We start from the raw sequence: 57,671 nt of genomic DNA on the forward strand, positions 1-57,671 counted from the left end.
ACTCTGGTCTCATTGTCGCCGGAAAGAAGGCGCAGGCTGCGGCAGCGTGCGCTCGCCGTTCGTCCGAGGGAGGCGTTCGAGTGGCAGTTGGCGGCCGGTCGACGAAGCGGCTCCAACGGGGAACTCTTTCCCAGGGGCTCATCGTGGGGACCGCGCTGCGGATCCTCGACGAAAACGGACCGGACGCGCTGACCTTCCAGCGACTCGGCAAGGAACTGTCCTCCTCCGCAACCGCGGTCTACCGGCACTTCGCGAGTCGCGACCACATCATGGTCGCCGTCGCGGAGGAACTCGACAGGATCTCCCTCGACGGGTACGAGCCGCACGAGTCGTGGACCGAGTCGCTGCGGGACCTGGCGATCCGTGCCTGGAACACCGCGCTGGACCACCCGGCGGCCGCCGCGCTCTGCATGGGGAGAGTCACCCGAGGCGTTCACGAGTTGCGCGCCGTCGACGCCGTCCTGGAAGCGTTCCACCGCGGCGGCTGGCGCGGCCGGGCGGCCGTCCTGCACTACCAGGCGTTCTCGAACTTCATCCTCGCCATGGCGAGCAACAACGCCTGGCGGCTCGTCAACCAGCGGTTCGGCGCCGAGGCGAACTGGGTGCAGGAGTACCAGCCGGCGGATCCTTCCATGTACCCCTACGCCGAGGCGGCGAAGGAACACCTGCGCAGCATCGACATGACCGACGTCTTCCGCCGGCAGATGGACATCCTCCTCACCGCCCTCGAGGCGGAGGCGGCGACGCTCCCGCGCGACTGACGCGCGCCCTGCGTCAGCTTCACTGCTACCGCCCGGCAACGCTCCACGGCCGAAAAATGGGGGCGGCACGACGTACACAAAGATAGTTAACGCTATTGACTACGTCGTTCACTTGGCTGCATCCTCTGCACACCGAGTGCTCCACGGCTCGCTCATACGCGGCGCCCACCGAGGGCCGCGCGCACCGCCCCGCCCTGAACCGCTCGCGCTCGTCCCGTCCGATCCCGTGCGACCTGCGCAGAGCCCGACATCCCTCTCAGGAGCACCCATGCGCCAGACCCGTACCCGCGCGGTCCCAGTGACTGCGGCAGTCGCCATGACGGCCGTGCTCGCCGGCTGCACCACCACGGGATCGACGTCCGGAGACCCGAGCAGCGGCGGTGCCGCGACGGTGACGAAGATCCGGACGACGATCGACGTGCCGGCCGGCTTCGACCCGGCCAAGGCGTTGTCCCTGCCGGACTACCTGCTCGCCCGGAACAGTTACGACACCCTCGTGCGCAAGGACGACGGCGGGCTCGTCGGCGGGCTCGCCACCAAGTGGACGAACACGCCGACCTCGGCAACGTTCACCCTGCGCACCGACGCCACCTGCGCCGACGGGACGCCGATCACCCCGACGGTCGTGAAGGCGTCCCTCGACCGCTACATCGACCCGAAGACGGCGGCGCCCGATCTCCCCACGGTCTTCGGCCCCGGCAACAAGGTGGAAGTGAGCGCCGACGACGCGGCGCGGACGGTGAAGATCACGCTCGCCAGGCCGTGGGGCGACATGGTCACCGGCCTGTCGGTCGCGAGCACGGGCATCGTCTGCCCGGCGGGACTGGGGGACCTCAAGGCCCTCGCCGCAGGTAAGGCCAAGGGCTCCCAGTCCGGCCCGTACCTTCTTGAGAAGTCCCAGTCCGGCGTCTCGTACTCCTACACGCTTCGCCCGGAGTACAAGGCATGGCCGGCCTGGCGCACGAAGATCCCCGGCAAGGTCGCCGCGACGATGGAGTACCTGGTCTCGCCCGACCCCACGGCGACCGGCAACCTCGTGACGAGCGGCCAGCTCGACATCGGCAAGATCGATGCCTCCGGCATCCCGCGCTTCGACGGCGTGGGCGGCCACTCGGTGAGCGTCAGCCGGTTCTCCGACTTCTACCTGCTCTTCAACGAACGACCCGGCACGGTCTTCGCGGACGTCGACACCCGCCGGGCAGTCGCCCAGGCCATCGACCGCGCCGCCTTCGCCAAGGTCGCCTCGAAGGACACGGGTGAGCCGTCGACGATGTTCGTGCAGAAGGGCACCCCGTGCAACGATTCTGGCACCTCCTTCCTCGTGCCGACTGACAAAGACGCGGCGGCGGCCGTGCTCAAGGGCAAGAAGATCCGCCTCGTCGGCCCCCAGGTCGTCGGGCCGGCCGGCGCCGGGAACCAGTACATCCAGGAGGCGCTGCGGGCCGCGGGCGCGGACGTCACCCTCGCCAACGTCGACGTCGGGGCCTGGGTCGGGACCGTGTTCGGCAAGCCCGACGCCTGGGACCTCACCGTCTTCGCCGACCTCAACTTCCTCGGCAGCCTCGCCAACCCGCTCGGCCACTTCGTGGGTCCGACCGTCCCCGAAGGCGGCGGCAACCTCGGCGCGGCGAAGAACCCCGTGGTGAACAAGGCCTTCGCCGAGGGCACCGAGGCGACGACCGAGAAAGCCCGCTGCGCCGCCTACCAGACGGCCGCCAAGGCCCTGATCTCGCAGGTGGACGCGGTGCCGCTGGTCAACGACCCGTTCATCTACGCACTGCGCAAGGGATTCAGCGCACAGATGCTCGGCGGCTCGCTCGACGACCCCATCCTGCGCATCACCGGCTGACGGACAGGCCGTCCGCACGCGGCGGAGATCCACGCGGCCGGACCCGAGCGTCCCGCACGGAGGAACCCCGCGCCGTTCCGACGTCCTGCACCGATACCTCGCACCGTTCCGACAGGAGCCCCCTGGTGATCGACCCTTTCAGCACCGCCCAGCAGATCGCCGACCTCGTGCGCACGAAAGAGGTCAGCCCGGTGGAGGTGGCCGAGACCTACCTCGACCGCATCGAGCGGATCAATCCCGCCGTCAACGCCGTCGTCTGGCTCGACGCCGACGCCGTGCGCGCGGCGGCCGTCCGGGCCGAGCGGGCGGTGCTGCGCGGCGATCCGCTCGGCCCGCTGCACGGCGTCCCCGTCCCCATCAAGGACCTCAACTCCGTCGCGGGACAACCCAACACGATGTCCTCACTGGCGATCCGGGACACCCCGCAAACGGTCACGGACCCGGACATCCAACTCCTCCTCGACGCCGGCGCGATCCCCCTCGGCCGGACGAACTCACCGGAGTTCGGCGCTCTGACCGTCTCCGAGAACGCCCGGCACGGCAAGACGCGCAACCCGTGGAACCCGGCGCACACCTCCGGCGGGTCGAGCGGCGGCGCGTCGGCGGCCGTCGCGGCCGGGCTCGCCCCGGTGGCACACGCCTCCGACGGCGGCGGATCGATCCGGGTCCCGGCATCCGTCACCGGCCTCGTGGGCCTCAAACCGAGCCGGGGACGCGTACCCGCGTTCGTCCGGGGCTGGGAACATTCGACGACCGAGGGCGCGATCACCCGCACCGTGCGCGACGCGGCCCTGATGCTCGACGTCATGGGCCGTGCCGACCGGCTCGCCTGGTACAGCGCGCCCGAACCGGGTCGCCCGTACATCGAGGAGGTCGGTGCCGATCCCGGGCGGCTGCGGATCGGCCTGCTCCTCGACGCGCCGACCGGGCTGCCGGTCGACGAGGAGTGCCGCAAGGCGGCGCTGACGGCCGCGCGGGCACTGCGCGACCTGGGACACGACGTCGTCGAGGCCCGCCCGAAGATGTTCTCGTACGAGGCGATCATGGGCTTCACCTGGACGATCATCAGTGCCTCCACCTACGCCATCGAGGTGGACGATCCCGACGCGGTGGACCCCTACATCCGGCGCCGCCGGGAGACCGCCCTCGAGGTCAGCGCGGGCGACTACGCCCGGACCGCGGCGCGCCTGCAGGCCGAGTCTCGCGACGTGGTCGCCCAGTGGGGCAGGGACTTCGACGTTCTCCTCACCCCGACCACGGCGGTCGTGGCGCCGCCGGTCGGCCCCGTGTACGACGAGGCGAACTCCGACCCGGACGGCCCGCGGGCCACCGAGACCCGGATGGTCTCGTTCACCGCGTTCGTCAACATCGCCGGGCTGCCCGCCATCTCGCTGCCCGTCCATACGACCCCGGACGGACTGCCGGTCGGTGCGCAACTCGTCGGCGCGCCCTACGACGAGGCGACGCTGCTGCGACTCTCCGCCCAGCTCGAACCGCGGTTCCGCTGGTACGAGCGGCACCCGGACGACGCGGCACTCGCGGGGGCGCTGTGAGCGCCGGGTCCGCGGTCCCGGCCGGGCCGCTGCCGACCGCACCCGTCAGGCGCGTTCCCCGGCTGCGACTGCGCGGTGGCTGGGCCGGGTTCGCCGTCCGCCGCGCGGGCGGGCTGCTGATGTCCATGCTCCTGCTCGTCCTCGTGACGTTCCTCATCGTGCCCCTGCTGCCCGGGGACCCGGCCCGCGCGATCGCCGGCACCAACTCGTCCCCGGCCACGCTCGCGGCGATACGCGAACGACTGGGCCTCGACGAGCCGCTGGCGACACGGTTCGTCCACTACCTCGGCGACATCGCGTCCGGACGGCTCGGCACCTCGTTCCGTTTCGACACCCCGGTCGCGGACATCGTCGCGACCCGGCTGCCGTACACCGTCCAGCTCGTCATCCCTGCCGTCCTGCTCTCCCTGGTCATCGCCGTCCCGCTGGGCATGGCCGTCGGTGTCCTCACCCGTGACGGACGCCGCCGCCGGCTCGGCGTCGGCTTCGGCACGGTCGCCGGGCTCCTCGCGTCGGCGCCGGTCTATGTCGTCGCGACCCTCCTCATCGTCCTGTTCTCGATCAGCCTCGGGCTGCTGCCGTCCGGCGGCGCCACGACACCGAGCGCGCTCGTCCTGCCGATCGCCGCGCTCTGCATCGGCCCGGCCTTCGCCATCGCCCGGGTCGTCCGGCAGGAGACGGCCTCGGTTCTCGCCCAGGACTACATGAGGACCGCGCGCGGCCACCGCCTGGGATCCGTGCGTCTCCACCTCCGCCACGCGCTGCCCAACCTCGTGACCAGCGTCCTCACCCTGAGCGGTCTCGTCCTCACGTCCCTGCTCGGCGGGACGATCATCCTGGAGAACGTCTTCACCTACCCCGGGCTCGGCACCGAGGTCGTCCAGGCGATCATCTACAAGGACTATCCCGTGATCCAGGGCATCATCCTCGTCGTCGGCATGCTCGCCCTCCTCGTCAACCTCCTCGTGGACGTCGTCCTCGGGATCGTCGACCCGCGCACGCTCGAGGGAGGTCGTCGTGGCCACTGACGCGACCGTGCGCCGATGGCGCCGCAACCCGTCGCTGCTGTCCGGCGCGGTGATCCTCGGACTGCTCCTCGTCGTCGCCCTCGTAGCCCCGCTGCTGCTGAGCGGCTCCGCCGAGACCCTCACCGACGACGCCCGGCTCGGGCCCGGTGCCGAGCATCTCCTCGGCACCGACGCCTTCGGCCGTGACGTCCTCGCCCGGGCGCTCGTCGCGACCCGGCTCACCCTGCTCATGGCCGCCGCCGCCACCGCCGCCTCGTTCGTCGTCGGTGTCGCGATCGGCGCGCTGGTCCACCTCGCACCCGGGTGGCTGCGCGAGACCTGTCTGCGGCTCATCGACTCGGCGGTGGCCTTCCCCTCGCTCGTCCTCGCCCTCGTCATCGCGGCGGTGCTCGGGCCGGGCACGGTGTCCGCGATCGTCGCGATCGCCGTCGCCGGCGTCCCCGGGTTCGCGCGGTTGACGGCGAATCTCGCCGCGACCGTCGCGGACAAGGACTACGTCCTCACCGCGCGCCTGCTCGGCGTCCCCGGCCTGCGCATCCTGGGCCGGCATGTCCTGCCGAACATCAGCGGGCCGCTGCTCGTGCTCCTCAGTTCGAGCTTCACCCTGTCCCTGCTCGACATCAGCAGTCTGTCTTTCGTCGGCCTCGGTGTGCAGAACCCCCAGTACGACTGGGGCCGGCTGCTCAACGAGGCGCTGCCGTCGATCTTCGCCCAGCCGTCGGTCGTCCTCGCTCCGTCGATCATGCTCATCGTCACCGGCGTGGGCGCCATGCTCCTCGGAGACGGCGTGGCCTCACTCGTCGACCCGCGAACCCGCGGCACAGCGCCCGCACCGGCCAAGACGGCGGACGCGGCAGGACTGGCCGCCCCGGCACAGGACGGCGCGGCGCAGGCGCCTTTGGCTTCGGGTGGTGCGGGGGCGGCGGCCGGCACGGAGCAGGACGGCCTGCTGACCGTCGCCGGGCTGACCGTGCGGGCCGGCGACCGGACACTCGTCGACGACGTGTCGTTCACCATCGGGCCCGGCCAGATCGTCGGCCTCGTCGGGGAGTCGGGCTCGGGCAAGTCCACCATCGCCATGGCGGTCGCGGGCCTGCTCCCCGAGGGCGTGCGGGCGAACGCGTCGCGCCTTGCCCTCGGCGACCTCGACCTGCTCGGAACACCGCCGGAGCGACGCCTTGCGACCGAGATCGGCATCGTCTACCAGGACCCGATCGGCACGTTCAACCCCGCGCTGAGGCTCGGCACCCAGCTCACCGAGGTGGCCAGGGTGCATCTGGGGACGCCCCGGCGTCAGGCCGCGCAGGACATGGTCCGCTCACTGGCCGACATCCACGTCACCGAGCCGGACCGGCGGCTGCGCCAGCACCCGCACGAGCTGAGCGGCGGCATGCTCCAGCGCGCCTCGATCGCCTCCGCGATGACCACGAACCCGCGGCTGCTCATCGCCGACGAGCCGACGACGGCACTCGACGTCACCGTCCAGGCGGAAGTGCTGCGCCAGTTCCGGCGCATCAACCGCGAGCACGGCACGGCGATGCTGTTCATCTCGCACGACATCGGCGTGGTCGGCGTGCTCTGTGACACCGTCCTGGTGCTCCACGGCGGCCGGGTCGTCGACCGGACGACGGGGGGCGACCTGCGCCGGGGGACGGTCACCCACCCCTACACCCGCGCGTTGCTCGCGGCGACGCCCGCCGCGGTCGAGGCCGGTGGAACCCTCAGCGCGGTCCGGTGGACGGCCGACGCGCATGCGGCGCAGCCGAGCGGGGCGCCGTCGGACGACCTTTCCGACAAAGCCGCGGACCGCCCCCCGGCCGCGGAAGGGAGCCGCTGATGTCCACCACCGCCACCACACCGGACCCGCAGGCGGCCACCCCGCTGCTGCGCGTCGAGGATCTCACCGTCGACCTCGGCCACGGCGTCGCGGCCCGCAGGGTGCTCAAGGGAGTCTCGTTCGACATTCCCCGGGGCAGCACCCTCGCACTCGTCGGAGAGTCCGGGTCGGGCAAGACGACGCTCGCGCGGACACTCGTCGGCGTCCACAGGCCGTCGAACGGCCGGATCCTCGTGGACGGCGCCCCGTTGCGCACCGCGCGCGGACGGGCGGGAGCCGCGACGGTCCAGATGATCCCGCAGGACCCGTACTCCTCGTTCGACCCGCGGCGCACCGTCGCGCAGTCGCTCGCCGAGGCACTCGATCCGATCCGGGCCAGGGTCAAACCGGTCCGGGCCCGGATCGCCGAGCTGCTCAGCCAGGTGAGCCTCGACCCGGACAGCATGGACCGCTACCCGCACGAGTTCTCCGGCGGCCAACGGCAGCGGCTGGCGATCGCACGGGCCCTCGCACCGCGTCCCCGGTTCGTCATCGCCGACGAGATCACCTCGGCCCTCGACCTGACGACCCAGGCCGAAATCCTCAACCTGCTCGCCGATCTGCGCCGCCGGCTCTCGCTGACGATGCTGTTCATCTCGCACGACCTGGCCGTCGTCCGGCACGTCAGCGACACGGTCGCGGTCCTGCTGCACGGGGACCTCGTCGAGCTCGGCCCGACCGGAGCCACCTTCGCCGAGCCGAACCACCCGTACACCGCTCAACTCCTCGCGTCCGTCCCGGGCGACCCGAGGTTCCGCCTCGACGACGAGCACGCCATGACGTGAACCGGCCGGAAGCGGTGCGGCTTCCGGCCCGCCGACTGGCCCATGCCGGTCGGCGGGCCGGTCGGCGCTGTGGACCTGGGCCTCGCCGGTCGTCAGTCCCTTCGCAGCGGCAGGGAAGCCGCTGAGTTCGGTCTCACCCACGGTCCGGTCGGGGCATACGTTGACGCGATAACGACAACGCTCACGTGGTCGACCGGGTGACAGGAGAGAGGGGCGACCTTGACGGAATCGGTGCGAGGGCGGTGGTGGCGGTGACGCGGAAGCGCCCTGAAGGTTGGTTCGTCGGTTTGTCCACGCTGGACGTCATCCAGCTCGTGGACCATGTGCCGGGTACCAACGAGAAACTGACGGCACGTCAGCAGGTCGTCGCCGCAGGCGGTCCGGCCGCGAACGCAGCCGCGACCTTCGCACACCTGGGCGGCGCGGCCAAGCTGCTCACCGCGATCGGCTCCCATCCACTGGGAGCCGCCGTCGCGGCGGACCTGGACCGGCTGGGCGTGACCGTGCTGGACCTGGCGGCCGACTCGACAGAGCCGCCCGCTGTGTCGTCCATCCTGGTGACCGCGTCCAGCGGGGACCGCGCCGTCGCTTCGACCAATGCGACGGGGTACCGGATCGCCCCGCCCGATGATCTCGACGCGTTGATGGTGACCTGCGACATCGTGGAATTCGACGGACACCACATGGAACTGGCCGTGGCCGCCGCCCACGCCGCGCGTGCCGCCGGGCGTCTGACCCTCCTGGACGGGGGCAGTTGGAAGGCCGGCACGGAGAAGCTGCTGCCATCGATCGACGTGGCCGTCTGCTCGGACGACTTCCACCCTCCCGGCACGAACACGCCGACGGACACCCTGCGGTTCCTGGAGGAACACGGAGTCCGCTGGTCGGCGGTCAGCCGGGGAGGGCGATCCATCGTGTGGACGGGCCCCGACAGCGGGGGCACGGTGGGCGTGCCTGCCGTACGGGTGGCGGACACTCTTGGCGCGGGTGACGTCCTGCACGGGGCCCTCGCCCATCGCCTCGCGGCCAACGGCCACTTGACGTCGCAGGGCTTCGTGGAGGCCCTGCGTGGTGCGGCGGCAGTGGCCTCACGGGCCTGTGCCTCGTTCGGAACCCGGGCGTGGATGAGGGCGGGGAGGGTGGGCCGGGGGTGACGTGGGCGCGTCGGCCGGCTGCCCCCGTAGGTCTCCCTCGAGCGGCCGACTGAGGCATCTCGGTGATTAGAGCGCCGTGCAAAACAGGGATCGATTTTGCTGAGCAAAACCTTTAACCGCAGGCATTCCATGTTTAGAGTGCTGCTCTAATACGCGCCAAGCGAGGAGGTGCCCGCGGCATGAGACTGACTCCCACGGAGCGTGATCGGCTGCTGCTCTTCGGAGCCGCCGAGCTGGCCCGCGCCCGCCGTGCCCGGGGCTTGCGGCTCAACGTGCCGGAGGCGACCGCGCTGATCGCGGACACCGTCTGCGAAGCCGCTCGCGACGGTGCCCGGCTCGCGGAGGCCGTCGAGCGCGCCAGATCCGTGCTCGGCCCGGACGACGTGCTGCCGGGTGTCGCGGACGTCGTCACCGAGGTGCATGTCGAGGCGGTCTTCGACGACGGTTCACGCCTCGCGGTCGTGAGCGACCCGATCGGCGGGAGTCTCGGTGAGCGGGCTCCGGGCGCTCTGCTGCCGGGTCCCGAGCACGCCGAGCCCGAGGCGGCCGTCCGGCTGACGGTCACCAACACCGCCACCGTGCCGGTCTCCGTCACCTCCCATTTCCACTTCTTCGAGGCCAACCCGCGGCTCGACTTCGCACGGGAGAGGGCCTACGGGATGCGGCTCGCCGTACCTGCCGGGTCGTCCGTGCGGTTCGGGCCGGGGGAGAGCCTCGAGATCGGGCTGGTGCCCATCGGGGGCGACCGGATCGCCATCGGGTTCGCCGGTCTCGTCGACGGGGCACTGGACGCGCCCGGCGCCCGCGAGGAGGCGCTGCGCCGCGCCGCCGCCTGCGGCTACCTCGGCGTACCGGAAACACCAGATCAGGAGGTCGAGCGATGAGCCGCCCAGGAGGCCACCCCGCTAAGGCCCGCCGCCTCAGCCCGTACGAGTACGCCGCCACCCACGGCCCGCGCGCGGGCGACCGGATCCGGCTGGGCGACTCCGGCCTGACGATCCGCGTCGAGTCCGACTCCCAGCGCTACGGCGACGAGTTCCTCGCCGGGTTCGGCAAGACCGCCCGGGACGGACTGCACCTCAAGGCGGCCGCCGTCCGGGAGACATGTGACGTGGTCATCAGCAACGTCGTCGTGATCGACGCGGTGCTGGGGATCCGCAAGGTCTCCATCGGCATCAGGGAAGGCCGGATCTGCTCGGTCGGGCGGGCCGGGAACCCTGACACCCTCGACGGGGTCGACGTCGTCGTGGGCACCGGGACCTCGATCGTGTCCGGCGAGGGGCTCATCGCGACCGCCGGGGCCGTCGACACCCACGTCCACCTGCTGTCGCCGCGGATCATGGAAGCCTCGCTCGCCTCCGGGGTGACGACGATCATCGGGCAGGAGTTCGGGCCGGTGTGGGGCGTCGGGGTCAACTCGCCGTGGGCGCTGCGGCACGCGTTCAACGCCTTCGACGCCTGGCCGGTCAACATCGGCTTCCTCGGGCGCGGTTCGTCGTCCTCCCCGGCACCCTTGGTGGAGGCCCTCGCCGAGGGCGGCGCGTCCGGCTTCAAGGTGCACGAGGACATGGGCGCCCACACGCGCGCCCTGGACACCGCCCTGCGTGTCGCCGAGGAACACGACGTCCAAGTGGCCCTGCACAGCGACGGGTTGAACGAATGCCTGTCCGTCGAGGACACCCTGCGCGTGCTGGAGGGACGGACCATCCACGCCTTCCACATCGAGGGCTGCGGCGGCGGACACGTCCCGAACGTACTGAAGATGGCCGGCGTCCCGAACGTCATCGGCTCCTCCACCAACCCCACCCTCCCCTTCGGCCGGGACGCCGTCGCCGAGCACTACGACATGATCGTCTCCGCCCACGGCCTCAAGACCGACCTGCCCGGCGACGCCGCCATGGCCCGCGACCGCATCCGCGCCGGGACCATGGGCGCCGAGGACGTGCTGCACGACCTGGGCGCGATCGGCATCACGTCGTCGGACGCGCAGGGGATGGGGCGGGCCGGCGAGACCGTCCGCCGTACGTTCGCGATGGCCGGGAAGATGAAGGCCGAATTCGGCGCACCCGACGACCACGACAACGAGCGCGTCCTGCGCTACATGGCCAAGCTGACGATCAACCCGGCCATCGCGCACGGCCTCGCCCACGAGGTGGGGTCGATCGAGACCGGCAAGCTCGCCGACATCGTGCTGTGGCGGCCGGAGTACTTCGGCGCCAAGCCGCAGCTGGTGCTCAAGGCCGGCTTCCCGGCGTACGGCGTGGTGGGCGACCCGAACGCCGCCACCGACACCTGCGAACCCCTCGTCCTCGGCCCGCAGTTCGGCGCCCACGGCGCCACGCCCGCCGACATCTCGGTCGCCTTCGTCGCCCGGGCGGCCGTCGACCAGGGAGGCGACTCGATGCCGACCCGGCGCCGCAGGGTCGCCGTACGGGGCACACGCGGTATCGGGCCGGCCGACCTGCGCCTCAACTCCCGTACCGGAGCGGTCGATGTCGACCAGCGCACGGGGCTGGTCACGCTCGACGGAGAGCCGCTGCGCTCCGAACCGGCCGAGTCCGTCTCCCTCAACCGCCTGTATTTCTTGTGAATGTCACAGCCTGTAAGGATCACTCATGTCTGCTGCCGCCGACGGCTTCCGCATGCCCGCCGAGTGGGCCCCGCACGAGCGCACCTGGATGGCGTGGCCGGTCCCGAACCCGACGTTCGACGACGCCGAGGACCTCGCCACCGCGCGCACCGCCTGGGCCTCGGTCGCCCGCGCGGTGCGCCGCTTCGAGCCTGTGACGGTGGTGTGCGGCCCCGGACAGTCGGCCGAGGCGCGCACTCTGCTCGGGCAGGGCATCGACACGGTCGAGCGGGACCTCGACGACGCCTGGATGCGCGACATCGGGCCCACGTTCCTCACCAACGGTGCCGGTGAACTAGCCGCCGTGGACTGGACGTTCAACGGCTGGGGTGCCCAGGACTGGGCGCGCTGGGAGTACGACGCGAAGATCGCTGTGTACGTCTCCGACCTCGCGGGCTCGGTGATGACGTACACCTCGGAACTCGTCAACGAAGGCGGTGCCATCCACGTCGACGGCGAGGGCACGGTCCTGCTGACGGAGACGGTCCAGCTCGGGCCGGAACGCAACCCGCACTGGACCCGCGAGCAGGTGGAGGCCGAGATCCACGCCCACCTCGGCACCCGCAAGGCGATCTGGCTGCCGCGCGGCCTCACCGGCGACTACCCGCCGTACGGCTTCGGCACCCTCGGCCACGTGGACATCGTCGCCGCGTTCGCCCGTCCCGGTGTGGTCGTGGCCCATGTGCAGCCGGACCCGGCCCACCCCGACCACGAGGTGACGCGGGAGGTCGTCGGCCTGCTGAAGGCGCAGACCGACGCGCGCGGCCGCCGCCTGGAGGTCGTCGAGGTGCCCGCCCCGACCGTCCTGGAGGCCGACGGCCACTGGGCCGACTACTCCTACATCAACCACTATCTCTGCAACGGCGGCGTCGTCCTGTGCGGCTTCGACGACCCCCGGGACGAGATCGCGGCAGGCATCTTCCGCAGCCTGTTCCCGCAGCGGACGGTGACACTGGTTGACGCGCGGCCGATCTTCGCGGGCGGCGGCGGCATCCACTGCATCACGCAGCAGCAGCCGAGGGCCGTGGTCGGGTAGAACTTACGGGTGAGTGTGCTGACCTGCGCTGCCTGCGGGCGCCGACTGAGCCCGCCGCTGTGTCTGCTGCCCGAACTGCCCGCCCGCCTCGGGCACGACGGGCGGACGAACGCCGACGGCTCGCGACACGCGCCGTCGACCGTGGCACGCGGCACGTACGCGATGGACCTCGAGCCGTCCGGGGCACCGTTCGTGCCGCATCCGGACCCGGAGTGGAGGGGGGAGGCCGTTCCCGGCACGATCGTGCTCGACCCCGACGGGCCGGGATGCCTGATGTCCGCCGGACCGCGCGGCACACTGGTCGTCCTCCCCGCCGATGTCAAGGGTCTCCTGGTCCCCAACTCCGCGGTCCAGGAGCTCGGGTGCTGCGGCGTGCCCGGGCGGAAGGGGCCGAACGAGCTGTGCCCCGGGTGCGGGGCGGAGGTGGCGACGCTGACCGCCGAGTGCACCGGCCCCTACGAGACTCACTTCCTGCCCGACGCCGTCCGGGTGGTGTCGGCATGAGCGCGACCCCTGCCCCCCGCCGCCGCACCCCCGCTCCGCCCCGCGAGGACGTGCTCGCCGCCGCCATGCGGATGATCGCCGAGCGTGGTCTGGAGAAGCTCACCATGGCGGCCCTCGGCCGTGAGGTCGGGATGAGCAGCGGCCATCTCCTCTACTACTTCCACTCCAAGGACGAACTGCTGCTCCAGGCCCTGGAGTGGAGCGAGGGCAGGCTCGGTGCCGAGCGCGGCCGGCTGCTGACCCGCACCACGTCCGCCCGTGAGCGGCTTGACGCGTACGTAGACCTTTACGTGCCCGACGGCCACCGGGACCCGCACTGGACGCTGTGGCTGGAGGTCTGGAACCGCTCGCAGAACGCCGACGACGCGGCCCGCGACCGCCAGGCCGCGATCGAGGGCGCCTGGCACCGCGACCTGGTGGCACTGCTGGCGGAGGGGGTGTCGAGGGGCGAGTTCCGGCCGGTCGACCCGGACCGTTTCGGCGCCCGGCTGCGGGCGCTGCTCGACGGGTTCTCCATCCATGTGGCGATCGGGCTGCGGGGCACGGACCGGGCGCAAGTCATGTGCCATGTACGGGAGTTCCTGGACGACAGCCTCCTCGCGGCCTCCTGAGTCCACGTCCAGGTCGTACGCGACACCGCGGATCGACCCTGTAGCGCTCACGGGAATCCGCACACCCGATTCGCTCGATTCCATCGTCATCACACTTGAATCGAGCGCAAAGATCCGGCATTGTGCTTGAAACGAGCGCGATTCCTGCCGTTCATGCAGGAGCGGGAGGTGCTGCATGGACGACATCGACCGGGCCATCCTGCGGGAGTTGCAGGTCGACGGCCGGATCCCTTACGCCGATCTCGGTCCGAAAGTTGGGCTGTCACCCTCGGCCGCGAGGCTCCGGCTGCAGCGGCTGATCGACACGAAGGCGGTCCAGGTCGTCGGAGTGACCGACCCGATGACCATGGGCCGGCAGGCGATGGCACTCCTGGGCTTGCGCATCGACGGCGATCCCCGGGCGGTCGCCGATGAACTGTCCCGGCACGACGAAGTCGTGTACACGGTCCTGACGGCCGGCGGCTTCGACCTGTTCGCGGAGGTGGTGTGCCCTCAGCCTCAGGATCTTCTGGACTTCATCAACGACGTCGTGCGGCCCGTCGAGGGTGTCGCATCCGTGGAGAACTTCCCCTACTTCGCGATTCACACCCACCGCTTCCTGTGGCACGTCGACTGAGGCATCCGAGCCTCCGAGCCCTGTCTGCCCGCACCAGCCGAGGAGCCCCGCATGCTGCCCGACGAGCACCGCACGATCGACTTCTTCACCAAGGACGCCCTTCCCGTCCCCCGCATGGCGTCGGCCGAGGCCGAACTCATCGCCGCGGAACACCTCGGCATCACCGCTCGCGCGCAGGCGCTGGGCAGCCAGCAGGACGCCAACTTCCTGCTGCACGCCGACGACGGGACGCCCGCGGCGATTCTGAAGATCGCCAACCCCGCCTTCGGCACGGTGGAGATCGAAGCCCAGGACGCGGCAGCCGACCTGATCGCCTCGGCCCGCCCGGAACTGCGCATCGCCACGGTCCTGCGCCACCCTGACGGCTCTCCACGGCGCACCATGGTGGACACCGAGAACGGTCCGGCCGTCGCGCGCCTGCTGCGCCACCTGCCCGGCGGCACGCTCTCGGGACCACGGCACCTGTCCACCGCCACCGTGGCGGGCATGGGCACGATCGCCGGAAAGGTCAGCACCGCCCTGCGCGACTTCCGGCACCCGGGCCTCGACCGTGTGCTCCAGTGGGACCCGCAGCACGCCGATCGCGTCGTCGCCAAGCTCGCCGGGCACATCGACGAACCCGACCGGCGCACCGCCGTCCGGACCGCGACCGCCGAAGCCTGGGCACATGTCCGGAAGCTCGCTGCCAGGCTGCCGTCGCAGGCCGTGCACCTGGACCTCACCGACGACAATCTGATCCGCTGTCCCGACAGCCGCCCGCCCATGCCGGACGGGCTCATCGACTTCGGTGACGTCACCACGAGCTGGGCGGTCGGCGAACTCGCCGTGTCACTGTCGTCGATGCTCCACCACGACGGCATCGAGCCTCACCACGTGCTGCCGGCCGTCCGCGCCTTCCACGCCGTTCGGCCGCTCTCCCCCGAGGAAGCCGATGCGGTGTGGCCGCTCGTGGTCCTGCGCGCCGCCGTGCTGGTGGTCAGCGGGCGGCACCAGGCCGCCATCGACGAGGACAACGTCTACGCCAAGGCCGCGCTCGACCGCGAATGGCGCATATTCGAACAGGCCACCTCGCTGCCCCTGCCGGTGATGACCCGCCTCATCAGGGACGCGACCGGCATCGCCGACGTGCCTGCCCGGGCCGCGCAGGCCGATGCGCCGGTGCGCCCTCTCCTGCGGGACCTCGTAGCCGACGACATCACCGTTCTCGACCTGTCCACCGACGCCGATTCCATGGACCACGGAGCCTGGATGGACGCCGGCACCGAGGCCCGGCTGGTGACCTCCGCGCTCGCGGACGGAGCGGCCGCCGTCGCCACCCGGTACGCCCATGCGCGACTCACTCGGACACCGGCGCTGTCGGCGGTGTCCACCGCCACGGTGCCCACCGGAATTCACCTCTGGCTCGGCCGGGATGCCGTGGTGCAGGTGCCCGCCGCGGGGAAGGTCCTCGCCGCGGCGCCGGGCCACGTGGAACTCACCTACGGCGCGCAGACGCTGTCGCTGTCCTTCCCCCGCGCGGGCCGGCCCGTGGTCACCACCGGTGCGACGGTGCAGGCGGGCGAGGACATCATCCACCTCGGCCCCGGTGCCTCGGTCCATGTCGCGCTGCGCGACGCCGACGGCCCCGCTGTCCCGCGCCTGGTCCGTCCCGAGTACGCCGCCGGCTGGCTCGCGCTCACCGCCGACCCCGCCCCGCTCCTCGGCCTCCCGGCCGACTCCGACCGTCCGCGCGTCAGGGACCTGCTCGACCGGCGTGACGCCGCGTTCGCCACCGTGCAGGAGCACTACTACGCCAACCCTCCGCGTATCGAACGTGGTTGGCGCCACCATCTGCTGTCCACCGACGGCAGGTCGTACCTCGACATCGTCAACAACGTCACCCCACTGGGCCACGCCCACCCCCGCGTCGAGCAGGCGGTCTCCCGGCAGTTGCGGCGGCTCAACACCAACTCGCGCTTCCACTACGCCTCCGTTGTGGAGTTCACCGAGCGCCTCGCCGCCCTCCTCCCCGACCCTCTGGACACGGTGTTCCTCGTCAACTCCGGCTCGGAGGCGGTGGATCTGGGCCTTCGCCTGGCCATCGGGGCCGCCGGCCTGACCGACGTCGTCGCGCTGCGCGAGGCGTACCACGGCTGGACGTACGCCTCCGACGCGGTCTCCACCTCGCTCCAGGACAACCCGAACGCCCTGGCCACCCGCCCGAGTTGGGTGCACACCGTGGACTCGCCCAACTCCTACCGCGGCCGCCACCGCGGGGCGGATGCCGTGCGCTACGCACCCGAGGCCGTCGCGGTGATCGACGAACTGGCCGCTGCCGGCCGCCCGGCGGGAGCATTCATCGGCGAGACCTTCTACGGCAACGCCGGAGGAGTCGCCCTTCCCGACGGCTATCTCACCCAGGTGTACGCGGCGGTACGGCGTCACGGCGGCCTGGCCGTCGCCGACGAGGTCCAGGTCGGATACGGCCGCCTGGGACACTGGTTCTGGGGCTTCGAGCAACAGCAGGTCGTCCCCGACATCGTCTGTGTCGCCAAGGCCATGGGCAACGGACACCCCCTCGGCGCGGTCGTCACGTCCAAGGCGGTCGCGGACCGGTACCGCGACCAGGGCTACTTCTTCTCCTCGACCGGCGGCAGCCCCGTCTCCAGCACCGTGGGCCTCACCGTCCTGGACACCCTGCGCGACGAAGACCTCCAGGGCAACGCGGCGCGCGTCGGCGGCCGTCTGAAGCGCCGGCTCGAGGCACTGGCCGACCGCTACGGCATCATCGGCGCCGTCCACGGCTCGGGCCTCTACCTCGGCCTCGAACTCGTCCGGGACCGCGCCGGCCTGGAACCCGCCACAGAAGAGACCGCCGAACTCTGCGACCGCATGCTCGACCTCGGCGTGATCGTCCAGCCAACCGGGGACCACCTCAACATCCTCAAGATCAAGCCACCGCTGTGCATCGACACCACCGCAGCCGACTTCTTCGCCGACATGCTCGACCTGGCCCTCACCCAACTCGGCCACTCCCGCTGATGTCGCACATCCCAACCGGCCGAGCGAGCGTCGGGATGTCTCCTGTCTTCACCGACAAGGTCGCCTTGCCTTCCCCGGGACAGGAGACTCCGTCCGCGTCACGATCCCCACTCCGGCACGCACCGAACACTCAGGAACCGGTGTCGCGGAGTTCGGTGTTGGTCCGCCACTCGCGGGGAGACATGCCGTAGGCGGCACGGAAGGCCCGGCTGAAGTGGGAGTAACTGGTGAAGCCGAAGCGGTGTGCGACGGCAGTCAGTGCCGGGGCGTTGCGAGCGGGGCGGCTGAGTGCACGGCGGCAGGCTTCCAGTCGGCGGTGCTGGACCCAGCGGCTCACTGTGGTCCCTTCGTGCTGGAAGAGCCGATGTACGTGACGTACGGAGACGTGGTGCGCGGCGGCGATCGTCTGGGGGGTGAGGTCCGGGTCCGTGAGGTGATCCTCGACGTAGCCCTTGATACGCAGCCGTAGGACGGTGCCGGCGGTGTCGGTGCCGGTCTGGGGGGTTTCGCGTGCCAGCCGCTCGGCGGCGAGCGTGGCCAGCAGATCTGCGGCGTTGCGGGCGAGCAGGGGGCCGAGATGTGGACCGTAGCTGTCGGCATTGTCGGCGAGCTGGAAGAGAAACGGGATGACCAGGGCGGCCGTTTCGGTATCGGGTTGGACGGGCGTCTCGGCGATACGCCGCAGGTCGGCCTCGCGCAGCCCCAGCCAATGCGGCGGCAAGCGGAAAGCATGCGTGCGGAAGCGCCCCAGGCAGTTGAGCATGTACGGCCGGGTGGTGTCGGTGAAGGCGAGACTCCCGGGCCGGAGCACTGTCTGCCGGTCGTTCCGGTCGATGATCACGGAGCCGCTGTCCTGCAGCAGCACACTGACGTGGTCGTCCCCCGTGAAGTGGGCGATCACGCGTGCGGACGTGGTGACCTGCAGTGGGCCGGCCTCGGTGGTGGTGACACATAAGGGGCCGAGCAGGCGGGTGGTGACGATGCCGCTGAGCGGCGTATCGACTGGATGAGAGAAGTCCATCAGCCCATGGCCCTTCACGCTGTGCATAGGGCTGGCCGGTCCTTGATGTGCACCGACGCGGACAGCAGGACTCTCATGACGGTTCTCCTCCCATGCTGTGGTCCCTCCCTCGCTGCTAGACGGGCGTTGAGGCGAGCAGGTTCGGGCCGAGGAGGCGTCCTTGTAGGGCATGTTCTCTGGCGCGGATGGGCAACTCGACCTCCGGCCAAGCCCATACCTTCGTGCTGCCCGTTGATCGAACTCCACACAACGGGGCCTCGGGCGCCGCCTGTCGATGAGGCTGTGCCGTTGCCCGTTGCCCGTTGCCCGTTGCCCGTTGCCCGTTGCCCCGGCGCGCGCCCGGTGTCGCCGTGCGGGAGTTCCCAATCTCAGGAGATGCGCTCGATGACAACTGTCCGCCACGAACCGTCGGCGCTGCCGCCCGTGCAGAAGGGCCCGGGCCCCTGGCGGGGGTTGAGCGTGGCACAGGAGACGGTGAGGACGGAGGTGACCGAGTGGGAGCGGCCGCCCTCGGACGGGTTCCTGATCGTCGCGCATCCGCGGGGTGCCGCTCGGTTCGTCGCAGACACCGGTGACGGCCGGTGGCGCTCGGCGTCGTGTGCGCCCGGTGACGTCTGCCGGATTCCTCCCGGGCGCCGGGTCAGGGTGCGCTGTGCACTGCTCGGACCGGGCCCGATGGAGCTGGTGCACATCCTCCTGCCCACGGAGGTCTTCGGGCGCCACATCGACGAGGAGCCCGGCGGTCGGCCCATCGACCTCCAGCTGCTGGAAACGCTGCCGGAACCCGATCCGCTGATCGCCTCGATGGCCGTCGCGCTGGTCCGGGCCCGCGACGCCGGGGCGGGGCAACTCTACGCGGACTCCGCCGCGGAGTACCTCGCGGCACACCTCCTCGCGCCCCCGTACAGAGGACAGGCCGAGCCCCGTGCCCTCGGTCAACGGCAGATGGACACAGTCACCGCCTACATGCGGGCCCATCTCGCCGACCGCATCGGCCTGGACGACCTGGCCCGGGAGGTTGCGCTGAGTCGGTTCCACTTCCTGCGTCTGTTCTCCGCGACGACCGGGCAGACGCCTCATCAGTTCCTCACCGGTCTGCGGATGGAGACCGCGCGCCGATTACTGGAGTCGGGGGACGAACCGGTGGGAAGGATCGGCCTACTGTGCGGGTTCAGTACGGCCAGCCACTTCACCACCGTGTTCCGCCGGCACGTCGGTCATACGCCCACGGACTACCGGCGGCTGCGGCGCGGACACCGGTGAACAACGGGACTGGCCCGGCCCGTGGGAAAACCCGGGCCGGGCCTGCCGATGGAACGGATCAGTTGTACTCGATCCAGTACGTCTTGAACCTGCCGACGCCGAGGTCAGCGAGCCTGCTGAACGCGGCTGGGCTGAGGTCCACGTCGTTCGCCGCGCAGCGCGCACATCTGTCGACGACCTTCACGGCCACGCCGTCCAGGCTGTTGGGGCCGTAGACCCACAACGTTCTTCCGCACACGGGGGAGTTGTTGGGGTTGGGGTAGCTGCCGTACACCTGCGGGGAGACCGCCGCCACCAGCTCGTTGTCACCGTGCCACTGACCGCACGCCCCGATTCCGACGCTTGGGTTGTACCAGGTGACGTCCCCGTAATGCGTGGTTGCTGCGGCGGCGGGGGTGGCAGTCAGCATGGCCGTGGCGACGGCGCCGAGAAAGACTCCGCCGAGCGTCAAAGAGCGCCGGGTGGCGCTCTTCATGGCTTTGAGTGACTTCGCGATTCTGGGCACGTTTCAGCTCCTGGGGGTGAGAGGAGAGAAGGCGAGCTTGCGAACTCCGGACCGGAACTGTGCACTTGCTGTGGCCAGCAGAGACGATACGCACTTCCTGGGCGGGTCTCTGTCGCGAAAATGCGGTCCGTTGTCGGGAAATTGCGGCGCCTGAATCACTCGGCGAGTGGCAGTGCCTCGTACGCGATGCGCACAGCGGTCTTTGTGACGCCGCGTTGCCGCCCACGCACCCGATGCTCGCCACCTTGCCGGTGACCGTTTCCTGCGGCTCTGCTGCGGGCGCTCGGGCCCCGAACTACCGCCGGAGATCATTGACGCGGTCTCCGGCTGTTCGTTGACCGGGCATCATGCAGGGTGTGACGGTGGAGCAGACAGCCGGGCGGGGTCCGGCGCTGAATGAACTGCCCTGGTGTGGAGGCCGGCCTCAACCGTCACCTGACCGCGGCGAAAGGAGTGGTTCCCGCACGAGTAGGCTCCACGGAACCGTGGTCGCGACTTCGACGGCGTGCCGGGCGGGCAGGCAAGGGGCCGCGGGTAGGCAAACCTGCCGGAGGCCGTGCGTACCTCACTGATCCGAATCTGCTGACCGAGGATGCCCGGCGGCCACGGGATCGACAGATCGTATCGGGTGCACATGGCACCGGGAGGGGAGCTCACACGGCGGAACCCCAGGCAGCCATCAGTTGCTCGGGCCCGTACGTCGCCGCCAGACCGTCCACCGTGAACCCGGAACGTGACACCGCGATCAGCGGCGTGTCCTCGTCTGCACCGGGGACCGCCAGGGCGTCCCGGGCCAGCGCGGCCAGGGCACGACGGTCGAAGGAGCCGCGCTCGTGCCACTTGATCGAGCCGACGAACCCGATCTCCCGTGCGGGCGACCGGTCCGCCCCCACCAGGTCCACCTCGGGATTGTTCGTACGAGGCCACCAGCCGCCCACTTCCCGCACTTTCGGCCATGTGTCGTCGGGGAGCAGCCGGGCCAGCGACTCCCTCACGATGGGTTCGATCGCCCGCCCGCGCCAGGAGGTCCAACCGCGTTCGACGGCCTCGACCACGAGTCGGCCGCGCCCCCGCTCGATCTCCGGGATCCCTTGCTCCAGGAAGGCCAGCCAGAACCGGAGGTATGGATCGGCGACGCGGTAGCGGCGGTCCCGGTCACCCGGCCGGGTCGACAGCGGAGTGTCCACGGCGACGAGCCGCTTGGCCGCGAGGGTGTGCAGAGCCGGGGTGAGCGAGCCGGGTGGGAGTGGCCGGTCGGCGGCCCCGGCTTTCGCGGCGATCGTCCCGAAGGTCCGCTCACCGCTTCCGATCACGGACAGCACGTGTCTGGCCTGCAAAGCGGTTGGGAACTCGGCAGCCAGTACCCGCTCGCCGGAGACGAGAAGGGCGGAGGTTGGGTCGTCGAGTGCGCGGGTGAGGAAGTCGACCCGGGGCTCACCTTCCTGCCACTCCTGACAGATGAGCGGCAGACCGCCGGTGATCAGATGGGCGTCGAAGGCGTCCGCCGCCGGGAGCCCGGTCATAGCCATGACCTCGGCAGGGGAGAGGGGTGCCAGGACCATCTCGGCCCCTCGCTGATGAAAGGGGCGGCCGTAGGCGGAGAGCTGCTCCATCATGGCCAGATCACTGCCGATGAGGATGAGCAGGACCGGTTTGCGGCTCAGCACCCGGTCCCACACGGTCTGCAGGGTGCCCTCCAGAACAGGGTCGCCTTCGAGCATCCAGGGCAGCTCGTCCAGGACGACGATGCTGGGGGTGGCATCCGGGAGCACTGCGGCGAGTTGACGCAGAGCGGTGTCCCAGTCGGCGATGGTCGTGACACCGGCCAGGAGGGTGGTGTCCGGCAGCGACGAGTGCCGCAGCCCGGCGAGGAAGCGGGCTCGCTCGCGGTGGGCGTCCTCTCCTCGGGTGGCCTGATGGACGGCGTACGGGACGTTCGCGCGCTCGCAGAAGAGGTCCACGAGACGTGACTTTCCGACCCGGCGTCGGCCACGGAGCAGCAGGGCCCTGCCGCGCTGGTCGCCCCGGCCGTCCCGCACCCAGGCGAGGTGGCGCTGCAGGGCGGCCAGCTCGGATTCGCGGCCTACGAACCCTGGCATGGTTCACCTTTCGAGTTGCTCGTTCTGAACATACTCAAGTGAATCATAGTATGGAGAATGTGAGTAACGCCGATGTGACGTCAGGTGGCCGGTGAGGGTGGCTGAGAGCGCGGTGAGGCGGGTGGCGTGGTGGGAGCAGGACGCCAGTCGGGCAAGCCCGTCGTCGGTCAGGCCGGTCATGGATGGTCGCTGCCCCATGGGTTCGGTGTGGGCTCTTCGGGTGTGCTGCACGCGGTCGTCGGCGGGAGGAGGCGCTGGGCGGCGACCCGGGTGGTGCCGAATGTTGTGTCCGCCGTTGTGGAGTCAGGCGCCAAGCGGGCCCCGGCGGAGGGGAGTTCGGTCCGTGCCAGGGGTGCGCCCGGGTACGCCGCCATGAGGAGGCCGGTGCAGTCGTCGCGATCCTCCAGGGAGAGGCCCGCGGGGAAGCCGATGGTCCGGGGCCTGCTTCCGTCGGTGGTCAGGCGGATGCGCAGGACGGACCTCAGGTCCGTCCCCGCCTTCGTGGCGGTGGCCTCCCAGAACTGGACCTGCACCATGATCGGTTCGCACAGGGGTGCGCCGGTGTGCGAACCGATCACCACCGCCGATTCCTCGGCCGCCGCCTCCTCGGGGAACGACACGGCCGGGCGCAGCCACTCCGCCCGCTCCTCGGCCGACCAGCCGCCGGCCGCCCGGCAGTCGTCGGCGGCGGCCCGTGCGCCGTCGGCCGTTTCCGCGCAGCCGGTTGTCAGCAGCGTCAGAGCCGCCGCCAGTGACGTCAACGACCCGTGGGCGGGCTGGATCCTGGACATGGTCTCCCTCGATCGGCACGGGCGAGGCGCCGGCGGCCTCGCGGAGTGGAGCAGTCTTCGCGGAGCGCGGCGGCGGCCGGGGGACCGGGAAGGGGCATGTGGCCGACTTGTGATCAACACGCGCGTGCGGGGCCGGGCCGTCCGTCTCGCGGGAGCGGTTCCGTCGGGGGCTCGGCGGGACTATTTGCCGGTACGGGTGTGGTGGATCCGCAGTCTGTCGCCTGATTTCCCGATTGGTTGAACGTTTGTCGTTTGCTGTCCACGATGCTCCTGTCAAGTGCCCGGAGGCACGACTTCCGGCCCCGCCGCTGCAGAAGCGAGTCGAGCATGGTGCGCGTCCGTTCGTCCCTGACCCAGCTGCCCGCCTACGTCCCCGGCCGTAAACAGCCCGGTGCGGCAGCACTGGCCAGCAACGAGTCTCCGTACGGGCTGCTGCCCGGTGTCGCGGTGAGGCTCGTGGAGCTGGCCGGCGGGGTGTCCCGGTATCCCGATCTGAGCGCCGCCGCACTCGTCCAGGCCATCGCCGAGCACCACGGTGTCGACGCCGAGCGGATCGCGGTGGGCGCCGGTTCCTCGGAGGTCTGCGCACAGCTGCTGCACTCGGTCGTCGGGCCCGGCGACGAGGTCGTCTTCGGCTGGCGGTCCTTCGAGGCGTACCCGATCCTCACGGCGGTGGCGGGCGGTACCGCGGTGCAGGTCCCCCTGCGAGCGCACGGGCTGGACCTCGATGCCATGGCCGAGGCGGTCGGTGACCGGACCCGGCTGGTCTTCGTCTGCAACCCCAACAACCCCACCTCCACCGCGGTCGGCGAGCAGGCGCTGCTCGACTTCGCGGACCGGGTGCCGGAGGACGTACTGATCGTCGTCGACGAGGCGTACCGGGAGTACGCCGACCCGGAGCTGGTCCCCGACGCCCTCGCCCTGCTCGGCGACCGGCCGAACGTGGTGGTGCTGCGGACCTTCTCCAAGGCGTACGGCCTGGCCGGGCTGCGGGTCGGCTACTGCGTGGGCCCGCCCGGCATCGCCGCGCACGTCCGCAAGACGCAGATCCCGTTCAGCGTCAGCGCGCTCGCCCAGGAGGCGGCGGTGGTCGCCCTCGACGAGCACGCGGAGGTCGTCCGGCGGGCCGCCCTCACGGTCGCCGAACGGCAGCGGGTGACACGGCGGTTGCGCGCCCTCGGCTTCGAAGTCCCCGACTCCCAGGCCAACTTCGTCTGGCTGCCGCTCGCCGATGACAGCGGGGACTTCGCCCTGCACTGCCTCGGCGGCGATGTCGTCGTGCGCCCGTTCGTCGGCGAGGGCGTCCGGGTGACGATCGGGCTGCGGGCGGAGAACGACGCCCTGCTCGCGCTCGCGGCGAGCTGGCGGGGCTGACGGCCATGCGCGTGGGGCCGTACGAGCGGCATCGCGAGCTGCTCCAGCAGGCGGTACGGGCCGTGGCGGCCGGTGAGTGCTGCGCGCCGTTCAGCCGCGCGGGGCGGGGTGGCACCGATGCGGGCATGAGGTCGACACGGACCGCGGAGAAGGTGTTCGGCTCGCTGCTGGGCCGCGCCTTCGAGTTCGGCCAGCCCGGCGAACTCGGCCGGGTGTGCACCGAGTCCTCGCCGTACGGCGTCGCCATGGACATCGGCTATCCGCGGAGCGACCCCGCGGCGCTGGTCGCGGCGGCCGGGCGGGCGATGGCCGGCTGGCGGGCCGCCGGGCCGTACCAGCGGGCCGGGGTGGCGGTGGAGATACTGCGCCGGCTGAACACCCGCAGCCATGAGCTGGCGCTCGCGGTGCACCACACCACGGGCCGGTCCCTCACGGCCGCGTTCCGGGCCGCCGGGCCGCCCGCCCAGGACCGCGCACTGGAGGTGGTGGCCCGCGCGTTCGCCGAGTCGGAGCGCGTTCCCGCGGACCTGCACTGGGAGAGTCCGCGTCGCCGCAAGGAACCGCTGGCGATGGCGGGCAGCTGCGCCCTGGCGCCGCGCGGTGTGTCGCTGCTCGTCGGCTGCCCCGACCATCCGACCTGGAACGGCTGGCCGGGCCTGTTCGCGAGCCTGGTGACCGGCAACCCGGTGATCGTGGCCCCGCACCCCAGGTCCGTGCTGCCGCTGGCGATCACCGTGCGCGTCGCGCGGCAGGTGCTGGCGGAGGCCGGACACGACCCCGACCTCGTCACCCTGGCGGTGGCGGCACCCGGGGACCCCCTGCGGCAGCGGCTGGCCACGGACCCGGCGGTGCGCATCGTCGACTTCACCGGTCCGGCCCGGTTCGCCGACTGGCTGGAGCAACACGCCCGGCAGGCCTCCGTGTTCGCCCACCGGACCGGGCTGAACACCGTGGTCGTCGACTCCACCGAGGACTACCGCGGCCTCGTGCGCGGCCTCGCGCTCTCCTTGTGCCTGTGCAGCGGAACGGTCCGTACGACACCGCAGAACATCCTGGTGCCGACGGCGGGCGTCGCGACCGACGAGGGGCGCAAGACCCTCCGGGACCTCGGCGCCGACCTCGGCGAAGCCGTCGACCGGCTGCTCGGGCACCCGGCACGCGTGGCGAGGCTGCTGGGCGCGATCGTCGACGACGAGGTGCGCACGGGGCTGACGCGGGCCGCGCGACACGGCGCGGTGGTGCACGCCTCCGGGGCGCTGCGCCATCCGGACCATCCCGGCGCCGACCTGCGCAGCCCGCTCGTGGTCCGGCTGGGGGCGCGGGACGAGCGGGTCTACGCCCGGGAGTGGCCCGGGCCGGTCTCCTTCCTGGTGGGTACCGACTCGACCTCGCACAGCCTGGAGATCTTCCGCCGCACGGTCGGCCGCCACGGTGCGCTGTTCGCCGCGGTGCACTCGACCGACCCGCTGGTGCTGGCGGCCGCCGAGGCGGCGGCGCTGGACGCCGGGGTCCACCTGGTGGAGAACCTCGCCGACGACCTCCCCGCCGACCCCTCCTCGGCCGCGCCCGAACCGCCGGGCGGGGGCGCGCACTTCGTCACCGGACGGTTCCGGGTGGTGCGCTCGCGCGGCCGCCTCGCCACTGCCGTACGCCCGCCCGTGCGCGACCCCGAGGAACTCGTCGGCGCCTGACGGGCCGGCCCTGCCGGGTCAGCCCGTCAGGGCCGGCCGCGCCCCGTCAGCCGGTCCGGGCGGCCCGGCACCGGTCAGCGTGGCCGAGGCCGGCCGTACCCCGGTCATTACGGGACCTCGCGCAGCTCGCGCGAGATTCCCGTCAGGCAGCCTGCTCGGTGCTCGACGTGACGTAGTCGCTCGTGCCGAGGCCGGCCCGCTCGGGATCAGCCGCGCGGTGAAGCCGGTGATCACCCCTCGGCCGGCAGCCTGCCGATGCGTGTGCAGGCATTGGCGCGCGATGCTCGTGCAGGCACTGGCGCCCGATGCCTGTGCAGGCGATGGCGCGCGAGATGCGCAGCTGTTCGGCCGCCGTGCGGACCGACTGGGCGGGCGTCCTTTGCAACCGGGCCCGGCCGGGTCGCGGAGAGGATCCGGCGGTCGGTGTCGTCGAGCGGGACGGCAGTTCGTCCGCGCACGGGCCCCGCCGACGAGCCTGTCTCGGACACATCGCTCTCCAGACCGTCGGGATTCGGCAGTTCATCTGCGATCCGCGCGAAGTCTTGAACACATATTTCCTCGTCGCCACGATTCTCCTGCCAAGCGTCCAGAGAAAGCGAGCGCCCTCCATGTCCGTGAAGAGCCTCCGACAGACGGTCCAGGGGCTGCTGCCGTCCCTCACGCCGGTGCGGTTCGTGGCCGAGGACGGCACCCCTGTGGCCAAGCCCCCGGCCGGCTACCGCGAGCCTTCGGTGGAGGCCCTGCGCGACGCTTACCGGCGAATGGTCCTGGGGCGCCGCTTCGACACCCAGGCCACCGCGCTCACCAAGCAGGGCCGGCTCGCCGTCTACCCGTCCAGCCGGGGCCAGGAGGCCTGCCAGATCGGCGCTGTGCTCGCACTGCGCCCGGACGACTGGCTGTTCCCGACCTACCGGGATTCCGTCGCCCTGGTCACCCGTGGCATCGACCCGGTCGAGGTGCTCACCCTGCTGCGCGGCGACTGGCACTGCGGCTACGACCCGGCCGCCACCCGCGTCGCCCCCCAGTGCACCCCGCTGGCCACCCAGGTGCTGCACGCCACCGGCATGGCGGAGGCGCAGCGCCGCAAGGGCGAGGACGGCGTGGCGATGGCCCTGATCGGCGACGGTGCCACCAGCGAGGGCGACTTCCACGAGGCGCTGAACTTCGCGGCCGTCCTCCGCGCGCCGGTCGTCTTCTTCGTCCAGAACAACAAGTACGCGATCTCCGTGCCGCTGGCCCGGCAGACCGCGGCGCCCGCTCTCGCCTACAAGGGCATCGGCTACGGGGTGCGCTCCGAGCAGGTCGACGGCAACGACCTGGTCGCCGTGCTCTCGGTGCTCACCGACGCCGTCGCGCACGCCCGCGCCGGGCACGGTCCCGTCCTCGTCGAGGCGCACACCTACCGCATGGACGCCCACACCAACGCGGACGACGCGACCCGCTACCGCGACGCCGAGGAAGTCGAGCGCTGGGGCGCCGCGGACCCCCTCAGCCGGCTGGAGGCACACCTGCGGGCCCGTGGCGCCCTCACCGACGCCGACGCGGCGACGGCACAGCAGGAGGCGGAAGCCCTGGCCGCGGACCTGCGCACCCGCATGAACGCGGACACCACCGCCGACCCGATGGAGCTCTTCGACCACGTCTACGCGGAGCCCACCCCGCAACTGCTGGAGCAGCGCGCCCAGTTGGCGGACGAGCTCGCCGAGACCGCCCTGACTCAGGAGGACTGACCCATGGCCGAGACCAAGGCCACCACGGCCACCACGGCAGCCAAGGCCGCCAAGGTCACCATGGCGCAGGCGCTCAACACCGCTCTGCGCGACGCACTGCGTGAGGACGACCGCGTGCTCGTCTTCGGCGAGGACGTCGGCCCGCTCGGCGGCGTCTTCCGTATCACCGACGGACTGACCCGCGACTTCGGCGAGGAGAGATGTTTCGACACCCCGCTCGCCGAGGCCGGCATCGTCGGGCTCGCCGTCGGCATGGCGATGGGCGGCTTCCGGCCCGTGGTGGAGATGCAGTTCGACGCCTTCGCCTACCCGGCGTTCGAGCAGATCGCCTCCCACGTCGCCAAGCTGCGCAACCGGACCCGGGGACGGCTCACGCTGCCCATGGTGATCCGCATCCCGTACGCGGGCGGCATCGGCGGAGTCGAGCACCACTGCGACTCCAGCGAGGCGTACTACGCCCACACCCCCGGACTGAAGGTCGTCACCCCGGCGACGGCCGAGGACGCGTACTGGCTGCTGAGGGACGCCATCGCGGACCCCGACCCGGTCGTCTTCCTTGAGCCGAAGAAGCTCTACTGGTCGCGCGAGGACACCGACCTGGAGCGCCGCGGCGCACTGCCGTTCGGGCGGGCCGCCGTACGACGCGAGGGCCGTGACGCCACGGTGGTCGCGTACGGGCCGTCGGTTCCGGTGGCGCTGGCCGCGGCCGAGGCCGCGGCGACCGAGGGCATCGAGCTGGAGGTCGTCGACCTGCGCACGATCGTCCCCTTCGACGACGAGACGGTGACGGCTTCCGTACGGCGCACCGGGCGCTGTCTGGTCGTGCAGGAGGCCCAGGGCTTCGCCGGGGTCGGAGCGGAGATCGCCGCACGCGTCCAGGAACGCTGCTTCCACTCGCTGGCCGCACCCGTCCTGCGAGTGGCCGGTTTCGACATCCCTTATCCGCCGCCGAAGCTGGAGCACGCGCACCTGCCCGGCGTCGACCGGATCCTCGACGCCGTCGACCGCCTCCAGTTCGGCGACGAACCGGACATCCGGCATCTGCTGAAGGGAGCGGTCGCATGACCACGGCAACGCGTCACGAGCAGCTGTTCCGGCTGCCCGACCTCGGCGAAGGGCTGGCCGAGGCGGAGATCGTCGAGTGGCAGGTCGCGGTCGGCGACACGGTGACCGTCGACCAGGTCGTGGTCGAGGTCGAGACCGCCAAGGCCGCAGTCGAGGTGCCGGTCCCGTACGCGGGCACGGTGTTGCGGCTGCACGCGGAGGCGGGCACGGCGCTGGCGGTGGGGGAGCCGCTGATCACCGTGGGGGCCGGCGCCCCCGCCGGGGCCGACGGGTCCGTTTGCGGGCCCAGGCCCGAGGAGGCGGGTGGCGCACCGGAGCCGGTGGTGCCGGCCGACGCGGCGGCCGAGCGTTACCGAGAGGAGGAACAGGCCGGATCCGGCAATGTGCTGATCGGCTACGGCACCGGCCACGGCCCGGCGACCTCGCGCCGCCGCCGTCGGCGCGCCGCCGCGGCAGCGGGCCCGTCCGCGAGCGCCGCGCCTGCCGGAGCCACCGGGAGCGCCAGTGCCGCGCAGCGATCGGGCGCGGGCGACAGCGGCGCCGTATCGGCGGGCGGCGACGTATCCTCGCACGCCGCATCCGACACCGCGGCTGCCACCGCCATCGCTTCGCACGCCGTACCCGACACCGCGGCTGCCACCGCCATCGCGTCGCACGCCCCCCGGGCGATCTCGCCCCTCGTACGGAGGATGGCCCGGGACCACGGCGTCGACCTCGCCGGCGTGTCACCGTCCGGCCCGGCGGGAGTCGTCCTCAGAAGGGACGTCGAGCAGGCCATCGCCCGGGCCGGGCAGACCGCGAGCCCGAGCGCGGCCCACAAGGCCGCGGCCCCCGCCCCCGCACGGCAGGAGCCGACCACGGCGGCCGGCCCCGAGCGCATCCCCCTGCGCGGAATCCGCCGCGCCGTCGCCGACAAGCTCTCCCGCAGCCGGACCGAGATCCCCGACGCCACCACCTGGGTCGACGTGGACGCGACCGGGCTGCTCGAGGCAAAGAAGGCGCTGGAGTCCGCCGGAACCGGCATCCGCATCGGCCTGCTGGCGCTGTTCGCCCGCATCTGTGTCGCCGGACTGCGCCGCTTCCCCGACCTGAACTCCACGGTCGACACCGAGCGCCGGGAGATCCTCCGCCACGACGAGGTGCACCTGGGCTTCGCCGCCCAGACCGAACGCGGGCTGGTCGTCCCGGTCGTCCGCGACGCCCACCTCATGACGACCGCCCAACTGGCCGCCGAACTCGCCCGGTTGACCGAACTGGCGCGCGGCGGGAACCTACCGCCGCACGCGCTGACCGGAGGCACCTTCACCCTCAACAACTACGGGGTGTTCGGCGTCGACGGATCCACACCGATCATCAACCACCCTGAGGCCGCCCTCCTCGGCGTGGGCCGCCTTGTCGACAAACCCTGGGTCGTGGACGGTCAGTTGACGGTCCGCAAGGTCACACAGCTCTCCTTCAGCTTCGACCACAGGGTCTGCGACGGCGGAGTGGCCGGTGGCTTCCTGCGCTTCGTGGCCGACTGCGTGGAGCGCCCGGCGATCCTGCTCGCGGACGTCTGATCCGCCGACCCCACCCGTAGACCCTCAGCCCGGCCCATCGCTCCTCAGCCCTGCCCATCGCTCCTCAGCCCGGCCATCGCTCCTCAGTCCTGCCCATCGCTCCTCAGCCCGCCGCCTCTCAGTCCCTGACACCCAGCCCTTCCGTGTGACCCCAGCCCTTCCGTGCCTCCGCCCCGGGGCGGACTGCGCCCACTGACCTACCGAAGGCCAGGAGTTCCCGATGTTCACCGACTTCTACGCCCGCCACGCGGACCTGCTCCAGCAGGCCGGGGAGCACGCCGCCGACCGCGGCTACTGGACGCCGTACCCGGAGACGCCCAGCACCTCCGTCTACGGAGCCGAGGCACCCCAGCAGGGCGAGGCCGCCTTCCGCGCCCTCCTCGGCAACCCCTTCCCGCTGGAAGGGCACCCCACCGCCGGCACCTCCCCGCCACCGAGTTCTCGCCCTGCGGCTTCCCACTCGACGTCAGCTACCCGTACATCGCCCCCGACACGGCCGTCGCCGCGGCCAAGGCCGCCGCCAACGCCGCCCTCAGGTCACCGCGCCAGGTACCGCCGAGGCCACGCTGAGGGCGGCCGTCGGCTGGACGCACGTCCTCGGCAAGGAGGAGGTCGTCGTCCGGGACTCACCGGGTTCGCCAGCAGCCGCCTGGTTCTCGCCCTCGGCCTGGAGGCGATCCGCATGGTCGAGGAGGCGTCGCCGAACCGGAGGCCGTCGACACGGCCATGCGCCTCGGCTACCGGCACCCGATGGGACCGCTGCGTCTGACCGACCTGGTGGGTCTGGACGTACGGCTGGCCATCGCCGAGCACCTGCACTCGACGCTCGGGGAACGGTTTGCCCCGCCGCGACTGCTGCGGGACAAGGTCGCCTGCGGTGAACTGGGACGCAAGAGCGGTCAGGGGTTCTACACGTGGCCGTGAGCGGCATGAGCGGCATGAGCGGCATGAGCGGCATGAGCGGCAGAGCGGCATGAGCGGCGAGACGGCGAGATCGAGGCCGGCCCCCATCTATGTCGCCCGGACGGCGGCGACGTCGGCGTGGACGGCGATGACACCATCGATGCCCTGGCAAAGGCCCACGACCACAGGGACGAGACGTGGTTCCGGGACGTGACCCCGCAGGGTGACGGCTCCGTCCCGGACCTCGACCGCGAGCGTGCCCTCTTCCAGGCCGAGGATGCGCCCCAGGACGTCGTGCTCGACCTCGCGGCGGATCTCGGCGTCGGAGCGGACGAAGGTGTTCAGCAGGTCGCTGCGGCTGACGATGCCGGTGAGGAGACCGTTGTCGCCGACCACCGGCAGCTGCTTGACGTGCCGCCTGCGGAGTTCCCGCGCGGCCTGGGGGATCGTCCAGTCGGCGCGCGCGGTGAAGACGGGGCTGCTCATGAGTGCGCCCGCGGTCCGGGCCCGGGCCTTGCCCCAGGCGCGCTCGTCGCTCCCGTCCTGCCCCTGCGGATCGGGCATGCCGGTCTCATGTCGCAGCACGTCGGACGCGGACACCACGCCGATGGGGGCGCCGTCGTCGTCGACGACCGGTGCCGCGGCGATTTCGTTCGCATCCAGCAGGGCGGCGATCTCGTGGAACGGTGTGTCGGGGCGGAGCGTGACGACCTCCTGGGTCATCACGTCACCGACCGTGCGGCGGTACAGCATGGCATCGGCCTCCTCCGCTTCGCGGCGGGCGGCGCACCCAGCCTCTGCGGCCCTGCCGGCGCGGCCACGCCGTCTCCCCATTCATGACAGCACGGCGTCGCCTGGGCGACCAAATGGCGTTCGGCCTGGCGGGAGGGCCGGTGGTCCTACTGACATGCGGCGGAGGGCCGGTTTCGGCTGGATGTTCTGGGCCGGGGGCGTCCGTCGGTCTCCTGCCCTTGCGACCGTCGCCGTGGTGGTGCACCGCGACGTCGTGGAGCCGTATCGCCGTGTCAGGGCCCTTCGGCAGCTGCCGGAGATCCGGAAGGATGTTGCGGCGCACCTCGTCGGCCGGTCGTCGGCCCCGGCCGCGACGCGGCGCTGTACCGCCGTCGGGGGTCGACGATGTCGGTGAGTCCGGTGAATTCGGTGTCGCAGGGTCCGGTCGGCTTCGGCCGGCAGGTCTTCCATTGCCAGGCCGGGCCGAACAGATGGTCTCTCACGGCTCTCGGCGGCTCGGCGGCTCGGCGGCTCGGCGGAACAACGTGAAACACCCCCGGCGGTGGAGACCACCTGAAATGATCGAAGAAGCCCTCACGACGCAACTGACGCTCACGATCACCAGCCGGGAGGCTTCCGATGGAGGTAATGCTGCGAGAAGTGAGAGACACCGACCTGCCCGTTTTCTTCGCTCAGATGAACGAGCCCGAGGGGATCCGGATGGCAGCGTTCACTGCCAAGGACCCATCGGACAGCGACTATTTCTATTCCCACTGGGCACGGATCCGCCAGGATCCAGCGGCTGTCAATCGCACCGTCGTCGGCGAAGGCGGTGAGATCGTCGGGCACGCTGCTGTGTTCGGCCCGCCCGAGGAACGCGAGGTCACGTACTGGATCGGGCGACAATACTGGGGCCGAGGAGCCGCTACCGCCGCGTTGCGCGAGCTCCTTCGTGTCGAACCTGCGCGCCCGCTGCACGCCCGCGCGGCTGCGGACAACGTCGGCTCCATCCGGGTCCTGGAGAAGTGCGGATTCGTCGTCACCGGCAGCGAGCGGGATTTCGCGAACGGGCGCGGCGAGGAAGTCGACGAGGTGCTCCTCACTTTGCTCGGCTGACCCCGCTTCGCTGACAGGGAACGAGGGGCCAGGGGTCGTTCCCGATCCTGCTGTTCGTCCAGTTCCTGGCGATGACCGTCGTCGGAGGGCTCGGCACGATCTGGGGCGCGCTCCTGGGTGCCAAAGGGTTCGGTGACGCCCCGGCGGCTCGGCTCCGGGTCCGGCAACCGGCACGTGCCGGGTCCGGAGAGGGAGTACGGTTGCGGCACCGAGCGCACCTCGCACGCCGTCATCGGTTTCGGCGTCGCCCTCGGGCAACGGCACAGGCCGGTGTACATCGGATCCGGCCGGAAATGAGCCGCATCATGCCTCCTGGCCCCTACTCCCACGCCGCCGCCTCCCGTATCCGGTCAACGCGCAGAGCGGTAGTGGATCTCCCGGCTTCCGGGATGCCCCGAGGCATTTCTGTATCTCGCCCACGGCCGTGGACCGACCAGCACGTCTGAACCGGTCGGCACGGCTCTGAACCGCTCAAGAGGATGCGAGACACATGTATTCACAGGACTCGATCTCCGGCCGCCGCCGTGGCCGTCCCGAACCGACCGCGGAGATGCTCTCCGGACTGGCCTGCCTCATCTGCGGTACCGACTTCCGCAGCGCACCCGACCCGGAACCGGTGGTGGTTTCCCACCGCGGCGACAAACAGCTCATCGCCTGCCACGGGACATGCGCACGCATGGCGAGCGGTTCGGTCGACGGTCTGGAGGAGACGCCCCTCCCGCTGGCCGAGCGCGTCCGCAGGCACCAGGGCGGCGGCCTCTGACCCGGATATCGGGCAGCGACATGAGCCGCTGAGAAGCGATGAGTTTCGTCATGGCTCCTGGTCTGTATCCGCAACAGACCATCAACCGCACTCGAGGAGAGCACCATGACCGCTGTCTACACGTGGGACGTCTTTGCCACCCTCGACGGCTACGGCTCCTACGGTCCCGAGGGCGACTGGGGCGGCTACTGGGGAAAGCATGGCCCTGAGTTCCTCGACAATCGCCTTGCCGTGATCAGCGAAAAGCAGCGGATGGTTCTCGGGGCCAACACCTTCCGGCAGTTCGTGGAGCTGCTGGGGCCGATCCCAGTGAGCGACCTCGACCCGGTGAACTCCCGGATGCTGAGCATGCCGACAACGGTGGTGTCGACGACGCTCGCAGGACCTTTCGCATGGCCGGACGTGACCGTCGTGGCCGGCGGCGCCGTCGATGTCGTCGCCCGGCTCAAGGAGGAGTCCGAGGTGCCGTTGCGCTCGCACGGCAGCCTGTCGGTGAACCGGGCGCTGATGGCCGCGGGGCTCGTCGACCGCGTCCAGGTGACGATCTTCCCTGTGATCAGCGGTCAGACCGGGACCGACCCCGTCTTCGAGGGCGCGGCCGACTTCGACCTCGAGCTGATCGAGAGCCGTACATTCGACGGCCGTACTCAAGAGCTCATCTACCGGCCCACCCTGCACAGCTGACAAAATCAGCAGTTGCCTGGCGCCTGTGGGCCGTGTCGGAGTACGGCGGTGATCGGCCAGCGCCTGGCGTGCTGACGTCGAGACGCACCTCTTCGGGCACGAGGGAGCACGGCGGACAGGTAGGTGCACAGGGGTGGCCGGGCTACTGCCCGTCGGCGGCGACGTCCCAGTGCTCGATGATCTTCCCGTCGACCACCCGGAAGAGGTCCGCGACGTCGTACGCGGAGCTGAAGACCCACACCAGGTCCCCATCGGCGAGGGTGTTGCCGAACTGGGTCCCGCCGCCGCCGGTGGGCGGGGCGCCACCGTCGGAGGCGCTGCTGGGCGAGGGGGCGTTCTGCGTGTCCTGCTGCAGCAACTGCTTCAGCGGACCCGTTCCGTTCGCGATGATCGGGTTGTGCTGGTAGTACCGCGGATCCCAGCTCTTGTCGATCACCGTCACGTCACCGTCGGACAGCTTGCGGTACGCGGTGACGGCGAACTTCCGGTTCTTCTCCTCCAGTTCCTCGGACAGGGTCGGGGCCCCCTTCGGGTACCGGTAGACGTCGCTGAACAAGGAGTTCCCGCTGGCCGTCTTCGCCGGGACCGTCTGGGTGATGCCCCAGTGCTCGACCAGCTTGCCGTTGCCGACCCGGTACAGGTCGATCCTGGCTTCGCCGGTCGCCTCGTTCGCCGGGGTGCCCGACGCGTGCCAGTGCACGGCCACCAAGTCACCGTCAGCGGCCACGTGCTTGACGGTTGCCACCGCACCGGGAATCTTCGCCTTCAGCTTCTTGAACTGCTGGATCTGCCCGTCCGCTCCGCCGAGCACCGACTTGTCGTGCTGCACGTAGTCGGTGCCGACGAGTTCCCTCACCACGTCGGTCTTGTTCTTGTTGAACGCCTCCGCGTACAGGCGCAGAACGAGCGCCTTGTTCCGGTTCTCGGACGCTGACGACGCGCCGGCCGCGGAGGACGTCGTCGACGGGGTGGCCGGATCGGTTCCGGACGTGCTGCAGGCGGTCGCCAAGCAGACCACGGCAGCAAGCCAGGGCAGAGTCTTCCGGTATCTCACTCGCGACTCCTCTGTGCGGATCAGGTTCCCGGCGCTGACGTGGCATCGCTGTACCGCCGACGCCGTCGCGGCCCTGGGCGTTGTTCTGTTCATTCACGTCCCCCTCGTCTTGACCTGCACCTCCATCCCATCGCGGCTCCCTCATGCGTTCACTCCGCCGACCAGCGGGATCACCCCCGCCGACAGGCTGGAACGTCCTTTAGGGAGGGAGTCGTTGCGGACCCTGTGGGGGCACGGGTACCGGGTCCATCGGCCGCTGGACCACGCCGGACGATGTCGACCGCGCCGTCGAGGCGCTGGTCGCCGCCGCCCGCGCAGGCGCCGTATGAACGCGTCCGACGGTCCCGCCACTCCGCTGCCGACACGGTCACCGCGCTCGCTCGGCGGCCGGTTGGCGGGGCGCTGAGAGGTCCTGGGTGCCGAGGGCCGCGCGAACGGCCTGTCGGCCTGCCTGATCGATGGCACGGAGCCGCGTGATCACCGTCTCCAGTCCGTCATGGATCGCGGCCAGCTGTGCGGCGGGCATGTCCCCGAACAGCCCCACGGCCAGCTCGTCCCGCCCCTCGCGCAGGTCGTCGGTGAGGGCGCGGCCCCGTTCGGTGAGGGAGACCAGCGTGGCACGCCGGTCGGTGGGATGGCCGGCGCGGATCACCAGCCCATCGGCCTCCAGGGCGTCCAGCAGCCCGGTGACGTTGCGCGGAGTGACCCCCAGCTGTCCGGCCAGCGCCCGCTGGGTCATCGCCCCGTCCTGGAGCAGCGCCCACAGCAGTCCCGCCCGTGCCCGGGTCAGGCCGTGCTCGGCGACACCGCGCTCCATCATCGTGCCGAGCACTTCGGCCAGCTCGAAGAGCCGGTCCAGTGAGACGCTGGCGGAAGCGGCCCCCTCCGGAATATCGTGAAGTGACTTCACTATGTGGTACCTCCGCAAAACATCGTAGCCCTCAGAGCACCGCTGTCGAGGAGGACGGTGAAAGCGACATGACCGAGACCGCCCCGCCGACCAGGCGCCATCCGCTCTTCGCCCGCTTCTACGCCAAGGTCGCCGGCCCCGTCCTGAACAGGGCAGGCATTGCCGAACACCGCACGAACCTGCTGTCCGGCCTGACCGGCGAGATCATCGAGATCGGCGCCGGCAACGGACTGAACTTCGCCCACTACCCGCCGGGCGTGAAGGAGGTACAGGCCGTCGAACCGGAGCCGAACCTCCGTGCCCTGGCCGAGCGGGCCGCCGGTACGGCCCCGGTGCCCGTGGAGGTGGTCGACGGGATCGCCGAGCAACTGCCCTTCCCGGACGCTTCATTCGACGCGGCCGCCGTCTGCCTGACCCTCTGCTCGGTGACCGACCCCCACGCCGCACTCGCCGAACTCCACCGCGTCCTGCGGCCTGGCGGACAGCTCCGCTTCTTCGAGCACGTACGCGCCGACTCACCCGGCATGCGCCGGGTGCAACGCGCGTTGGACGCCACTGTCTGGCCCCTGCTGATGGGCGGCTGCCACACCGGCCGCGATACCGAATCCGCCATCACGGCCGCCGGGTTCGTCCTCACCTCGGTGGAGAAGTTCACCTTCCCCGAGACCCGCTTGCCCTCCCCGTCGGCCACTCACATACTCGGCGCCGCCGAGCGACCCCGGATGGAAGGTGCCCCATGACCGCCCCCGAGCACGAGACCACGCCCGTGTCTCTGCCAGACACCGACCTCTCTGCCGCCCACGCCTCTGTCACCTTGCTGGAGCGCCTGGCCGACAAACTCGGCGGCCGTGCCTCGGTGACCGCTGTCTACGGTGAGCCCGTCACCGCCGGCGGTGTCACCGTCATCCCGGTGGCCCAGGTCGGGTTCGGATTCGGCGGCGGCGCCGGACGCGAGGTCAGCGCCACCAAGCACGGCGAAGGGGGAGGAGGTGGAGGAGGAGCCGGGGCCAGGCCCTTGGGCTACATCGAAATCCGCGACGGCACCGCCACCTACAAACCCATCCGGGACCCCTGGCGCGATGTCGTACTGCCCCTGGCGGCTCTCGTCATCGGCGGCGCCATGCCGAAACTCCTCCGCTCCCTGCGCCGCCGAGACTGAGCCACCAGACGACGGCGTCGGCGCGGCCACAACCACCCAGAAGCGGCACGCGATCCGCGTGGCGTCGAGGCCGCCATCTCCCAGGAACTCCCCGCTCACGGCCCGCGCCGGCGCCGCCGCATGGGGTTGGCGAAAATCATGTCCAGTGTCTGGCTGAAAGGCGTCGGTACCCTGATGCCCTGAACTGCTTGTCAAGCACAGCACATGGGAAAGGTGACCGGCGATGTCGCTCAGCCCCGGAAACTCGGAGTCCATAGGCGACTATGAGCTGATCGACCGGTTGGGCAGTGGCGGCATGGGCGTCGTCTACCTGGGGCGCTCGGCCTCGGGGCGGCAGGTAGCGGTCAAGGTCGTGCACGCCCAGTACGCGCAGGACCAGGAGTTCCGCACGCGCTTCAAGCAGGAGGTCGCGGCGGCTCGCCTGGTGAGCGGGGCGTTCACGGCCCCGGTCGTGGACGCCGATCCGGACGCCGAACAGCCGTGGATGGCCACGCTCTATGTGTCGGGCCGCACGCTGTCGGATGTCGTGGCCGAGGACGGCCCGCTGCGCGGACGCGAGTTGCGTGTGCTCGCGCTGGGCCTGGTCGAGGCACTGCGGGACATCCACCGGGCGGGTGTGGTGCACCGTGATCTGAAGCCGAGCAACGTCCTGATGGCAGAGGACGGCCCCCGCGTCATCGACTTCGGCGTCTCGCACGCCGTCGACAACCAGGCCCTCACCGTGACCGGGCGGTTGATCGGGACCCCGCCCTTCATGTCGCCGGAGCAGTTCGCCACGCCGCGGGAGGTCACCCCGGCCTCGGACGTGTTCTCGCTGGGCTCACTGCTGGCGTACGCGGCAACCGGCAACCGTCCCTTCGACGCCGCCAGCCCGTACCTGACGGGCTGGCGGGTGATACACGAGGCGCCAGTCCTGGACGGAGTCGCCGAACCGCTCCGGAGTATCGCCGAACGCTGCCTGGCGAAGGACCCGGCCACCCGGCCCGGACTCGCCGAACTGCACCGTCAGCTCCGGACGCTGCCGGATTCCGCCGGACCGGTCGCGCCGGGAGTGGCCGGTTCAGGGGAAACGGGAACCAGCCGCCGGGTTTCCCCTGCGCGCCCCGCTCCACCGGGCCTGGTCACCGCAGCAGGGGAAGGGGCAACGGACAGGACTCGAAGGGGCCGCGGACGTCGAGGGCGGTACATCCTCGTCGGCCTCGCTGCGGCCCTGACCGTCACCGGGCTGAGCATCACAGCGGTGAAATCCGGGTCGCACCAGAACAACACCTCCCCGTCACCCACCGCGCCCGTGTCCACGCCCGCGCCCACGTCGACGCCCGCGCCCACGTCCCCGCACGCGTCCGCCTCCGCCTCCGCGCCCGCGCCCGCCGCCACGGTGACGCTGCCGCCGAAGCATGTGCGGTGGGACTACCAGATCGGCGGCGCGTACCCCCCGCCGACCGGTGTGCAGGTGGTCAGTCGCAGCTACGAGGACGCGCCCGCGCCGGGTCTGTACAACATCTGTAATCTCAACGCCTTCCAGGCACAGGAGGGCGCGGAGGGCGACTGGAACCCCGACCTGCTGCTGCGCGACGCCAACGGGGCTGTCGTCTACGACAAGGACTGGAACGAGGCGGTCCTGGACATCCGCACGGACGCCAAGCGACAGCGCATCGCTGCCGAGGTGAACAGCTGGATCGACGAGTGCGCGGCCAAGGGGTACAAGGCCGTCGAGCCCGACAACTACGACACCTTCACCCGCTTCCCGGAATACCTGGACGCCGACCAGGCCAAGGCGTTCATGAAGCTGCTCTCGGCGCACGCCCACGGGAAGGGTCTGGCCATCGCCCAGAAGAACACCCTTGCGCTCATGCCCTACCGTGCGTCAGTGGGACTGGACTTCGCCGTGGTCGAGGAGTGCGGCGAGTGGGACGAGTGCGGCGAGTTCGCCGAGGCGTTCGACAACAACGTACTCGTGGTCGAGTACTCGGCGAAGGGCCTGTCAGGAGTGTGCTCCGACTGGAGCAGCACACTGAGCATCATCCGCCGCGACCAGGATGTCGTCCCCAAGGGCACGAGCGGCTACCTCCGCCAGACCTGTTGACATCAGACCCGCTGAACAGCCGGACGGGTTCGTGCGACCAGCCCCGCGGCCCGCCGGGTGCGGGACGAAGTGAGCGCCCCAGCCGTCCGGGGCTCGGCCACGACTGGGCTTCGGACAGGGAGGATTCACAGCCTTCTGCGACACGCTTCAGCCGAGCCAGGCCTCGACCTTGTCGGAGTTCGCCTCAACCCACTTCTTCGCCGCTGCCTCCGGCGACAGCTTGTCCAACGCGATGTACTTCGCCACGGTGTTCTGGTCGTCATTCGTCCACGTGAAGTTCTTCACCAGGTCATAGGCCGGGCTGCCGGACTTTGCGAACCGGGCGCTGACGACCTTGTCGAGGTCGAACACCGGGTAGTCACAGGCGACTTTCGCCGGATCGGCGTCACAACCCGTCGTGTGCCTGGGCAGTTCGACATGCACCAGCGGCACCTCCGAGAAGAACCACTGTGGCTCGTAGAAGTAGCCGATCACCCACTTCTTGTTCTCCTCGGCGTCCCGGAAGGCTTGGATGAGCGCGGTCTCGCTGCCCGCGTACACCACCTTGAAGTCCAGCTTCAGGTTCTTCACCAGTGCCTCGTCATTGGTCTGGTACGACGGATCGCCGTCCAGCAACTGGCCCTTGCCGCCCGACTCCGATGTCCGGAACCTGGACGCGTACTTGTTGAGGTTCTTCCAGTTGGTGATGTCGGGGTACTTCTTCGCGAGCCACGGCGGGATGTACCAGCCGATGATGCCCTTGTTGCCGGTCGAGCCGAGGTCGACGGCAGTCTTCTGGCGGGTGATGTACTTCTTCTTCAGGTCCTCGTGACCCCAGTTCTCCAGGATGGCGTCGACCTCGCCCGTCTCGAAGCCCTGCCAGCCGATCTCCGCCTTGAGGTCCTTCTTGACGACCTTGCAGCCGAGCCTCTGCTCCGCCACGTAGCCGATGACGGCCGCGTCCGCCTCGTAGCCCACCCAGGGGTTGACCGCGAGGTTGAAGGTGCCGCACTTGCCCGAGCTGCTGTCCGCAGCGGCGGAGTCGTCGCCGACCTTCGCCCCACCACAGGCGGTGAGGGTCAGACCGAGTACGGCCATCCCCGCCGCGCCGGGACGCCACAGTCCTGCTCGTCTTGCCATGGTCCGCTCCTTGTGCGCCGGGCGCCTCGCGCCGTTGTCCGAGTTGGGGTCGAAGGGGGTCACGTCATGTCCAGGGCGCACCGGAACCCCACGTTGCCGGTTGCCGAGTCCGGGGGCAGGCCCTGCCGTGCGGCGACCCTGTAGCGGCGGCAGTACGAGGCGTGGCACAGGTAGGAGCCGCCTTTGGCCACGCGCTGTCGGCCGTCGCCCGCCGGGGCGAACGGGGTGTCACACCATTCCCAGACGTTGCCGGTGGCGTTGTACAGGCCGAAGCCGTTGGGCTCGTAGGCGTCGACCGGGCAGGTGCCGTACCAGCCGTCGTCCGTCGGGTGCCGGTTCGGGAAGTCGCCCCGCCACACGTTCATCCGGGGACGGCCGCCGGGCTGGAACTCATCGCCCCAGGGGAACACCTTGCCGTGCAGTCCCCCACGGGCGGCGCGTTCCCATTCCGCCTCGGTGGGCAGGCGCTTGCCGGCCCAGGAGCAGTAGGCGCGGGCGTCGTACCAGTCGACATGGACGACCGGATGGTCCGCCCGGCCCTCCCAGGTGGAATGCGGTCCGTCGGGGTGGCGCCAGTCGGCTCCCTCGACCTGTCGCCACCAGGGCGCGCCCACCACGCCCCGGGTCGGCGGGAAACCGTCCGGCAGCAGACCGGCGAAGACGAACGACCAGCCGATCCGCTCGGCGGAGGAGCGGTACCCGGTGTCGGCGGCGAAGCGGGCGAACTGCGCGTTCGAGACAGTGCAGGCGTCCATCCGGAAAGCGCCGACGTGCACCGTCCGCACCGGGCCTTCCCCGTCGGCGGGGTAGGCGAGCGTGTCCTCGCTGCCCATGAGGAACTCGCCGGCGGGAACGGCCACCATGCCGTCGGTGCCCGCACTGAGGGCGGCGGCGGTCCGCCGGGGCGGTGGCCGGTCCGCACCCCGGCTCTCGGAGGGCGTGCAGCAGTTCACTGGGCCCCCATGACGCGCCGGTGCAGTCCACCGTCGAACTCGGACGATTCGGGGGTCTGGACGTCCAGGTCGATGCGGACGGTGTGAATATTCCCGGTGAACTCGTTGTCCAGGGCGGGGTAGTCGTCGGTCACCGGTGTACCGAGGTTCACTCCGACATCGAGTGTCTCGTCGAAGGAGAAGTAGTAGGGGATCGTCCGCTCGACCCGGCCGGACGCGTGCTTCTCGCCGTCCACCATGAGCACCGCGGTTCCGCCCTTGCCGAGTCCTCCTCCGTCGTAGTCGAATTCGAGCCGGACCTCGCGCCGTCCAGGTGCCAGGGGCCGGTCACCGCGCACGGTGTACAGGCTCATTCCGAAGTAGTTGTAGGCGTAGGCCGGCCTTCCGTCGATGACGTAGAGGGTCCAGCCGCCGAATCGGCCGCCCTGCGCGATGAGCACGCCCTCGGCAGCCGTGTCGGGCACGTCGATGTGCGCGGTGATGCTGTGCGAACGGTTCTTGACGTTGAGCGTGGTCTCTTCCGTGAACCGGCGCATTCCCCCGCGGTAGGTCACGGACGTCCGGTTTCCGAGCAGATCGATACGGCCGGCCACGGCGGGGTTCTCCCGTTCGGTGACCCGGTCGTCCAGGGGGAAGACCTGGTGCTTCGCGGCTTCTATCAGGAACAGATCCTGCAGGCTGCGGAGCTTCTCGGGGAACTCGGCGGCGAGATCGTGGGCCTGACTCCAGTCGCGGTCGAGGTCGTAGAGTTCCCAGACGTCGTCGGCGAACCGCCGGTTCTTGTCCGGGATCATCTCCCAGGGGACGCCGTGCCGGGTGACCGCCATCCAGCCGTCGTGGTAAATGCCGCGGTTGCCGCACATCTCGAAGTACTGCGTGCGGCGATGCTCGGGCGCCTGGGGATCGACGAGCGTCTGCCGCATGCTCGTTCCCTCGATGGGCTGCTGCGGCACCCCGTCGACGCTGAACGGCGCCGGGACGCCCACACAGTCCAGGATCGTCGGCAGCACATCGATCACGTGGGAGAACTGGTGCCGGAGGCCGCCTCGCTCGGGGACACGCCGGGGCCAGTGCAGGATCATGCCGTCCCGGGTGCCGCCGAAGTGTGAGGCCACCTGCTTGGTCCACTGGTAGGGGGTGTTCAGCGCGAGCGCCCATCCCGCGGGGGCGATCGGGTAGCTGTGCGGGCCGCCGATCTCGTCGAGGTGGTCGATCATCTCGTCCGGGTCGTCCACGATGCCGTGTCCGAGCCGGTGCTCGACGATGGTCCCTTCGACGCCGCCCTCGCCGGAAGCGCCGTTGTCGCCGAGGATGTAGAGGACGATCGTGTTGTCCAGCTCGCCGAGTTCCTCCAGGGCGTCGATGAACCTGCCGACCTGTACGTCGGCGTGTTCGGTGAACGCGGCGAACGTCTCCATGAACCTGGCCGCCAGCCGGCGCTGATTGTCGGTGAGTTCGTCCCAGTGCGGCACTCCCTCGGCCCATGGCGCGAGTTGCGCCTCCCGGGGCACGACGCCGAGGTCCTTCTGCCGCCGCAGGGTCAGTTCGCGCTGCCGGTCCCAGCCGTGGTCGAAGCGTCCCCGGTACCTCTCCTGCCATTCCGGGCCCACGTGCAAGGGCGCGTGCGCGGCACCGAGGGCGAGGTAGGTGAAGAACGGCCGGTCCGGGGTCAGGGTGCGCTGCGTGCGCACCCAGTCGATGGCGTGGTCGACGAGGTCCTCGGAGAGGTGGTAGCCGTCCTCGGGCCGGCGGTCCGGCTCGACCGGGGTGGTGCCCTGGTACAGCAACGGGTACCAGTGGTTCATCTCTGCGCCCATGAACCCGTAGAAGGTGTCGAAGCCCTCCCCGGTCGGCCAGCGGTCGAACGGCCCGACCGCGCTGATCTCCCGTGGCGGGGTCTGGTGCCACTTGCCGAAGGCCGCCGTGCTGTAGCCGTTGCCCTGCAGGATCTGGGCCATGGTCGCAGCGCTGCGCGGCCGGAATCCGTTGTACCCGGGGGCCGCGGTGGTCATCTCGGTGGTGCCGCCCATGCCGACGGAGTGATGGTTGCGTCCGGTCAGCAGGGCCTGCCGGGTCGGCGAGCACAAGGCCGTCACATGGAAGCGGGTGTAGCGCAGACCACCCTCGGCGAGCCGTTCCGAGGTCGGCATCTCGCACGGTCCGCCGAACGCGCTGGAGGTGCCGAAGCCGAGGTCGTCGACGAGCACGATCACCACGTTCGGGGCGTCCTCCGGCGGAGGGACCGGACCGATGGCAGTGAAAGCGGCCTCCTGGTCGTGGATGTCCAGCGCGGTCGTCTGGGGCCGGCGTGTGTCCGGCCGGGGGAGTATGTGCCGTCCGGCGTCGAACTCGGTCATGTATTTCTCCGTTGTGGCCCGCGGCGACCGGTCGAATCGAAACCCGGTGCAGAGTCGACAGCGCACATTGCCGCGCATGGGGAAAAAGTCACACGTTCTGCGCCTGGTAAAAGTGTCAGTTGATCCGACCCCGGTCAATGAAAAACCTTGGGTCCGCCTGAATCGGTTTTGAATCAAGGCAATAGAAAACTTCTATACCGGCAGGGCGGAGGAGCTGACGCGCTCGGGCCATTGCCGGGCGTGAGTCAGCGGCGTGAGACCTGGCGTCAATCCTGGTCGGGCGAGGCTGCCAGGTCCACGAACGCCTGAGCTGCGGGCGACAGCGCACCCGACCGCCAGACCAGTCGGCCGTGGCGCAGCAGCCGCGGACGGTTGGACAGCATCCGAGCCCCCCGTAGCTCGGCGTCCTTGGCCATGGAGGTGGGCAGCAACGAGGCCCCGACACCGGAGAGGACCAGCGGCACGATCATGGCGCGATGGGCGGTCTCGACCACGATCCGCGGTGTTACGCCGAGCGCGGTGCACACGTCGTCCAGGGCTGCCCGGGTTTCGGTGCCCGGGGGTGTCACGATCAGGTCCAGCGCGGCCAGTTCACGCGAGGTGATCGTGCTGCCTGCCGGGTGCGGATGGTCCGGCGGCAGTACGACGTGCATCTCCTGCTCCGGCAGGTCGAGCCCACGGAGGTCCGCTGTGGTGACCGACGCGTCCACCAGCCCGAGTTCGCACTGGCCGGCCGCGACCATGAGCGCCACGTCAGGACCGCGCTCCGGGTCGACCACACGCACGGAGACCCTGGGATGACGGCGATGGAAGCGCCCCAGCATGCCGGCGAGCGGATCGACCGAAAGGGTCGTCTGCGCGACGATGTCGAGCCGGCCACCGCTGAGCCCGAGGACTTCCCGGACCAGGGCACTGGCCGTGGACAGGTCCCGCAGGACCTGCTGCGCCGGCCGGACCAGGGCCTCACCCGCGGCGGTGAGTACGACGCCGTGCGGTAGTCGGTGAAACAGCTTTCCGCCGAATTCACGCTCCAGAGCCCGGATCGCATGGGACAGCGAAGGCTGCGCGACATGGAGCGCAATGGCTGCGGCCGTGAATCCGCCGTGCTCGACCACCGCGATGAAATATTCCAGCTGGCGTCGTTCCATCGGGTCTCCGTTAATTCCAGGTAACGCTGTGATCGGTTGGTCGGTCGGAATCTCGGGATCGCAGGGCTGCCTCCGCCCCGAACGGCGGAGGCTCCCGCGGTGGCAGGGAGATCCGCTGCGCGAAGGTTTCGTCCCTTCTCAGAGCTGGACGGACGCCGGCGGCCGCACGTTCGGAGCGCCCCGCAGGGATACTCAGGGGCCGAACGGGGGCCACAAGGACAGGCACGGATCGACAAGGACCCTACAGGGACGAGCCCGATCAATGCTCCTGGCCTGGGAAGACGTCATGGATGACGTCGGCGCGGACCCGGCCGTGGATGCGGGCCGGTTCCGCGCCGAACAACAGTCATGAGCCGACTCGGCCAGTCCCGCACCGCACCGTCGCCGCCCCCCAGTCCGCGTGGTCGTGAGCATTGCCGTCGCCGCCGTCGGTGACGCGCAGTGTGAGGCGCTCCGCGCCGCCGACCGGCGCCCGGACGGGCACGGCGGTGTCCCCGTTGGTGAGGACCTCGCTGCGGTAGACCTGCCGGCCGTCCGCGAGGACTTCGAAGGCGACGCTTCCGTTCGGATCCGTCTCGTCGTCCAGGCCGATCTCGGCGGTGAACGTCGAGCACGCCCCGCCGAGGTAGGTCGTGACCGTCGAGTCGGCGTGCACGCCGAGCCCCTTGTCGTAGGTCTTGCCGCCGATCGTGAGGGGCTTGCCGTCACCGGGCGCCGACTCGCCGTTGCTCATGTCCCGTTCCACCGGTCCCCAGCCGTTGTCCGCCGTGATGAAGTCCAGTTCGGACACGGGTACGTCCCCGCGGGGCGGGGGCGGCGTGCCGTCGAGGACGAGCGGCGCCTCGCCCCGCACCCGCGCGCCACCCGTGGAGGTCGCGGAGACCGCGGCGACGGCGGTCCGCCGGCCGTCCGGGCTGCCGGCCCCGCGGGTGATCACGACGTCCACAGTCGCGGTCCTGCCCGCCGCCAGGTCGCCGAGCTCCGAAGAGCCCGGCTCCACGCTCCAGCCGGGCGGCGCGTCGAAGGCCAGCGAGACATCGGTCAGCCGGCGGTCGCAGGGGTTGGTGACGGTCAGCTTCCCCGGGGTCGAGTCCCCTGCCCCGAGGCCGAGGTCGTCGGCGGTCAGCCTGGCCTCGGGTGTGCAGACCACGGGACCTCGCGGGGCCCCGGTGCGCGCCTCGACACCGGTGAGCGGACGCAGGCGCAGCGTGTACGCGTACTCCTGGTCGGGCTTCACCTGGTACTCGGGCAGCACGGTGTGGAAGGTCTCGCTCACTCCGCTGACCGCGTGGTCCAGGTTCAGCGTGTTGCCCTTCGGGTCGCGCTGCAGGGCGAACGGGTAGGCGGCGCGGTCGATGTCCCGGTACGGAGTGACGCCTGCGGAGAAGCTCCCCGAGCTCCCCGAGACCAGGAGCCCGCTCTTTCCGTCGGAGAGGGACGCCCAGCGGACGTCCTCGTGGTTTCCGTAGTCCTGGGGCCGGGTGTAGCCGGAGAACTGGTCGTCGACGTCGGTGGAGTACACGCCGACGGGAGAGCCGTCCTCGCGGTCGTTGTAGTTCTCCTGGGGGCCTCGGCCGTACCAGGTGAATTGGTCGTAGCGGTCCGGGAGTTGGAGGGAGAGGCCGATGCGCGGCAGGTACGGGACCGTGCGTGCCTTGCCGCGCGCCTCGGCACGGTGGTCGATGCGCAGCTCCCCGGTGCCGGTCACGGTGTACCGGAGGGTCTGGGTGAAGGAGGAATCCTTGACTCCCGGTGCGGCGACGGTGCTGGGGACGGTCACCGTGACCGCTCCGTCCCGTTCGGCGACCGTGACCTTCCCCGGCTCGGTCCGCAGCCGGTCGAGCCCAGCCGCGCGCCACGATCCGTCCTCGGACCCGATCTCGTTGCTGACCGGGGCGCGCCAGACGTCCAACCGGGGTCCTCCACTGAGCAGTTCGCGCCCACCCGCCTGCATGGAGGTCAGCTCGCCGCTCCTGCGGTCGAAGGTGTACTCGAAGCCCTTGCCGGAGAGGGTGATGCGGTCCGCGGTCCCGGTGGCCCTTACCCTGCCCGGCGCTTCGGGGCTGAGGACTCCGGCGAGTTGCCGTCCGCCGATGCCGAACTGCTCGACCGTGACGGTGTGCCCGGCCCTGGCCCAGGCGGTGTCCTTCGCCTGTACGGCCTCCACAGTCAGCTGACGGTCGGCGTCCCTGGGGTTGGCGGGAGGTGTGGTGAGCCGGATGTCCGCCTCCGCGCCGGGGGCGAGGGAGAACGGCCGGGTGCCCTGGGCGAGTACCCTCACGCCCTCGGTGATCTTCCACCGCAGGCGTAGGTCACCGGTGCCGGTGAAGGAGCGCTCGTTGAGCACCGTGACCTTCCCGGCACCGGCGTCCGCGTCGCTGATCCGGATGGGTGCGTGGACGGCGGCCAGGGCGCGGGCCTCGGGCTGCGCGGTGCGGTCGGCGGACACCACTCCGTCCACGCCGCCGGTGCCCGCGCCGTAGGAGTCGTACTCGCCTCGCTTCTTGAGCGTGTCGAAGTCGAGGGCCAGGACGGCGCCGGAGGCGGGATCGGCGTCGAGCCGCTGCGGGGAGAGCGCCTTGTGGTAGACGCGCACCTGGTCGATGGTGCCGTGCGCCATGCGGGTGGTGATGTTCTCCTGGCCGGTCTCCGGGTCGCGGCCGATGTTCACCGGCTGGGCGGAGTAGGCGACCGTACCGGTCCACTCGGTGGTCGCCGTCTGCTTCCCGTCGACGAACAGCTTCAGCCGCGTGCCGTCGAAGGTTCCGGAGATCCGGTGCCAATTGCCGTACCAGTCGGCGGGGACGTCGGCCGAGGCCGAGTGCCACTCGCCGTCCTGCCCGTAGACGACGAACTCCAGGGTGTCCTTGTCGCGCATCTTGAGGGCATAACTGTGGTTGCCCTTGGCGATCACGGTGAAGTCACCCGTCCAGTCGGCGGGTTCGACCCAGGCGTCCAGGGTGAGCGCGTCGGACACCTCGTCGAGTTTCCTGTCGCGGTAGACCTCCACGAAGTCGTCGAGGCCGGAGAGCGCGAGCGCCTTGCCCTTCTTGCCGGGCACGTGGCCGGGCTTGCCGGTGACGTACGACAGGATGTTGTTGCCGGAGGAGTCGGGGGTGGTGATCAGGGGCTGGGTGATGTTCTGCTCCGCCCAGTCCCAGATGAAGCCGCCCTGCACCTGTGGGTACTTGCGGACGACGTCCCAGAACTCGCGGAAGTTGCCGAGGGAGTTGCCCATGGCGTGTGCGTACTCGCCCATGATGATCGGTTTGACGGTGGACTTCGCCTTGTCCGCGAGGCCCGAGGGAGAGGGGTAGCGGGGGCCCCAGACGTCGGCGAACGGGGCGTCGCCGTCGGGGGAGTTGGGCTGGTGGTAGAGGGGCCTGTCCGGGTCGTTGGCCTTGAGGAAGTCGGCCATCGCGTAGTGCGCCTTGCCGAGTCCGGCCTCGTTGCCCGTGTCCCACATCAGCACGCTGGGGTGGTTCTTGTCCCGCTCGTACATCGCGGTGAGGCGGTCCATGAACGCCTTCTGCCACTCGGGCCGTTCGGCCAGACAGTCGTCCGGGCAGCCGTCGTGGTGGTGGGTCTCGACGTCCACCTCGTCGGCGATCCACAGCCCCCGGGTGTCGGCCTGATCGTAGAAGTACGGGTCCGACGGGTAGTGCGAGGTGCGTACCGCGTTGATGTTGAGCCGCTTCATCAGGGAGACGTCGGATGCGGTGCGCTCACGGGTGGCGTAGCGGCCGGTCCTCGGGTCGGTCTCGGCGCGGTTGGTGCCCTTGACCAGGATGCGCTTGCCGTTGACGAGGAGTTGTCTGTCCTTGATCTCGATGTCCCGGAAGCCGACGGGCTGGGTGGTGGTGTGGGTGACTCTGCCGTCGGGCCCGGCGAGTTGGACGAGGAGCGTGTAGAGGGCGGGGGTCTCGTCGGTCCACTTGGCGGGGTTGCTGACCTCCGCCTCGAGGGTGGTGGACGCGGCCCCGTCCTGCGGGTCCACGGTGCCGGACATCGTTGTCACCTTGCGTCCGTGCTGGTCGTACAGGGTGCCGGTGACCTTCCTCGGGCCGCTCCCGGGGGCACCCTTGGCGGCGACCTCCACGTCCGCGGTGAGCCGGGCGTCGCGGTACTCGGCGTCCAGGTCGGTGCGGATGGTGACGTCCTGGAGGTAGGTCCTGGGTGTCGAATACAGGTCGACCGAGCGGAAGATGCCGGCGAACCGCCACTGGTCGTAGTCCTCCAGGTGGGCTCCCGAACCCCAGCGGTGGACCTGGACGGCAATGGTGTTCTTCCCCGGGTGCAGCTTCTCGCTGATGTCGAACTCGGCCGGGGTGTAGCCGCCTTGGTCGTAGCCCACGTACGAGCCGTTGACCCAGACGAGATAGCCGCTGGTCACGCCCTCGAAGCGGAGGAAGGTCTCACGCTCCTGCCAGCTCCGCGGCAGCTCGAAGGTGCGCACGTACGCCCCGGTGGGGTTGACGTCGCGCGGCACCTTCGGCGGGTCGTCCGGGTACATCTCGGTGGGGATGTTGCGGAACATCGGGTGGTCGAGACCGTCCGTCTGCCAGGTGTGCGGGACACGCACGCTGCGCCAGTCGCTCCCGCCGGTGTCGTACCCCTCCGTGAAGAAGTCCTTCGGTACGTCCTCGGGATGGTCCGACATGTTGAGTTTCCAGGTGCCGTCAAGCGACCTGGTCCACGGGCTGTCCGGCTCTCCGGCCTCGCCCGCGAGCGCGCTCCGGGCATCGGCGTACGGAGTCAACTCGGCATGCGCCGGCTCCTGCCCGACCGCGGTCGCCTCCGGGTCCTCCAGCAGGGTGTATACATCCGATGGGCGAGTGGGGGCGTCGGCGGCAGCGGACGGCGGAAGGGGGGCCACCAACGCTGCGGCCAGGGCCGGCACGGCCAGCGCTCGGAGTCCTCGTATGATTCGGCGGAGTGGGGGCATCCGGGGTTCCACCCTTCTGGGGGCACGAAATCACTCCAGACTCAACAAGCCCGCACAGTACCCAACAGCTGACGGGGCGCCAAGAGGCCCGACATCATCACCTCGAACAACCTGCGCCCTGGATGCGGCCAGTGGAACGAGCCACTCCAGCAAGGCGAGTCAGCACCCTTCTCCTCCGGCGCGCGATCCGGCACCATGCCCTGACGTCCCTTCAGAGATCCGATCTGTGGGCGCCATTTCATACACCCCCGCCGGAGAACCGAAGGGAACCATGGCCGGACGCGTGCGCGCACGACGGGCGGCGACCTGAGCCCTCACGCGGCGGACGGTGACCGCGCCATCCCGTGAGCCGTGCACCCCTTACCCGTGGCCTGCCTCACCGGCGGTCGAGACGTACGGGATCAGCAGGTGGTCCACGATGTGCTCGATCAGTTCGGGGGTGATCGGGTCGCCGGTGACCAGGAACCGGTGCCACAGGATCGCCTGCCCCAGCTCACGGGCGACCTCGGTCGGTACGTCCGGGCGTACCTCACCGCGGGCGATGCCCCGGTCGAGCACCTCGGTCATCGCCTCCTTGCGCCACTTGATGACGCCGTCGCGGAACGCCTCGGCCAGCTCCGCGTCGTGCGGCATCGCCCCGACGACGGCCGGGGCGATCATGCCGACCGGGCTGGCGAAGAACGCCGCCCAGCCGTGCAGGATGGCCAGCATGTCCTCCCGGTAGCTGCCGGTGTCCTCGTGCGGGATCGCGGACATGGCCAGCGGGACGAGGGTGTCGCGCAGCAGTGCCGCCCGCCCGTTCCATCGACGGTAGAGGACCGGCTTGCTGGTCTCCGCGCGGGCGGCGACCGCCTCCATCGTCACCCCGGCGATGCCCTGTTCCTCCAGCAGTTCCAGCACCGCGGCGTGGATGGCCGACTCCAGCTCGGCGCCGCGACGGCGGGTCGCCCGACGCGGGGTGCCGGCCGCCTTCGCTCGCCCTGCCCGGTCCGCGTTGCCGGCTGCCTGTGCACTCGCCGCCCGGTCGGCGTCGGCGGCCGGCTTCACACGCGCGGCGGCCTCCGCGGTTGATCTTTTTCGCGGTGTCATGAGGTCAGACTACAAGACACGGTTGCGTATCTTCGCGGCCATCGATACCGTCTCCATAAGACACGGGTCCGTATCCTAAGGAGTCGCGATGGTCCGCTTGAGCCTGCCAACCGCCCGGCCGCTCCAGCACCCCCTCCGGAGCCCGAGCACGGCCCGCACCCGCGTGCAGCACCTGCCCGGACACCGCCGCCGCATCACCATCGACCATCAGCCGCTGCCCGGCATCACGCCGGCGATGGTGCACTGGTGGTTCCGCCACATCGGCGACCCGGTCATCTACGCCGACGAGTCCATGTCCGGATACCTCGCCTGGCACCCGCTGGACCACATCCACTGGGAGCTGGCTCGCCCCGCCCCCGGAGGCGGCGCCGGCGAGGGCGCCCGATTCCGCATCGTCGAGGCCTTCGGTCGTCGGCCCGAGTTCTACGTGGACACCACCGAGACCGTGGAGAAGCTCGACGAGACCGGCATCCGGCTGGTCCGCCGCGTATGCGGCGTTCCCGTCCTGCAGTTGGAGCACACCTGGTCGCACTGCGGCGACCGCACGCACTACGTCAGCGTGATGGACATCGGTGCCCGGTCACCACTGCTGACCCCGGTGAACCGGCTGCTCGCCCGCCGGTTCCCCGACCGGATGGCGCAGGCCTGGATCGTTCACAACATCGAGGAGGTCGGCCACCTGGAGCACCTGCTGCCCGAGCTGTGCCGCGGGCGCGGCGTGCCGATTCCCGGGACCGCCGCGTAGCCCTGAGCGTTCGGCGCCGGGGCCGAAGGGCAGGCCGGGCCGAACGCTCAGGGCATGCGGGAGCAGTGGGTTCCCGGCCGAGGGAGCGGTGGAAGCGGCGGCGTACACCCACCCGACAGGGCGGAGTCGCGGATGCGGGCGGCCGCGGCGCCGCTCGGGTGGGTGGGCTTGCGACACGGGCGACACCGCGAGGCCACCCGCTGGACTCACCAGAGTTGGGGGAGGGGCTGGGGTTCTTTCCGGTCTGCCGCTGGAGCCTTCTGGAGGCTGGTCCCTTCGACGTCGAGGTCGGGCAGGATCCTGTCCAGTCAGGTCGGCAGCCACCAGGCGCGCCGCCCGGCGAGGGCGAGCACCGCGGGTACGAGCGTCATACGGACGGCGAAGGCGTCGATGGCCACGCCGACGGCCGGGGCGAACGCGATGGGTTTGATCAGGGAGTCGGCCAGGTGAAGAAGGCGGGGGTCGGGGCCCGGCCGCTTTCGATCTTGCGCAGGGTCTCCGCGGAGACCCCGCCGCGGCCGCCACCTCCGCCATGCTGCGGCTGCCGCGTGCTCGACGCGGCAGTGCGCCGAACCGCTCGCCGCGTTCCCGTTCCCACGGTCTCAAAGGAGTCCTCACTATGACCGTGATACTAATACCGGTATAAGTATTGGGTCGACGTGCTGCCGGGAGTCGAACAGATGGTGGAGATCAAGACCGATGCCGCGATGGACGCGATGCGGGAAGCCGGGCGCGTGGTTGCCCGCGCCCTGGCCGCGGTGCAAGAAGCAGCCGGCGTCGGGGTGTCCTTGCGGGAACTCGACGAGGTGGCCCGCATGGTCCTGGCCGAGGCGGGGGCCGGTTCCCCGTTCCTCGGCTACCGGCCGTCCTTCGCCCCGGTCCCCTTCCCGGCCGTCATCTGCACCTCTGTCAACGACGCCGTGTCGCACGGCATCCCCACCGGCTACCGGCTGCGGGACGGCGACCTGGTGAGCATCGACTGCGGCGCCCAGCTCGACGGCTGGGCCGGTGACGCGGCCATCACCTTCACCGTCGGAACTCCGCGCCCCATGGACCTCGACCTGATCGACGCCACCCAACAGGCCCTAGACGCAGGCATAGCCGCTGCTCAGGTCGGCAGCCGCCTCGGCGACATCTCCCACGCCATCGACACCGTCGCCCGCAAGGCGGGCTGCGGCATGCCCGCCGACTTCGGCGGCCACGGCATCGGGCGGCGCATGCACGAAGACCCTCATGTCCCCAACCGCGGTCGCCCCGGCCGTGGCTTCCCCATCCGTCACGGCCTGGTCCTCGCCCTCGAGCCCATGTTCATGGCCGGCGGGCGGAACACCTACCGCACCGATACCGACGGCTGGACCCTGCGCACCACCGACGGCAGCAGGGCCGCCCACATCGAGCACACCGTCGCCATCACCGACGAGGGCCCCCGCATCCTGACCCTGCCCTGACGTTCTTCCGGACGCTGCCGGATGAGGGACCGGGCCGTGATCGGCGACGGCCGCCTGACGTCGGCTCACAACGGTCTGACCCTCATCGGAGGCCTGTCACCACGCGGGTGATGTCAGGTCAGAGAGTCGCTCGCGTCCATCGCTTCACTCGGTGGAGGCGAACGGCTGGTGTCAGGCCCGTAGTTGCGGAGCAGCGCTGTCACGGCTGCAGCATGTCCTGTTATTGGTATGGACCTTCACGGAATCCATGGCTAAGCTCTGCCGCGCATGTAGCGAGAGCGCTCTCGGAGATCTGCTGTTCCACCCCCACCTTGCTGGAACAACGAAGGGGCACTCCCTTGAGACGCACGACAGCCATGCGCACCGCGCTGTCCGCAATCCTCTTACTCGGCACCTGGGCCACCGCGAGCGCACTGCCCGCCTCCGCCGCGGAACCCCCCACACGCCCGGCAACGGCGCCGGCCTCCCCCGGACTCCTCTCCGCCATGCAACGCGATATGGGCCTGACCAGGAGTCAGGCCGAGGCGCGCCTGGCCGCGGAGAAGACGGCGACAGCCGTGGAACGGAAGGCGAAGCGTGCCGCCGGGGCGTCGTACGGCGGCTCGTGGTTCGACGCCGGCAGCGGGAAGCTGACCGTCGCCGTCACCCGGAGCGCGAACGCCGAGGCCGTCCGCGCGACCGGCGCGACCGTGCGCGTCGTAAAGCACAGCGCGCGGCAGCTCGACGCGGCGAAGGCGCGCATCGACGCACTGTCCGCACCCACCGGCGTCAGCAGCTGGTACGTCGACCCCAAGGCCAACAGGGTCGTCGTGAACGTCGTCACGGCCCGGCAGTATGACAACGATGTCCAGACCTTCCTGGACCGAGCCCGTGAGACGGGCCCCGTGACGGTGAGGCAGACGAGCGAGGCACCCCAGACCTTCGCCGCCGGGACCGTGGGCGGCGACCCCTATTACACCGGCAACTTCCGCTGCTCCATCGGCTTCTCGGTGCACGGCGGCTTCGTCACCGCGGGGCACTGCGGCCGGGCCGGTGACGCGGTGTACGGCTGGGACCGCTCGTACATCGGCAACTTCCAGGGCTCGTCGTTCCCGGACAACGACTACGCCTGGGTGAACGTCGGCAGCGGCTGGTGGACCGTACCGGTGGTGCTGGGCTGGGGCGCGATCCCCGACCAGCTCGTCCGCGGCTCCGCCGAAGCCCCCGTGGGTTCCTCCATATGCCGCTCCGGCTCGACCACACACTGGCGCTGCGGCACCGTCCTGGCCAAGAACGAGACGGTCAACTACAGCGAGGGCGCCGTCCACCAGATGACGAAGACGAGCGTCTGCGCCGAGGGCGGTGACTCGGGCGGCTCCTTCCTCAGCGGCGACCAGGCACAGGGCGTCACCTCCGGCGGCTGGGGCAACTGCAGCTCCGGGGGCGAGACCTGGTACCAGCCCGTCAACGAGATACTCAACCGCTACGGTCTGAGGCTGCACACCGCCTGACCGTCCACCACCAAGGACGAGCGGGCTTCGTCGGAACTTCGGTCCGCGACTCCGCCGGGGCGGGAAGACAGATTGTCTTCCCGCCCCGGCCCGTGCGGGTGAACGACGCCCCTTTGACGGGTCAGTGCAGGATCTTTTCCTTTGCCCGGCGGAACTCCTCGTCGGAGATGTCGCCCCTGGCGCGGATGTCCGAGAGTTTCGCGAGTTCCTCGATCTCGCTGGGGCGTCCCGGGCCCCCGGCGGTCTCACGGATGTAGGTGTCGAGCGCCTGCTGCCGGGCCCGGGCCTGCTCCCTCTCGCGCATGCCCATGCCCTTGCCGCGGGCGAGGACGTAGACGAAGACGCCGAGGAAGGGGAGAACGACCGCGAAGACGAGCCATCCGGCCTTGGCCCACCCGCTCATGGTGTCGTCGCGGAAGATGTCGGTGATGACGCGGAAGAGCAGGACGAACCACAGGACCCACAGGAAGACCCACATCATGGTCCAGAACGCGCCCAGCAGCGGATAGTCGTACGCCATGTACACGGAGCTGTCCATTGCCTTCTCCCATTTCCGATCCGTGCCGCCTCGCGGCGGTGTCCGATCATGCGCCGCTGCCGCCTGGCCTCCGGGGTCGCCGACGCGGTAGCCGTTCGCCGCTGCCGCCGCACAGTTCAGCCAAGCCCGTCACCTCGTGGAGAGGCATCGCCTGTGGCGGGTGATTTCCGCTCGCGCGGGCGGTCGGTCAGCCGGGCGTACCAGCGCGACGCGGCCACCAGCCGCCCGGAGCCACCACCAGGCCGCCACGCGCACGCCGCCCGTCCGGGGGCGGCCGGCGCGGTGCGCTGCCGCCGTCACCTGTCGAGGGGTTTCGCGGTGCCGGTTGCCGTGCCGTGTCCGTCCGGGCCCGCACGGTCGGCCGCTGCGGCGAGAACGCCGAGGATCGCCAGGACGAGCACCACGATGCCCAGGACGAGCGCCACGGATGCCGGGGTCGGGTAGTTCCACAGCGCCAGGGCGAGCGCGCCCGCGGCGATGACGACGCCGGTGGTCCAGCCGCGGTGGGTGTCCAGCCAGTGGCCCGTGCTGCCGGTGCGCAGGCCGGAGCGGGCCAGGGCACGGCCCGCGGCCCCGGTGCTCCGGGCGGCGCCGGAGCGCACCGCGCGGGCACCCCGGCCCCGCCCGTACAGATAGGCCGCGAGCGCGGTGATCACCGCGATGACGAGAAAGGTTCGGGCACTCTGGCGCAGGAAGCGGACGAACGTGTCGAAGATGTCGGCGGCCGCGTCCTCCGGCAGTGTCGTCGGCGGAACGGAGTCCAGATACACCCGGCGCATGACCGCCAGACCTATGAGCAGCACGATCATCATGACGCCGATGCCGATCGCGGCGCTCATCAGGGCCACCCGGTGAGCGGGCGCCGCCCAGATGGCGAGTGCGGCCAGCGCGAGGACGACCACGGGCAGCCACGTACCGACGATGTCGAGCACGCGCATCCAGCCCTGCGCCTCCTGGAGCTTGTCGGTCTTCAGCAGTGGAACGGTCTGGTCGACCTCGGGGATGTTCGCCGCCTTTTCGAATCCGGCGTCCACCAGGCGTTGCTTCACGTTGTCGACGACGGTGCCGATGTCCAGCACGATGGTGTTCCCCCGCGCCTGCACCGCGCTGCTCCCCTGGTCGGTGAGGACCTTCACCACGGCGGCGTGGGCGCGGCGGTTGGCCTCCTCCCACGCCTGGGCGAACTCGTCGCTGGTCACCACCCTCGAGACCACGGCGCTCACGGCGTTGGTGAGCGCGCTCTTGAGCGGTCCGGCCAGTGCCGGGGCGCGTTCCACCACCGGGGGAGGCGCGCCGGCCTGCTGGAGCGCGTCGGCGAGGTAGTCGGTGAACGCGTCGACGTCGACATTGCTCACCACACGGTTGGTCAGCCGGTCGGTCACCACGTCCTGCACGGAGGGTTCCGAGGCGATCGGTTGCACGGTCTGCACGTACCGGTCGGTGTCGGACACCTCGCTGTCCACCCAGGTGGCGACGACCGCGAGCGGGGCGAGCAGGAAGGCCAGCAGCAGCAGGACGGAGGCCCCCGTGTAGCGCAGGCGCCGGTGGCGGACGGCGGCGGCCTTCCGCAGCCTGTCGTAGTCCGCGCGCTCGGCGGCGCTCAGCGCGGGCTTCTCTTCTGGCCGGTCAGGGCCCTGGGAAGCGGAAGATCCGGACGGGGCCATCGGACTTCTCCCTTCGCGCGCGGCGCCTTTCCCGGCCGCGCGCACTGTTCACGGTGGCCGCCACCACGGCTGTCTCGCATCGCCTGTGCCGGGTGAGTGAGTGGGGGCCCGGCGGAGGTGGCGGGTCGCCCACGCCGGGTGATGCGCTTCGCCGGTGGTGCCCATGGAATGGAGGGGCGAGAGGCGGCGGAGTGGGCGGGAGGTCTGAGCCGGTGAACAGGCGTTGGGCCGCACGCCTGGCGATGGC

Annotated in this window: 44 protein-coding genes and 2 pseudogenes; 30 read left to right on the forward strand and 16 right to left on the reverse strand. The window is 70.6% G+C overall.

Annotated elements, in window-relative coordinates; translation table 11 throughout:
* Window positions 1–143 precede the first annotated feature (143 nt).
* The 14 genes from EF387_RS14215 (at window position 144) to EF387_RS14280 (ending at window position 17,423) form a co-directional block, all read left to right on the forward strand.
* Window positions 144–761, forward strand: a complete 618-nt coding sequence (locus tag EF387_RS14215) for a TetR/AcrR family transcriptional regulator (RefSeq protein ID WP_128376878.1) — start codon at window positions 144–146, stop codon at window positions 759–761.
* A gap of 268 nt (window positions 762–1,029) precedes the next feature.
* The gene (locus tag EF387_RS14220) at window positions 1,030–2,610 is read left to right on the forward strand and encodes an ABC transporter substrate-binding protein (protein WP_128376879.1); all 1,581 of its coding nucleotides are present in this window, start codon (window positions 1,030–1,032) and stop codon (window positions 2,608–2,610) included.
* Between the two features lie 125 nt (window positions 2,611–2,735).
* Window positions 2,736–4,163, forward strand: a complete 1,428-nt coding sequence (locus tag EF387_RS14225) for an amidase (RefSeq protein ID WP_128376880.1) — start codon at window positions 2,736–2,738, stop codon at window positions 4,161–4,163.
* Window positions 4,160–5,191: an ABC transporter permease gene (locus tag EF387_RS14230; RefSeq protein ID WP_128376881.1), complete on the forward strand. Its 1,032-nt coding sequence runs from the start codon at window positions 4,160–4,162 to the stop codon at window positions 5,189–5,191. Before EF387_RS14225 ends, EF387_RS14230 begins: the two co-directional genes overlap by 4 nt.
* A complete protein-coding gene (locus EF387_RS14235; protein WP_128376882.1) occupies window positions 5,181–7,028 on the forward strand; it encodes an ATP-binding cassette domain-containing protein in 1,848 nt (615 codons plus the stop codon). Before EF387_RS14230 ends, EF387_RS14235 begins: the two co-directional genes overlap by 11 nt.
* Window positions 7,028–7,852, forward strand: a complete 825-nt coding sequence (locus EF387_RS14240) for an ABC transporter ATP-binding protein (RefSeq protein ID WP_128376883.1) — start codon at window positions 7,028–7,030, stop codon at window positions 7,850–7,852. The genes EF387_RS14235 and EF387_RS14240 overlap by 1 nt, the downstream gene beginning before the upstream one ends.
* Before the next feature lie 251 nt (window positions 7,853–8,103).
* The gene (locus tag EF387_RS14245) at window positions 8,104–9,006 is read left to right on the forward strand and encodes a PfkB family carbohydrate kinase (RefSeq protein WP_128376884.1); all 903 of its coding nucleotides are present in this window, start codon (window positions 8,104–8,106) and stop codon (window positions 9,004–9,006) included.
* A gap of 179 nt (window positions 9,007–9,185) precedes the next feature.
* The gene (gene ureA, locus EF387_RS14250) at window positions 9,186–9,890 is read left to right on the forward strand and encodes an urease subunit gamma (protein ID WP_128376885.1); all 705 of its coding nucleotides are present in this window, start codon (window positions 9,186–9,188) and stop codon (window positions 9,888–9,890) included.
* Window positions 9,887–11,596, forward strand: coding sequence for an urease subunit alpha (locus EF387_RS14255; RefSeq protein ID WP_128376886.1), 1,710 nt, complete (start codon window positions 9,887–9,889; stop codon window positions 11,594–11,596). The genes ureA and EF387_RS14255 overlap by 4 nt, the downstream gene beginning before the upstream one ends.
* 25 nt (window positions 11,597–11,621) lie before the next feature.
* The gene (locus EF387_RS14260) at window positions 11,622–12,671 is read left to right on the forward strand and encodes an agmatine deiminase family protein (protein ID WP_128376887.1); all 1,050 of its coding nucleotides are present in this window, start codon (window positions 11,622–11,624) and stop codon (window positions 12,669–12,671) included.
* Between the two features lie 9 nt (window positions 12,672–12,680).
* Window positions 12,681–13,175: a hypothetical protein gene (locus EF387_RS14265; protein WP_128376888.1), complete on the forward strand. Its 495-nt coding sequence runs from the start codon at window positions 12,681–12,683 to the stop codon at window positions 13,173–13,175.
* Window positions 13,172–13,786, forward strand: coding sequence for a TetR/AcrR family transcriptional regulator (locus EF387_RS14270; protein ID WP_128376889.1), 615 nt, complete (start codon window positions 13,172–13,174; stop codon window positions 13,784–13,786). Before EF387_RS14265 ends, EF387_RS14270 begins: the two co-directional genes overlap by 4 nt.
* A gap of 175 nt (window positions 13,787–13,961) precedes the next feature.
* Window positions 13,962–14,402, forward strand: coding sequence for an Lrp/AsnC family transcriptional regulator (locus EF387_RS14275; protein WP_128376890.1), 441 nt, complete (start codon window positions 13,962–13,964; stop codon window positions 14,400–14,402).
* Window positions 14,403–14,453: 51 nt separating this feature from the next.
* On the forward strand, window positions 14,454–17,423 hold the full coding sequence (locus EF387_RS14280) for an aminotransferase (RefSeq protein ID WP_128376891.1): 2,970 nt from the start codon (window positions 14,454–14,456) through the stop codon (window positions 17,421–17,423).
* A gap of 130 nt (window positions 17,424–17,553) precedes the next feature.
* On the opposite strand, the gene EF387_RS47100 is transcribed toward EF387_RS14280, so the two are convergent.
* The gene (locus tag EF387_RS47100; RefSeq protein WP_162467136.1) at window positions 17,554–18,471 is read right to left on the reverse strand and encodes a helix-turn-helix domain-containing protein; all 918 of its coding nucleotides are present in this window, start codon (window positions 18,469–18,471) and stop codon (window positions 17,554–17,556) included.
* Between the two features lie 357 nt (window positions 18,472–18,828).
* On the opposite strand from EF387_RS47100, the gene EF387_RS47105 reads away from it, so the two are divergent.
* Complete coding sequence (locus EF387_RS47105; protein WP_162467137.1) at window positions 18,829–19,707, forward strand: helix-turn-helix domain-containing protein; 879 nt, start codon at window positions 18,829–18,831, stop codon at window positions 19,705–19,707.
* A gap of 58 nt (window positions 19,708–19,765) precedes the next feature.
* Here the strand turns inward: EF387_RS47105 and EF387_RS14290 are convergent, their stop codons facing one another.
* The 3 genes from EF387_RS14290 to EF387_RS14300 form a co-directional block, all read right to left on the reverse strand.
* Window positions 19,766–20,212 carry an RlpA-like double-psi beta-barrel domain-containing protein gene (locus EF387_RS14290; RefSeq protein WP_128376893.1) on the reverse strand — a complete coding sequence of 149 codons (447 nt, stop codon included), beginning with the start codon at window positions 20,210–20,212 and terminating at the stop codon, window positions 19,766–19,768.
* 653 nt (window positions 20,213–20,865) lie between these two features.
* On the reverse strand, window positions 20,866–22,311 hold the full coding sequence (locus EF387_RS14295) for an ATP-binding protein (protein ID WP_128376894.1): 1,446 nt from the start codon (window positions 22,309–22,311) through the stop codon (window positions 20,866–20,868).
* Window positions 22,312–22,487: 176 nt separating this feature from the next.
* Window positions 22,488–23,102, reverse strand: a complete 615-nt coding sequence (locus EF387_RS14300) for a hypothetical protein (protein ID WP_128376895.1) — start codon at window positions 23,100–23,102, stop codon at window positions 22,488–22,490.
* A gap of 327 nt (window positions 23,103–23,429) precedes the next feature.
* On the opposite strand from EF387_RS14300, the gene hisC reads away from it, so the two are divergent.
* The 6 genes and pseudogenes from hisC to EF387_RS14335 all read left to right on the forward strand — a co-directional run.
* A complete protein-coding gene (gene hisC, locus EF387_RS14305) occupies window positions 23,430–24,476 on the forward strand; it encodes a histidinol-phosphate transaminase (protein WP_128376896.1) in 1,047 nt (348 codons plus the stop codon).
* A gap of 5 nt (window positions 24,477–24,481) precedes the next feature.
* A complete protein-coding gene (locus EF387_RS14310; RefSeq protein ID WP_238431507.1) occupies window positions 24,482–26,167 on the forward strand; it encodes an aldehyde dehydrogenase family protein in 1,686 nt (561 codons plus the stop codon).
* 608 nt (window positions 26,168–26,775) lie between these two features.
* Complete coding sequence (gene pdhA, locus EF387_RS14320) at window positions 26,776–27,897, forward strand: pyruvate dehydrogenase (acetyl-transferring) E1 component subunit alpha (RefSeq protein WP_128376898.1); 1,122 nt, start codon at window positions 26,776–26,778, stop codon at window positions 27,895–27,897.
* Window positions 27,898–27,900: 3 nt separating this feature from the next.
* Window positions 27,901–28,962, forward strand: coding sequence for an alpha-ketoacid dehydrogenase subunit beta (locus tag EF387_RS14325; protein ID WP_128376899.1), 1,062 nt, complete (start codon window positions 27,901–27,903; stop codon window positions 28,960–28,962).
* A complete protein-coding gene (locus tag EF387_RS14330) occupies window positions 28,959–30,521 on the forward strand; it encodes a dihydrolipoamide acetyltransferase family protein (protein ID WP_128376900.1) in 1,563 nt (520 codons plus the stop codon). The genes EF387_RS14325 and EF387_RS14330 overlap by 4 nt, the downstream gene beginning before the upstream one ends.
* A gap of 575 nt (window positions 30,522–31,096) precedes the next feature.
* A pseudogene (locus tag EF387_RS14335) lies at window positions 31,097–31,445 on the forward strand (3-hydroxyacyl-CoA dehydrogenase family protein); the annotation flags it as partial.
* 87 nt (window positions 31,446–31,532) lie between these two features.
* On the opposite strand, the gene EF387_RS14340 reads toward EF387_RS14335, so the two are convergent.
* Window positions 31,533–32,177, reverse strand: a complete 645-nt coding sequence (locus EF387_RS14340; RefSeq protein WP_128376901.1) for a CBS domain-containing protein — start codon at window positions 32,175–32,177, stop codon at window positions 31,533–31,535.
* Between the two features lie 618 nt (window positions 32,178–32,795).
* On the opposite strand from EF387_RS14340, the gene EF387_RS14345 reads away from it, so the two are divergent.
* From EF387_RS14345 to EF387_RS14355, 3 genes are all read left to right on the forward strand, one after another.
* Window positions 32,796–33,272, forward strand: coding sequence for a GNAT family N-acetyltransferase (locus tag EF387_RS14345; protein WP_128376902.1), 477 nt, complete (start codon window positions 32,796–32,798; stop codon window positions 33,270–33,272).
* A 490-nt stretch (window positions 33,273–33,762) separates the two neighbouring features.
* Window positions 33,763–34,035: a hypothetical protein gene (locus EF387_RS14350; protein ID WP_128376903.1), complete on the forward strand. Its 273-nt coding sequence runs from the start codon at window positions 33,763–33,765 to the stop codon at window positions 34,033–34,035.
* 105 nt (window positions 34,036–34,140) lie between these two features.
* Window positions 34,141–34,719 (forward strand): dihydrofolate reductase family protein, encoded by a 579-nt coding sequence (locus tag EF387_RS14355; RefSeq protein WP_128376904.1) that lies wholly within the window; start codon window positions 34,141–34,143, stop codon window positions 34,717–34,719.
* A gap of 142 nt (window positions 34,720–34,861) precedes the next feature.
* Here the strand turns inward: EF387_RS14355 and EF387_RS14360 are convergent, their stop codons facing one another.
* Together EF387_RS14360 and EF387_RS14365 are read right to left on the reverse strand one after the other, a co-directional pair.
* Window positions 34,862–35,773, reverse strand: a complete 912-nt coding sequence (locus EF387_RS14360; RefSeq protein ID WP_238431508.1) for a nuclear transport factor 2 family protein — start codon at window positions 35,771–35,773, stop codon at window positions 34,862–34,864.
* A gap of 367 nt (window positions 35,774–36,140) precedes the next feature.
* Entirely contained in the window at window positions 36,141–36,683 is a 543-nt protein-coding gene (locus tag EF387_RS14365; RefSeq protein ID WP_202918252.1) for a MarR family winged helix-turn-helix transcriptional regulator, read from the reverse strand.
* 68 nt (window positions 36,684–36,751) lie between these two features.
* On the opposite strand from EF387_RS14365, the gene EF387_RS14370 reads away from it, so the two are divergent.
* The 3 genes from EF387_RS14370 to EF387_RS14380 all read left to right on the forward strand — a co-directional run bounded on the left by EF387_RS14370 (window position 36,752) and on the right by EF387_RS14380 (window position 39,928).
* Window positions 36,752–37,423 carry a class I SAM-dependent methyltransferase gene (locus EF387_RS14370; protein WP_128376906.1) on the forward strand — a complete coding sequence of 224 codons (672 nt, stop codon included), beginning with the start codon at window positions 36,752–36,754 and terminating at the stop codon, window positions 37,421–37,423.
* Window positions 37,420–37,842: a spore germination protein GerW family protein gene (locus tag EF387_RS14375; RefSeq protein ID WP_128376907.1), complete on the forward strand. Its 423-nt coding sequence runs from the start codon at window positions 37,420–37,422 to the stop codon at window positions 37,840–37,842. The genes EF387_RS14370 and EF387_RS14375 overlap by 4 nt, the downstream gene beginning before the upstream one ends.
* A 223-nt stretch (window positions 37,843–38,065) precedes the next feature.
* Window positions 38,066–39,928 carry an endo alpha-1,4 polygalactosaminidase gene (locus EF387_RS14380; protein ID WP_128376908.1) on the forward strand — a complete coding sequence of 621 codons (1,863 nt, stop codon included), beginning with the start codon at window positions 38,066–38,068 and terminating at the stop codon, window positions 39,926–39,928.
* Between the two features lie 147 nt (window positions 39,929–40,075).
* On the opposite strand, the gene EF387_RS14385 is transcribed toward EF387_RS14380, so the two are convergent.
* The 6 genes from EF387_RS14385 to EF387_RS14410 all read right to left on the reverse strand — a co-directional run bounded on the left by EF387_RS14385 (window position 40,076) and on the right by EF387_RS14410 (window position 51,539).
* On the reverse strand, window positions 40,076–41,047 hold the full coding sequence (locus EF387_RS14385; protein WP_128376909.1) for an ABC transporter substrate-binding protein: 972 nt from the start codon (window positions 41,045–41,047) through the stop codon (window positions 40,076–40,078).
* Between the two features lie 59 nt (window positions 41,048–41,106).
* Window positions 41,107–41,910 (reverse strand): formylglycine-generating enzyme family protein, encoded by an 804-nt coding sequence (locus tag EF387_RS14390; RefSeq protein ID WP_128376972.1) that lies wholly within the window; start codon window positions 41,908–41,910, stop codon window positions 41,107–41,109.
* A gap of 86 nt (window positions 41,911–41,996) precedes the next feature.
* Window positions 41,997–44,357 carry an arylsulfatase gene (locus EF387_RS14395; RefSeq protein ID WP_128376910.1) on the reverse strand — a complete coding sequence of 787 codons (2,361 nt, stop codon included), beginning with the start codon at window positions 44,355–44,357 and terminating at the stop codon, window positions 41,997–41,999.
* A 266-nt stretch (window positions 44,358–44,623) separates the two neighbouring features.
* A complete protein-coding gene (locus EF387_RS14400; protein WP_128376911.1) occupies window positions 44,624–45,505 on the reverse strand; it encodes a LysR family transcriptional regulator in 882 nt (293 codons plus the stop codon).
* A gap of 346 nt (window positions 45,506–45,851) precedes the next feature.
* The gene (locus EF387_RS14405) at window positions 45,852–50,405 is read right to left on the reverse strand and encodes a glycoside hydrolase family 2 TIM barrel-domain containing protein (RefSeq protein WP_238431509.1); all 4,554 of its coding nucleotides are present in this window, start codon (window positions 50,403–50,405) and stop codon (window positions 45,852–45,854) included.
* A 405-nt stretch (window positions 50,406–50,810) separates the two neighbouring features.
* Window positions 50,811–51,539 (reverse strand): TetR/AcrR family transcriptional regulator, encoded by a 729-nt coding sequence (locus EF387_RS14410; RefSeq protein ID WP_128376913.1) that lies wholly within the window; start codon window positions 51,537–51,539, stop codon window positions 50,811–50,813.
* A gap of 97 nt (window positions 51,540–51,636) precedes the next feature.
* On the opposite strand from EF387_RS14410, the gene EF387_RS14415 reads away from it, so the two are divergent.
* The gene (locus tag EF387_RS14415; RefSeq protein ID WP_202918253.1) at window positions 51,637–52,284 is read left to right on the forward strand and encodes a hypothetical protein; all 648 of its coding nucleotides are present in this window, start codon (window positions 51,637–51,639) and stop codon (window positions 52,282–52,284) included.
* 308 nt (window positions 52,285–52,592) lie between these two features.
* Here EF387_RS14415 and EF387_RS50005 read toward each other — a convergent pair.
* A pseudogene (locus tag EF387_RS50005) lies at window positions 52,593–52,905 on the reverse strand (helix-turn-helix domain-containing protein).
* 59 nt (window positions 52,906–52,964) lie between these two features.
* On the opposite strand from EF387_RS50005, the gene map reads away from it, so the two are divergent.
* Entirely contained in the window at window positions 52,965–53,732 is a 768-nt protein-coding gene (map, locus tag EF387_RS14430) for a type I methionyl aminopeptidase (protein ID WP_128376916.1), read from the forward strand.
* Window positions 53,733–54,088: 356 nt separating this feature from the next.
* On the forward strand, window positions 54,089–55,222 hold the full coding sequence (locus tag EF387_RS14435) for a S1 family peptidase (protein WP_128376973.1): 1,134 nt from the start codon (window positions 54,089–54,091) through the stop codon (window positions 55,220–55,222).
* A gap of 121 nt (window positions 55,223–55,343) precedes the next feature.
* Here EF387_RS14435 and EF387_RS14440 read toward each other — a convergent pair whose 3' ends face one another.
* Together EF387_RS14440 and EF387_RS14445 are read right to left on the reverse strand one after the other, a co-directional pair.
* Window positions 55,344–55,760 (reverse strand): SHOCT domain-containing protein, encoded by a 417-nt coding sequence (locus tag EF387_RS14440; protein ID WP_128376917.1) that lies wholly within the window; start codon window positions 55,758–55,760, stop codon window positions 55,344–55,346.
* 296 nt (window positions 55,761–56,056) lie between these two features.
* Complete coding sequence (locus EF387_RS14445) at window positions 56,057–57,424, reverse strand: hypothetical protein (protein WP_128376918.1); 1,368 nt, start codon at window positions 57,422–57,424, stop codon at window positions 56,057–56,059.
* Window positions 57,425–57,671 lie beyond the last annotated feature (247 nt).

The sequence above is a fragment of the Streptomyces cavernae genome (assembly GCF_004023625.1).
Taxonomy (GTDB): domain Bacteria; phylum Actinomycetota; class Actinomycetes; order Streptomycetales; family Streptomycetaceae; genus Streptomyces; species Streptomyces cavernae.

Bases quoted from the DNA above. Each gene is read 5' to 3' on its own strand.
- EF387_RS14220 (WP_128376879.1), top strand. From the start codon at position 1,030: ATGCGCCAGACCCGTACCCGCGCGGTCCCAGTGACTGCGGCAGTCGCC.
- EF387_RS14240 (WP_128376883.1), top strand. From the start codon at position 7,028: ATGTCCACCACCGCCACCACACCGGACCCGCAGGCGGCCACCCCGCTG.
- ureA (WP_128376885.1), top strand. From the start codon at position 9,186: ATGAGACTGACTCCCACGGAGCGTGATCGGCTGCTGCTCTTCGGAGCC.
- EF387_RS14255 (WP_128376886.1), top strand. From the start codon at position 9,887: ATGAGCCGCCCAGGAGGCCACCCCGCTAAGGCCCGCCGCCTCAGCCCG.
- EF387_RS14260 (WP_128376887.1), top strand. From the start codon at position 11,622: ATGTCTGCTGCCGCCGACGGCTTCCGCATGCCCGCCGAGTGGGCCCCG.
- EF387_RS14270 (WP_128376889.1), top strand. From the start codon at position 13,172: ATGAGCGCGACCCCTGCCCCCCGCCGCCGCACCCCCGCTCCGCCCCGC.
- EF387_RS14275 (WP_128376890.1), top strand. From the start codon at position 13,962: ATGGACGACATCGACCGGGCCATCCTGCGGGAGTTGCAGGTCGACGGC.
- EF387_RS14280 (WP_128376891.1), top strand. From the start codon at position 14,454: ATGCTGCCCGACGAGCACCGCACGATCGACTTCTTCACCAAGGACGCC.
- EF387_RS47100 (WP_162467136.1), bottom strand. From the start codon at position 18,471: ATGCACAGCGTGAAGGGCCATGGGCTGATGGACTTCTCTCATCCAGTC.
- EF387_RS47105 (WP_162467137.1), top strand. From the start codon at position 18,829: ATGACAACTGTCCGCCACGAACCGTCGGCGCTGCCGCCCGTGCAGAAG.
- EF387_RS14295 (WP_128376894.1), bottom strand. From the start codon at position 22,311: ATGCCAGGGTTCGTAGGCCGCGAATCCGAGCTGGCCGCCCTGCAGCGC.
- EF387_RS14300 (WP_128376895.1), bottom strand. From the start codon at position 23,102: ATGTCCAGGATCCAGCCCGCCCACGGGTCGTTGACGTCACTGGCGGCG.
- hisC (WP_128376896.1), top strand. From the start codon at position 23,430: ATGGTGCGCGTCCGTTCGTCCCTGACCCAGCTGCCCGCCTACGTCCCC.
- EF387_RS14310 (WP_238431507.1), top strand. From the start codon at position 24,482: ATGCGCGTGGGGCCGTACGAGCGGCATCGCGAGCTGCTCCAGCAGGCG.
- pdhA (WP_128376898.1), top strand. From the start codon at position 26,776: ATGTCCGTGAAGAGCCTCCGACAGACGGTCCAGGGGCTGCTGCCGTCC.
- EF387_RS14325 (WP_128376899.1), top strand. From the start codon at position 27,901: ATGGCCGAGACCAAGGCCACCACGGCCACCACGGCAGCCAAGGCCGCC.
- EF387_RS14330 (WP_128376900.1), top strand. From the start codon at position 28,959: ATGACCACGGCAACGCGTCACGAGCAGCTGTTCCGGCTGCCCGACCTC.
- EF387_RS14340 (WP_128376901.1), bottom strand. From the start codon at position 32,177: ATGCTGTACCGCCGCACGGTCGGTGACGTGATGACCCAGGAGGTCGTC.
- EF387_RS14345 (WP_128376902.1), top strand. From the start codon at position 32,796: ATGGAGGTAATGCTGCGAGAAGTGAGAGACACCGACCTGCCCGTTTTC.
- EF387_RS14350 (WP_128376903.1), top strand. From the start codon at position 33,763: ATGTATTCACAGGACTCGATCTCCGGCCGCCGCCGTGGCCGTCCCGAA.
- EF387_RS14355 (WP_128376904.1), top strand. From the start codon at position 34,141: ATGACCGCTGTCTACACGTGGGACGTCTTTGCCACCCTCGACGGCTAC.
- EF387_RS14370 (WP_128376906.1), top strand. From the start codon at position 36,752: ATGACCGAGACCGCCCCGCCGACCAGGCGCCATCCGCTCTTCGCCCGC.
- EF387_RS14375 (WP_128376907.1), top strand. From the start codon at position 37,420: ATGACCGCCCCCGAGCACGAGACCACGCCCGTGTCTCTGCCAGACACC.
- EF387_RS14380 (WP_128376908.1), top strand. From the start codon at position 38,066: ATGTCGCTCAGCCCCGGAAACTCGGAGTCCATAGGCGACTATGAGCTG.
- EF387_RS14385 (WP_128376909.1), bottom strand. From the start codon at position 41,047: ATGGCAAGACGAGCAGGACTGTGGCGTCCCGGCGCGGCGGGGATGGCC.
- EF387_RS14390 (WP_128376972.1), bottom strand. From the start codon at position 41,910: ATGGTGGCCGTTCCCGCCGGCGAGTTCCTCATGGGCAGCGAGGACACG.
- EF387_RS14395 (WP_128376910.1), bottom strand. From the start codon at position 44,357: ATGACCGAGTTCGACGCCGGACGGCACATACTCCCCCGGCCGGACACA.
- EF387_RS14400 (WP_128376911.1), bottom strand. From the start codon at position 45,505: ATGGAACGACGCCAGCTGGAATATTTCATCGCGGTGGTCGAGCACGGC.
- EF387_RS14410 (WP_128376913.1), bottom strand. From the start codon at position 51,539: ATGACACCGCGAAAAAGATCAACCGCGGAGGCCGCCGCGCGTGTGAAG.
- map (WP_128376916.1), top strand. From the start codon at position 52,965: ATGGTGGAGATCAAGACCGATGCCGCGATGGACGCGATGCGGGAAGCC.
- EF387_RS14435 (WP_128376973.1), top strand. From the start codon at position 54,089: ATGCGCACCGCGCTGTCCGCAATCCTCTTACTCGGCACCTGGGCCACC.
- EF387_RS14440 (WP_128376917.1), bottom strand. From the start codon at position 55,760: ATGGACAGCTCCGTGTACATGGCGTACGACTATCCGCTGCTGGGCGCG.
- EF387_RS14445 (WP_128376918.1), bottom strand. From the start codon at position 57,424: ATGGCCCCGTCCGGATCTTCCGCTTCCCAGGGCCCTGACCGGCCAGAA.